Genomic DNA, 57,671 nt, shown 5'->3' with positions numbered 1-57,671 from the left:
AATACTATCTTTCACAACACCTTTTGCGGTAACTTGAGAACTAGAAACTCCTGCTATTAAAAGCATTAAAACAACTAATAATTTTTTCATTTGATTGGTTTTTGTTTCTATTTTATTTTCGGAATAATAAAAACGATTTTGGTTAGTAATTTAATTTCTTCGACCGCCTCGACCACCATACATTTCTCTCATCTCGGCAATCTTATCTTTCATGATTTGGTTATACTCCTCACGAGTAACAATGTCTCCTTTTTCCGGTCTATCTATCGCTTCTCTTTCTTGAGGGTTCATTACAATTTTAGTACACAACATGACTGTTTTATCTGCCGTTACTTCAAGAATTAATCCTGGGAGTCCGTGATATTCTCCTGGGCCCGTACTCACTGGTATTTGCGGCGTATACCATGCGGTAACAACTACAAATTTTGGCACTTCTAATTCATCAAAAGGATCGTCTGATTCTTTTTTTGTGGAGTCTGCCTTTTCTTCGCCTTCCTTCTTTTCATCATTACCTCTATTTCTTCTTCGCATGCTCATAAAGTCCATGTCATCAACAGGCTTAATTGTAGTAGCCTTGAAACACGTATACTGTCCAATTTGTTTGGTTTCGCTTCCAAGCTTCCAATCTAAGCTTGATAAAGAATCTTTTACTAGAAATTGTTTGCCAAAGAATTCTTGTTCTTGTAAAATCAAAAATTCTTTAACATTTTTGTATTGCGGTCCACCAGTGAAGCTGCTCATCATTCCTCCCCAACGACTATTACCAGATCCTGGTGCTGCCAATTTTTCTTCTTCTTTATATGTAGATTCACTTCTATTGAAGTTAAGCACGTAAGTTTTCTCTAACATACTTTTCATTCGATCTGCAATTTGCTTTTTTCGTTGCTCACTCATTTGATCTCCTCCCCAACCACTCATATCCATAGATGTTTTAGTTTGATAAATAGCTTGACCTTGAAAGTCTTGAGCACTTACTTGTAGTGATAGAAACAATAGTAATAGAATGATAGAAAACTTAGGTAAAGGTAGTTGCATTTTGTAGTTGTTGAAATTCATGTTGAGCAAATTTATATAAAGATTAAACAAATGCGTTGTCTTTATAATAACATTAACGCTGCATTTTCGCTTAGAAGCAATATTAATACAACGACTATGACAAAAAAAACACCAAAATGTTTAAACCTCAATTGTTAAACTTTTCTTAATAAATTAACCTCCAATTCTAATTTCTATATGCTCTCCATCCCCTCTTCCATTAGGTCTAAATCGCTCTTGCATGTCTTTCATCTTCTTTATCAAGATCGCGTCAAATTCTTCTTGGGTCACTTCTTTACCTTTTGTAGGTTCTATAATTTCATTAGACTTTTTGGGATTAATAATAATCTTACTGCAAATTATAGTTTGACTACCATCATTAGTTTCAAGAATTAATCCAGGAAGTCCATGATATCCAGCTGGACCTGCACTTACCGGAATTTGTGGAGTGTACCAAGCCGTAATAGTAATGGTTTTCATTGGCGCCTCTTTGTCTTCTTTTTCATGTGAGTCTTCATCTTTATCTATTGTAAAACCGCTCTTAACCTCTTCAACTTCCCTAGTCATAATGGCTTTAAAACATGTGTATTCCCCAATGTTTTTTGTGTCAGATTCTAAAGTCCATTCATGTTCTTTCAAACCACCTTTAACTAAAAAAAGCTTACTAAACGTTTCTCTCATGTTCGTGTTACGTTTCTCTTTTAGGTTTTTATATAACACATCAGATCCTCCTGCACCTATTATTGCCATTTGCATTCCTTGTGGATTTGGAGCACCAAGTGATTCTTCTTCTATGTAAACAGACTCTTCTTTATTAAACGTAAGGATGTGCGTTTTTTCAAATTGCTTTTTCAACATTTCCATCACCTGCTCTTGCATTCCTGAATTCATCTGTGTGCTATCTAACTTAACATCTATTTGTCGTTTAGACTTATATGTTGCTTCACCTATAAATTCTTGAGCGTTGATTGTTCCGCAGAGCAGAAATATGGACACGATAATTAATTTCACTAGTACTTTCATCTGTTTGAATGTATTTAAATGTTGATTTTATAGAAAATGAGCTCTAGAAACAAAGGTTAATTAAGTGTTTTTCAAAGCTCATTTAATGACTACTCTTTATTGTTATAATATGTAATTGCTGCTTTTCTAATTTTATTTATACGCTTCAAAAAAGCATCTTTATCATTTGAATTTCCCGTCACACGATAGGACACTTTTTTTGTAACACCTTCTGATATTTTTTCCCCGTTACACGTAATTTCAAAAGAGATCTCTTCATCTCCTTCAACTTCATTTAATATGCTCTTGATGTCTTTCATATCAAAAGTAGTCTTAACTTCTTCTGCCGAGTCTACTGTTACCGAAACACTCAAATTTGTGATTTTAATGTTTTCCGTGGTCACCTTTCCTTCTAAATTTTGAGCTTGACTAAACGTAACTGTTGCAATTAAAAGTCCTAAAAATGTAAATACTGTTTTCATGATGTTTTATTTTATGATTAATACACTACAAATATAATTCTGCCTTACATAGATTATAGTTAACCAATGTTAACGTGTGTTAACCGATTAGCTTTTAAAGGTTTTAACATTTACTTTTGGAATATGAACGATACTAAATACAGATCTATACTCTATGTTATTGTCATTGTAATACTGTCTACAATAGGGATTCAAGCCTACTGGAATTACAAAAACTATTTATCTAGCAAACAGCAACTTGTCAATGATGTACAAACAAGTTTAGATAAAGCGGTGGATGACTATTATGCTAATTTGGCCGAAAATAGCACCATTGGTTTTAGCTTTCAAGGTATGAATCAAAAAGACTTCCTTAAAAATGGTAGATTTGATAGTATCATGAGCTCTATTACTGAGTCTGACACCGATGGGTTTAGTGGTATTGATTCTATTAACCCAAGTTTATTGAATGGCGTTTCTGTAGTTAAAGGACCAAAGGCTGACTCTATTATTAGTCAAATGCAATTAAACGCTACTGTCGATTTTAAGGATTCGCCTTCAAATCGTATTACACATATTAATGTAGATACGCTTTCCATAGCTTCTACAAATAAAGACACCCTATTTTCAGATAAAAGTTTAAGACAGTTTACATCTAAGATTATAATATCGATGAAAACAGATTCTTTATCGCTAAAAGGCATTGATACGTTATTACAATCTGAACTTCTCAGAAAGGATATAGGCATTAATTATACGATCAAATATAAAGATCCTTCAACCGATATTGATTATTATAACGCGGTTGAAAAAGACATAGAATTTATAGATTCGGTTCAATTAAAATCATTTTTAAGCACCTCTTCTAAATCCTCATTACTACCTAAAAACAGTGAATTAAGCATCTTATTTAATACTATTTCAAATGATGTCTTCAAACGCATCATTTGGGGAATCGTCATTTCAACACTTTTAGTTTTATCTGTCATTAGTTGTCTTTTCTATCTTTTACAGATAATAAAACGTCAAAAACAACTAGCAGAAGTTAAAAATGATCTTATTAGTAATATTACGCATGAGTTCAAAACACCTATTGCTACTATTGGTGTTGCTTTGGAGAGTCTTCAGAATTTCAATATGATTGACAACAAAGAGAAAGCGAAAACCTATTTAGAGATGTCAAGATCTCAATTATCAAAATTAAATACTATGGTTGAAAAGTTGTTGGAGACTGCTTCTCTAAATAGTGATAATTTAGAACTCAATTTTGATACTTATAATATTTCCGAAGTGATTACCACAATCACAGAGAAACATAAATTTAATGATCAAAAAAAAATGATATCTCATGACATTGAAGCTGCTGTTTTTGCACATGTAGATATTTTTCATTTTGAAAATGCCATTAATAATATTCTTGATAATGCTTGTAAATATGGTGGCAACACCATACATATTATTCTAAAACAGACTGTGAATCATACAGACATCTCAATTTCTGATAACGGATCATCGTTAACAAAGGTAGACAAAGACCGAATTTTCGAAAAGTTTTATCGTGTACCAAAAGGAAACACGCATGACGTTAAAGGGTTTGGAATTGGCTTGTATTATGCTAATGAAATTATTAAAAAGCACAATGGATCGATTGAACTAGACCTCAAAAAACAACTAACAACTTTTAAAATCCAACTGTCAAATGTCTAAAACTACCATTTTGCTTGCAGAAGACGAGCCAGCATTAGGACAAATTATCAAGGAAAGCTTAGAGACTAGAGACTTTCATGTTTTGCTTTGTGAGAACGGAAACATCGCTTTTGAGGCCTATAAAAAACAAGCTCCAAAAATTTTAGTCCTAGATGTCATGATGCCAAAAAAAGATGGCTTTACACTTGCTAAAGAGATCAGAGCAATTGATGATAGTATTCCTATAATTTTTTTAACAGCAAAGTCACAAACTAGAGATGTCGTTGAAGGTTTTAATATTGGTGGTAATGACTATCTCAAAAAGCCGTTTAGTATGGAAGAACTTATTGTAAGAATCAATAATTTACTCAACCGCACACAAGTCCAAAAAACAGCTGATATTATAAAAGTAGGGTATTACACATTTGATTTTCCTAAGCAAATATTATATTTTGAATCTAGTGAACAACCCTTAACACATCGAGAATCACATTTATTATATCACTTGGTACAAAACAAAAACAAAGTTCTTGATCGCTCACTCATACTCAATAAACTTTGGGGAACAGATGATTTTTTCACAGCGAGAAGCATGGATGTCTTTATCACAAAACTGAGAAAGAAACTTAAAAAAGACGATAGTATACAAATTATCAATGTTCGTGGATTTGGATACAAATTGGTATTCTAAATTAAAAAATCACACCATCTACTATGACAATTATAGTTATCTAAATACTGGTTCAATTTTTGTACTTTTAAGTTCTGTAAAACACCTATGGCTTTAATTAGATACATTTTATTGATTTTCACCTCCATGGCTGCTGCTCAATCTCAAATTGGGTTAACTCCTGTTAACGCAATCGCTTTCAAAGCAGATGAAATTGTAGCTGTAGATAATTTTGAGACGGTTTATTATACCATTGGCAATATCCTCTATAAAAAATCCTCTGACAAACCAGCAATTAATTACAGTAACGTTCAATTGGGTTTCCCAACGACAGTTAATGCTTTTAATCCATTAAAAATTAACGTGTTTTATCAGGATTTCAATACGATTCTAATTCTCGATAATCGGTTAGCCGAAATTTTTAAAGTTGATTTCAATACCAAGCAACCTTATAAAAATGTATCTCATATCTCGACTGGCTATGATAATACACTTTGGATTTTTAATCAAGATCTCCAACAATTAGAACTCTATGATTATAAGACCGACAAGGTAAGAGCCACAGCTGTGCCTGTACAATCAAATGTTTTGGCATTAGCGAGCGATTATAATTATTGCTGGATGCTCACTGAAAAATATTTGTATCAATATACCTACTTCGGAAGTTTAATCTCGAAACTCGAAAACAAAGGCTACACTTCATTTGCTGCAGATAACGAGAATCTCATTTTAAAAACAGAAACTGGTCTTTTTTATAAATCGCAAAAAGCCGAAACTATTCGCCCTATTTCAATGCCAAAATTGTTAATAAATCAGTTTTTACTAACCAATGAAACGGTGTATATTTACGACTCTAAAATACTTCATAAATACCAACTAAAACTCAAATAAATATGCATGTTGCTGTCGCAGGAAATATTGGTGCAGGAAAAACTACACTTACTAAATTACTAGCTAAACACTTCAAATGGGAACCACAATTAGAAGATGTGGTTGACAATCCATATTTAGATGATTTTTACAATCAGATGGAACGTTGGAGTTTTAACCTTCAAGTCTATTTTTTAAATAGTAGGTTTCGTCAAGTATCTCAAATTCGCAAGAGTGGTAAAGATATCATCCAAGATAGAACCATTTATGAAGATGCGCATATTTTCGCTCCCAATCTGCATGCCATGGGATTAATGACTAACCGTGATTTTGAAAATTACCGTTCTCTTTTTGACCTTATGGAGTCCTTTGTTGAAGGGCCAGATTTATTGATTTACTTGCGTAGTTCTATCCCCAATTTAGTGTCACAAATTCACAAGCGTGGACGCGATTATGAAAATTCTATTAGTATTGATTACCTCAGTAGACTTAACGAACGTTATGAAGCTTGGATTACGACATATGATAAAGGTAATTTACTGATAATAGACGTTGATAATTTAGACTTTGTTGCAAACCCTGAAGATCTTGGTGAAATCATCAATAAGATTGATGCGCAAATTAATGGTTTGTTTTAATTCTTATCATACTTAGAATTTACGTTTTTTCTAAATTCTGTAGGACTAGCTCCAACTTGTTTTTTAAAGAATTTTGAAAAATGCCCAGGATCATTATAACCTAGTATGTATGTTATTTCTTCAGAGGTTTTATCGGAAAACAACAATAATCGTCTAGCTTCTGTAATTATTCTATCATTAATAAATGTAAGTGCTGTCTTATCACTATACATTTTAAAAAGATTTGAAAGGGTTTTAGGCGATTTATTAAGCATTGCTGCATAATCAGACACTTGATGTTTCTCTTTGAAATACTCTTCAACCAAAACATTAAAACGTCTTATAATATCAATTTTAATAGTTGATAATTGCGGTTGAGTTATATCTAGCTTTATTAAACGTGTAGATTTTATCAATATCCTTTTTAACATAACTCGAAGCATCTCTCCTTGAATAGTGTCTTTTGTTTGAAATTCATCCAAAAGTATTTGAAACATCATATTGTAACTAGTCTTCTCCTTTTCATTTAAGGAGATCACACGAGGAAGAGAAGAACCAAAGAACAAAATACCATTACAAGAGACCTCATGATCATGATCTCTAATACAATAAAACTCTCGATTAAACACAAGAGCCACAGCCCCTGCTTGTCCCTTCTCTATTTGGACTACATTCATTGGTGTGCAAAATAAGACATGGGATGTATTGAGTTTAAAATCATAGCCATCAATAGTTAAGTTTATATCGTTTTCCCTTGCCCAAATAATCTTATAAAACCCCCTTGTTTTAAGCAGTTGTTGAGATGATGAGCAATTAAAGTCTGTGACATTAAACATGCTTTCCTCAATATTGCTTGTATAGTTTAAGTGCATAATAAAATAAGTTAAGGGAGATTAGAACCTTTTAGCTATCTAATCTTCATAATGAATAGATTGTTGCGAAATATACAAGATTTAAGGAAGAATATGTATGCTGCAATCTGACTTTCAACAATACTTTTGTTATTAATAAATCACTAAACAAATAAATCAATAACAAAAAAGATTAGAAAATGGAAAATCAAATTAAAAACGCATTATCAGATTTAAAACAATTATTAGGAAAAGGAGAATTTATGGCAGCTATGGAAAAATATTTAGCGGACGATGTTGTCCTTCAAGAAGCTAATAATGAACCTAAAGTAGGCAAAGAAGTATGCTTACAAGCAGAAAGAGAATTATTAGCAACCGTAACACACTTTGGAAAATACGAAATGAAAAACATAGCAGTTGGAGGAGATACTTCTTACTATGAAGCCGTAATGGAATTTACTACAAATGATGGCACAGAGCACCACTTTGAGCAAGTTAACAGAACACAATGGCGCGATGGCAAAATAGTTAACGAACGCTATTTTCATGCATAATTATACAAAGATAGTGCGACAAGAATTAAAGAATTCGTTTTAGAATATATAGAATACTTTGGCGAAGAAAATGAATCAAATCAAGTTATTGCAAAAAACTCACTATCACATAAAGAGATTGCAAACCTTACTAATACCTCCAGACAAACTGTTAGTAATGTGCTAAGTTCAATGCGAAAAAAAGAATTGATTGATTACAATTCGCAATTCATTTCGTGCACAAAAATCCTGAAGTAAATAAAAACTAACTTACTATATATTATCGCATCAAACTAGACTCTGATATCTATTGAAAGTAATTTTAACATATTTCGACAAAATAAAAATTAACCAATTAATCACAACATGAAAAAACCAACTATAATCGCACAGATAAGTGAATTAATAAATAAACAGCCTGTTCACGCCTTAGTCAATGGATTAGATTTAGTCATTGTAAAATTTGATGAAGACATTTCTGTTCTTTACGGAAGATGTTTGCACAGAGGTGCTTTAATGTCTGATGGACATGTCGATGGTCACAACCTTATTTGTGGAGTTCATGGTTGGGATTATAGAGTAGATTCTGGTGTTTCAGAATACAACAATAAAGAAGTTTTGCATAAATTCTCTACTAAGATTGAAGGCGATGATTTAATGGTCGATGCTTTTGAAATCGATGCGTATTTAGTCAATAGTCCTCAACCTTTTAATCGCGATGAATACTTAGGCGCTTATGCAGATACACATCCAGAAGCCACCGAACCTTATACGGGCTATATCAAAGAGCTATCACAGAATGGCTTAAAAAATATTGGTCATCATGGATTTTCTGCCTCCATGGGAGTTGACAGAAACACATTACCAAAATGGAATGATATTCAATTTTTACCAGCGCAATTAGCAACACGTCCCTTATTAGATCATGAAACTGTAGCCACCAAAATCGTTATTGGCCCTAAGGCTAAAAAGCCATTAGAGTTAGACATGCCATTGTTTGTAAGCGATATGAGTTTTGGCGCATTATCTCGTGAAGCCAAAATCGCTTTAAGTAAAGGTGCAGAACTTGCTGGAACTGGTATTTGTTCTGGTGAAGGTGGTATGTTACCTGAAGAACAGGCTAGTAATTCAAGATATTTTTACGAATTAGCATCTGCTCAATTTGGATTCTCTTGGGACAAACTAGACAATGTACAGGCCTTTCACTTTAAAGGTGGACAAGGCGCAAAAACAGGAACTGGAGGGCATTTGCCTGGAAGTAAGGTAAGTGCAGAAATAGCAAAGGTTCGTGGATTGAAAGAAGGCGAAACTGCTATATCACCTGCGGCGAACCCAAATTTTCATAGTGTACAAGATTTTAAGGATTTTGCCGATAAGGTTCGTGAACGTACTGGCGGAATTCCGATAGGTTTTAAAATCGCAGCAAGTCATATAGAAAAAGACATTCAATTTGCATTAGACGTTGGTATCGATTATATAATATTAGATGGTCGTGGTGGCGGAACAGGTTCTGCTCCAACCATTTTAAGAGACCATATTAATGTTCCAACAATTCCTGCATTAGCCAGAGCAAGAACCTATCTGGATAAAGTTGGCGCATCAGATGTTACATTAGTAATCACTGGTGGTTTGCGCGTTGCTGAAGATTTCGCAAAAGCTATGATGCTAGGAGCCGATGCCATTGCGGTATCAAATTCTGCATTACAGGCTATTGGTTGTTTAGGGATGCGCGCTTGCGGAAGTAATAATTGCCCAGTAGGAATAGCTACTCAAAAAGAATCACTTCGTAGTCGATTAATTATTGATTCTTCAGCAAAGCAATTGCATAACTTTTTTGATGCAACTAATGATTTAATAAAGGTCGTTGCAAGGTCTTGTGGTTATGATGATGTCACCAAATTTAATCACGATGACTTATCTACATACGCTAGAGACATTCATAAATTAACAGGAATAAATTACGCAGGAATACACTAATGGAAAACTGGTATTTACCCATAACAATAGTGCCTGGTATAGGTTTATTAATCTTATCAACCACTAACCTTATGGTAACTTTAAGCAATGAATTAAGCGGTTTAATAAATGAGCAGTCAAAAGACGATTCTATTATTCACCGAAAATTAGCTCAGTTAAAAACCTTAAACCGTACCATGGTGTTTTTTTAAATCGCAGTGGCCTGTTTAGCAATTTCAGGATTAATAGGTGGTTTACAATTAAAAATGATAGAAAACAGTGCTACGTACATAAGTGTTTTAGGCATTGTTATCATGCTTTTAGGGTTATTTTTCTTGATAAAATATTCATATCGCGCAGTTAGTATAAGGCAAGATCAATTCAATTCAAAATTTGACAAAAACTAAAAACATGGCAACAACCAAAAAATGGTACAGTGTACTAAAAGACAAAAAGACATTACCTGAAGGACGTGTTCAAACAGTTACTGCTGGTCATAAAGGCATTTGTTTAACACATTATAAAGGTAAATTTTCTGCCCTAGATAATAGTTGCCCACATCAAGGTGGTCCTTTAGGAGAAGGCTCTATTGAAAACGGGATGTTACGCTGCCCGTGGCATGGTTGGGATTATGATCCTTGTACAGGAATGTCTCCAGGAGGTTTCGATGATGGATTAGAAACTTTTGAAGTAAAAGAAGAAGGCGATGAAATTTTTATAGCAGTAGAAGAAGAAACACACCAAGAAACCATTTCTGACGTGATGATAGAAACCATGGTAAATTGGGGCGTTAATACTGGCTTTGGCATGGTAGGACATTCCAATTTAGGCGTTGCAAATGCCATGATGCGCCAAGAAGAACAAGGTAAATTTCAATTTTTTGGAATTCGTCATGAAGGCGCTGCCGCCTTTGCCGCCTCAGCTTATGGAAAACTCACAGGAAGACCCGCTGTTTGTTTTGGTATTGCAGGACCTGGCTCTACAAATATGTATACAGGAATGTGGGATGCAAAAGTAGACCGCTCACCTATGTTAGCCATATCTGGACAAGTAAATACGCAGGTCATGGGAACTGGAGCTTTTCAAGAAGTAGATTTGGTTGGTGCGTTTCAAACCGTAGCGAACTTTAATCATAGCGTACAGCAAAACTCAAAACATGCAGAGTTAATGAGTTTAGCAATAAAAAGTGCTTTATTGAATAGAGATGTATCACATATCACATTTCCAGATGAAGTGGCTTTTATGCCAAAACCAGAAGGCCAAAAAGCACAAACACCAGAAGACAGAATTACACCTATGAATATTTCGCCGCCAAGGCAAATGGTTGCAAAGGCTATTGATATGCTGAAAGATTCAAAAACACCTGCAATAATTGTTGGTCATGGAGCACGTTTTCATATGAAAGCGATTACTGATTTCGCTGAAAAATTAAACTGTCCAGTAATTACGACGTTTAAGGCAAAAGGACAAATTTCTGATTATCATGACTTAGGTTGCGGTGTATTAGGAAGAAGCGGAACACCCATTGCTTCGTGGTTTATGAACGAAAGTGACTTACTGATTGTATTTGGAGCATCGTTCTCTAATCATACAGGAATCACACCTAAAAAACCAATCATACAAGTAGATTACGACCCAACAGCATTAAGTAAATTTCATAAAGTTGATGCCGCGCTTTGGGGAGAAATTTCAGAAACCTTATCTATTATAAAAGAGCAAACAGAAGGAAAACTCACGACTGTAGATAGACGTCCGGAAATAGCAAAACGTTGGGCCATATGGAAAGAAGAAAAAGCCAGTCGATTAAAAGATGAAAGTGATATAGGTTTAAGTTCTATTGCTGTTTTTGAAGCGATGAACAAAGTGGTTCCAGACAATGCCGTGATTGCGGTAGATGTTGGAAATAACACCTACTCTTTTGGGCGCTATTTCGAGCCTAAAAATCAATCTGTTTTAATGTCAGGCTATTTAGGATCTATAGGTTTTTCATTGCCTGCAGCCATGGGAGCTTGGGCAGCGCAAGGTAAAGACAGACCTATTTGGTCAGTTTCTGGCGATGGTGGTTTTGGCCAGTATTTAGGGGAGATGATGACCTTGGTAAAATACAATATGAACATTAAACACGTATTGTTGAACAATTCAGAATTAGGAAAAATATCTAAAGAGCAAAAAGCAGCCGAATTGGATGTCTGGAAAACATCTTTGCACAATGTGAGTTTCGCAAAGTATGCTGAGAACTGTGGTGCTTTAGGAATTAGAGTCACAAAAATAGAAGAATTACTACCCGCTTTGGAACAATTAAAAGCACATAATGGTCCAGCGTTATTAGAAATAATTACAGATCCAACATTAATATAAAACTATAAACTAAACATGGAAAATTCACATTTAGAAACCTTCAAAGCTGAAGCACGAGGAAAAGGGTGGCCTACTACAGTAGTCATTACAAATACAGAATGGACGCTTAAAACAGATGAACCTATTGAAGAGGGCGGATCAAATACAGGTCCTAACCCTATGCAACTTTTTATTGCGTCTTTAGCTGGCTGTCAAAATGAACAAGCCCAAGTTGTTGCTGAAGAACTCTCCTTGAATATCACACAAATTGATATAAAGGTGGAAATTGATCTCGATCTTTCCGGTTTCATGGGGATGTCAGATCATTCAAATGGCAGCTACAAGAGTTTACGACTAGATGCTTTAGTAACAGGAGACCTATCAGATGAGCACGTTAAGACCCTAGGTCAAAAAGTAGATGATCGTTGTCCGATTTTAGCATTGTTACGCACAAGTGGTTGTCAAATTGAAAGCAGTTGGAGTAAACGTTAAAGGGATAGAAAATCGAATTAATAGTTATATCGTATCAAAATTTAACCAATTATAGTAAAAAAAACATGATGAAGCATTTGGAAAACTATAAATACCTCATTGCTTTATTAAGTGTTTTTAATTTTCTGTTAACACCTATTCATATTGCGATAAGCGGCTTTAACCCTGCATATATTATTGTTATTAATTACACTATAGTTATTTTAAGTAGTTCTCTAATTGCCTCTAAGAGGTTAGCGAAATTTTTTACATACTTTCTAGGCGCTTTAACGTTGTTAGCTATTTGGTTAGAATTTTCTGATAGCAATTCTAAAACACTTTTAATTTGTCGGTTAGTCTTCTCTTTTTTACTATTTGCTTGCTTTTGTATTATTTTAATTAGGCAGCTATTAAAGATAAAAGACATTAATCTTCAGTTTATAATAGGTCCTATTTTGGGTTTCCTCTATTTGGGAATTATTGGCGGTGTACTTTTTGAGTTTGTTCATTTTTTAGACTCAAATTCATTTCAATTAATCAAAGGGTTTTCTGGTTATAGTTTTTACTATTTCAGCTTTATAAGTATAACATCTGTTGGTTATGGTGATATTACACCATTAACAGCGCCCGCTCAGTCCTTAACATTAGTCATGAATATTATTGGTCAATTTTATTTAGCCATTGTGATTGGTGTGTTTGTAGGAAAATATATTAACGTAAATCAAAATTAATCATGTTCGAATCTTTCAGTATCATATTTACAATTGCAGCGCTGTTTAATTATATCAATTATAAATGGTTAAAGCTGCCAACTACAATAGGTTTAATGATCTTAAGTTTAATCTTAATCATTCCAATTACACTAAGTGAAAAGGTGTTTCCCGAGTTTTACAAATTCTTTTGTGATATTATTGTCAATGCCGATTTTAAAACACTGTTACTCAATGGTATTTTAAGTTTTTTATTATTTGCAGGCGCATTACATGTGAACCTTGGAGCGCTTGCCAAAGAAAAGAAATCAATTTTTTTGTTTGCAACTTTGGGCGTTCTCATCTCAACATTTTTAGTTGGTGGCTTAGTCTTTTTTGCCGCGCAACTAATTGGTTTAGAATTACCTTTTTTACACGCACTTTTATTTGGTGCCTTAATCTCACCAACCGACCCAATTGCCGTTATGGCCATTTTAAAAGAGGCTAATATTTCTAAAAGTTTAGGCATAAAAATAGAAGGAGAATCCTTGTTTAATGATGGCATTGGTGTTGTTGTTTTTTCTGGTATTTTATTAATTGCTACCGCAATGGGAGAACACAATATTACAGAGTTAAGCACTGAAATAGGGACGCTTTTTCTTGAAGAAGCTGTAGGTGGATTAGTATATGGATTAGCGATAGGTTTTCTAGGGTTAAAATTCATTCAATCCTTAAAAGACAACCCGCAGTTAGCGGTAATGATCACACTTGCTGTAGTCATGGGAGGAACAGCAGGTGCATTTATGCTGCATATTTCAGCACCATTAGCGATGGTAGTCGCAGGATTGTTAATTGGAAATAAAATAAATATTAATGAAGATAAAAACTCCGTGCAAAAAGCTATCAATTCCTTTTGGGAGATTCTAGATGATGTTTTTAATGGCATTTTATTTGTCCTAATTGGGTTAGCCATTCACTTGTTAGAGTTTAATACTAGTTATATTTTACTAGGTATTCTCGCTATAGTAATTGTGCTTCTTGCACGATTTATTTCTGTACTTTTACCTTATTCACTATTAAAACATGAAGAGAAAAAACCAATTAAAACTATAGCCATTTTAACTTGGGGAGGATTACGAGGTGGCATTTCTATAGCTCTAGCCTTAAGCTTAAGTGAAGAACTTTCATTAGATATAATACTTCATATCACTTACATCATCGTGTTATTTTCGATTATTGTTCAAGGATTAAGTATTGGTCGTGTTGTAAAAAAGTTATATTCTTAAAATCCATTACTATACATTTGACATATGAGCGATAAATTAAAAGAAAAGGCAGAAGACAAGTATTTAATGGACGAATTAAATATTGATAAAGACGCCTTAAAACAGTTAAAAAAGAAACTTGCAAAAGTAGCTCCGAGGTCTGAACGTGGCGTGGAAACATTATTTCGGTTATTATCTAAAAATCAGTATACCCTAAATACAATGATAGATACCAAATCAAATATTTTAATATCTATAAATGCTTTAATTCTATCACTAATACTAGGAACGGTTATGGGGCAATTAAGCTCAGATCCACATCTTATTTATCCAATTATAATGATTTTGATGACCAACCTAACATCTATAGCTTTTGCTATTTTTGCAACGCGTCCAGAACTAGTTCATGGAAAAAGCGAAGCAAAGAACTTGATGTTTTATGGTAATTTTCAAGATATGAATGAAAATGAATATGTAAATAATATTACTAATCTAATGAATGAAGGTGATGAGTTATATAAAACCATTGCTAAAGACACCTACCATTTAGGAAAAACGATAGACCGTAAATTTAAGTTACTTCGTAAATCGTTTAATATATTTTTAATAGGAATTATTTTATCAGTGATCGCATTTGTTAGTTGTCACGCATTATTTGGAAATTTGATATAATATGGAAACAATCATTATTATTATTTTAGCAGTTCTAGGCGTTTACTTTGCTTTAGGCCTCCTTTTTGGTTTATACTTCCTATTTAAAGGTGCTACCAAAATAGACCCTTTAATGCAAGACACTAAAAAGAAAGTACGCTTTCTACTGCTGCCAGGAGTCATTGCGACTTGGCCTTTTTTAATAGAACGTTTATTCAAATCTAAAACTGTTTAATTATGACGTCAGGATTACGTAAAGCACATCAATACATTTGGCTATTACTCCTTATTATAGTCCCACTTATTATGGTTTTATCTGTCAAGGATTTAGAAATATTTTCTTCGGAAAGCGATACAACATCGCAAAGTAATGGCTCAAAAAAAGGAAGTCTCAAGACCTCAGAAAATGAACTAATCAAAGCCTCAGTTTTTGAGAGCCACCTGGAAATCATTTTAAAGGCCACCCTTAAAACCTCATCATCTGTAGTCTATGAAATGGACACAAAAGGCAATAAGGCCACTATTATTGGTCAGTTAACAGCAGCTGGCATCTATAACTTCAATATTAATAATCTACCCAAAGGAATCATTATTTATGATGATTTAAAACAAGTAGAAATCACTAAACTTAAATTTTAATGGGATTAGATTATAAATTAGTGCTTTGGAATGCACACAAAAAAACCTATGATAAAATCATAGTAGTAAGTATGTTACTCTATATCATTATGTTTGCTGCTATTACTTTCGTTTTCAATTCTGAAACTAGTATAGAAACATTAGTAATTAGAGCCTTTGGTTCCCTAGCTATTATAATGCTTCATATTATTTTGGTTATTGGTCCATTAGCAAGATTAAACACAAATTTTCTACCTATACTTTATAACCGAAGACATCTAGGCGTAAGTATGTTTATTGCAGCTTTGATTCATGGTGGTTTTTCTATGTTCCAGTTTCATGCATTAGGTGATGTAAATCCAGTATATTCTCTATTTACCTCAAATATGGATTATGGCTCACTCACCAATTTTCCATTTCAAGTGTTAGGTTTCTTCGCCCTACTTATCTTATTTCTTATGGCTTCTACAAGTCATGATTTTTTCCTCGGAAATCTTTCAGCCAAGGTTTGGAAACGTCTACATATGATGGTTTACTTTGGGTATGCCTTAATTATTGCGCATGTATTTCTTGGCGCTTTTCAACAAGAAACATCACTATTTACTATCGGCATAATGGTTTTAGGCTTTATAGTAGTTGCAAGCCTTCATTTGATAACAGGATTTAAAGAACGTAAAATTGACACCACCAAAACAAAAGAAAAAAAAGGTTGGTTAGAAGTCTGTAATATTTCAGAAATCGAAGAAGACAGAGCTAAAATATTCACTGTTGAGAATGAACGTGTAGCCATTTTTAAGTACAACGGAAAGCTATCTGCCATTCACAACGTATGTAAACATCAAGGTGGACCACTAGGAGAGGGAAAGATTATTGACGGTTGTATTACGTGTCCTTGGCATGGCTATCAATATTTACCGAGTAACGGACAATCGCCTCCTCCATTTACAGAGAAAGTAGCGACTTACGAATTAAAGTTAGATGGCGAAACTGTTTTTATTAATCCGAAAGCTTTTGAAGAAGGCACTGAAGTCAAACCTTGTAAATTCTAAATTATGAAAAAGAACGATGAATTTTATGTGTCTTATATACATGGAAGTCTAGGCTATAAAACAAAGCGAACTCTAAAGCGTTTTGCACTCTCTGCTATCATGGTTATTATTGTTGCGGCAGTGGTGTTTAGCTTTTCACAAAAACCCTTTAAAAATGCCACATTTGAATTATTAAGTGACACAAAAATAACAGGAACTTATCACGAGAATCCTTATCCCATGTTACGCGTTCAAGTCGCTAAAAATACATTTAAAAATATTTTGCTTTTAGGCTTCGGAAAATCTAGTGCTAACCCATTTTTAGAGCAAATTAAAAAAGAAGCTAAAGACCTCAACGGAAAAACGTTAAGTATTGAAGGGAATTTAATTTACTATAATGGGAAAACGCTCATTCAAATAACTGATGAAGAAAAGGTAACACTTATACCAAACTCTACAGGAATACCTCCTAAAAAAACAAGTATTACCAACATGACACTTGAAGGCGAAATCATAGACCCTAAATGCTACTTTGGCGTTATGAAACCTGGCAAAGGCAAAATCCACAGGAGTTGCGCTGTGCGTTGCATTTCCGGTGGAGTTCCGCCAGTACTAGCGACGACAGATAATAATAACATCTCAGAATATTATTTATTAACCGATTTGAAAGGCCATCCAATTAATAACGACATACTCCCATATATAGGAAAGCCATCAAAAATAAAAGGCACTGTAGAAAAAATGGAGGACTGGTATATTATGAAAATTAATGTTTCTGATATATTAGCCTTAAACAAAAAATCATCAATTTATTAAATTATGAAAAAAGTATTGATAGTATTATTCGTCGTTTTAGGTTATTCTGTAAACGCTCAAACAATTGATTATAACACTACAAAAGGCTATGTCGTCGAAGGATATGATGTGGTCTCCTATTTTAGCAATACTGCTAAAGAAGGCAGTGATAAATATGTAGCTACACATGATGGAGCTAAGTACAAGTTTTCGTCTCAAGAAAATTTAGATTTATTTAATGCTAATCAAACCAAATACGTACCTCAATATGGAGGTTATTGCGCTTATGCTCTTGGTACAAAAAATAAAAAAGTTGCGGTTGACCCAGAAACTTTTGAAATTAGAGGTGGAAAATTATATCTATTTTATAATTCTTGGGGAAGTAATGCATTAAAACTTTGGTTAAATGAATCTCCAAATGAGTTATTAGTAAAAGCAGATAAGAATTGGGAAAAACTAAAACAAAAAAAATAATCTCTTAAAAAAAACCCATCCTCTACTCAGTGTTCTTTTAAATTTAAACAACAATGAATTTAATAACGTATTTCTTTCTAGGTCTTATAGCAGCTATAACAGGCGCATTACCATTAGGCACCACAAATGTTGCCGTGATTAATACGACGATAAAAGAAAATATACAAAACGCCTTAAAAATTGTATACACAGCTGCTCTGGCAGAACTAATTCTAGTCATCATTGCCATCAATTTCAATATGCAAATTGGAAATTTTGTAGACATGAATATTTGGCTACAGTACACCATTGCAATCCTATTGCTTGGTGTTGGAATTATTCTTTTAATAGGCAGAAAGGAATGTGTAAAAGATGAAAACGAAGACTGTATCATCATTAAAAAACGGTACAATATTTCTAAACAAATGCTAGGTTTTATTCTAGGATTAGTGAACCCAACCGTTTTAATTTATTGGATTTTAGTGATTTCGTTTTTAAACAAAAAGATGATCTATCTAAATATGAGTACAGAATATATTTTACTTGTTGTATTCATAATTGGTGTCTTCATAGGGAAAGTAATCACACTTTATGGCTATGGGAAATTTAGTAATGTCCTAAAAGTTAAGATAAAAAATATAACAACACGAATTAATAGAGTGATTGGGGTATTGTTAGTTTGTGTATCAGTTTTTCAGTTTACAAAGTTGTTGTACTACTAACACTATTTAATAAATTCATGCTTTCGAGCATGCGCAATAGCCTCATCACTGCTTTCTACCAATAACACAGGTATTTGATTATAGTCTTTAAATAAAGATCTTATTTTAAGCATTTTCTTTCTATGCTTAACACTTCGCAAATATATAGCAGCAACTTGCAATGGAAACTCATTGGCTACGTCCATATAAATATCTGCATCTTTCTCTCCACTGTCTCCAATTAAAATAAATTTTAATTCTGGATAAGCTTTCAAAATATTGAGAATTTCAATATGCTTTTGAGGTCTATCCCCAGACTTCTTTTTAAATATATCCTTAAAACTCCGCAATAGAATAGGTCCTTTAGGAAACGTATTCTGTTTCAAAAAGAATTCGAGATAACGGTATAAATTCCACGGGCTATGGCTCACATAAAAAATAGGATTAGCATGCTTACCAGACGAGCCTCGATGTAACTTGTGATAAAAATCTGCAGCACCTTCTAATGGAATCCTACTAGTGGCACTTTTAAAAATACTGTTGATTAAGACTTTCCATTTAAGAGTAGACACTACTCCTGTGTGAATTATTGTGTCATCTATATCGCTTATGACACCGTATTCAGCCTTAGCGTTTGGTATTAATAACTCACCGGGAAATCGATTAGAGTTTTGAATACTACGTTTGATATTCACATCATCATAAGCAACCTCAAAACTAAGCCAACCATTGTCATTCGTTAAAGCACTTAATCCTTCTAATTGAGCATCAATCTTAAAATAACCATGGTCATCTGTTGTGGTTCTTAAAAGGGTTCCATTTGGAAGCGTTATTTTAAGTTCAGTATGTTTGATCTCATCACTTTCAAATCGTTTAAAAGAATTGATCAACAAACCAAACAAGCCCTTCTGTTCCAGATTTATAGTTTCATCCTCTAGAGCACGACCACGCATATAAAAATGAGTATCTGTACCATAACTTTGAAATGTAATAACTTGTAAAGGATCTTTTTTAAACACGAACCTATTGAATTAGATGTTCAAGATACTAAAATCAAGAAAAATAAAATCTTAAATGTTACTGTAATTAACTTCGGTTATGATAAGTCCCTCAATATCAGTCTTTATTTTTAATAATAGATTTATAAGTTGTTTGTTATGGGATTCGTTTATCTTTTCCTCAGATATCAGAATTCAACTCATAAACGGCTATATCGTATTATAAATTACCACCTTTATAATCTAAAGCATAAATTTTTATTACCACTGTTTTAAACTTATTTTTATATTCTAAAATTTGCGTCATGCATTGCGGTACATCTGTTTCCAATGGCTCTAAAATGAGTTCAAAATTGAGATTAACTCCAGAATGCGGACAGCCCAGACGTTTATTTCTGTCTTTAACATCATAAAGTTTACCGCGATCAAAAATAAGCATCTCACCTAATGCATTATGAATTGGATTTCCACTTCCATCTATTAGCACTTTCTCATGACGCATTTGACACTTTACAACTTTAAAAGATTAGATAGTATTTAACATATTTATTTACAGCCTCCATTACTCAACTAAAAATAAAACATTACAAACAGTTAGCTATAGCTATAGCTATAGCTATAAAAACCTAATTATTAAATACAAAAAAGCCACGACAAACGTGGCTTTTTAATATTTATAATTTTGAATTTAGTTGTTTTGCTCAACTTCCTCAGTAGTCGTTTTTTTGATTTTCACATCTTCAACACTTTGATTATTGTTTAGAGCTTTTACCTTGGCCTGAACCTCTTTTAGTGTTCCTTCAACAGTTTTTTCTTCTGTAGTTGTTATGTTATTTTTAGTACTAACTTTAGTTAAAGTAGCCATCGCTTTACCAACAGTTGCATCTTCATTAATTTCTATAGTTTCGGTTTTAATAATTTCTTCAGTATTAACAGTGTTAGTTAATACAGTTTCATCAGCGTGACCTCCTAAAATTGGAGCAATGACTAATCCAATTAAACATGTTAATTTAATTAAAATATTCATTGATGGTCCAGATGTATCTTTAAATGGATCTCCAACTGTATCTCCTGTCACTGCAGCTTTATGCGCCTCAGAACCTTTGTAAGTCATTTCACCGTTAATCTCTACACCAGCTTCAAAAGATTTCTTAGCGTTATCCCATGCGCCTCCTGCATTGTTTTGGAAGATTGCCCATAACACACCAGATACAGTAACACCAGCCATATAACCACCTAACATTTCAGCAATAGCAAGATTATCCATACCAAATAACATCGGTACAAATGCAATTACTAATGGAAAACCGATCGTTAATAACCCTGGTAACATCATTTCTTTTAAAGAGGCTTTAGTAGAAATAGCGACACATTTATCGTATTCCGGTTTCCCTGTACCTTCCATAATTCCTGGAATCTCTCTAAATTGACGACGTACTTCTTCTACCATTTCCATAGCAGCTTTACCTACAGCGTTCATTGCTAAAGCAGAGAATACTACTGGCACCATTCCACCAACAAATAACATGGCTAATACTGGCGCTTTAAAGATGTTAATTCCATCAATTCCTGTAAACGTTACATACGCAGCAAAGAGTGCTAATGATGTTAATGCAGCAGAAGCAATAGCAAATCCTTTTCCGGTTGCTGCTGTTGTATTTCCAACGGCATCTAAAATATCTGTTCTTTCTCTCACGATTGGTTCCTGTTCGCTCATTTCGGCAATACCACCTGCGTTATCAGCAATGGGCCCAAAAGCATCAATTGCTAATTGCATAGCTGTTGTTGCCATCATCGCAGAAGCTGCTAAAGCAACACCATAAAACCCTGCTAAAGCATAAGAAGACCAAATTGCTCCAGCAAATAATAATACTGAAGGGAATGTAGAAATCATACCCGTTGCTAAACCTGCAATAATATTTGTTCCTGCTCCTGTAGAAGATTGTTGTACTATTTTTAAGATAGGAGATTTTCCTAATCCTGTATAATATTCTGTTACAGATGAAATTCCTGCTCCAACGACTAAACCAACAAGTGTTGCATAGAATACACGCATTGAAGAAATCTCTTGCAAACCTTCACCGAAGAAGTTCATTTGCATAGTTTCTGGTAACATCCAAGTGACTAAACCAAAACAGGATATGGCAACTAAACCTATGGATACCCAGTTCCCAACGTTTAAAGCACTCATAACTTGAGATTCTTTAGCATCGTTACTTTTTATTTTTACGAGCATCGTTCCTATTAAAGAAATAATAATTCCAACTCCAGCAATAGACATTGGTAATAAGATTGGACCAATCCCACCAAAGGCATCGTCAATAAACCCACCCATATCTTTAATTACATAGTTACCAAGAACCATAGCAGCTAGTACAGTTGCGACATAAGAACCAAATAAATCGGCTCCCATTCCAGCAACATCACCTACATTATCTCCAACGTTATCTGCAATAGTTGCAGGGTTACGAGGATCATCTTCTGGAATACCAGCTTCTACTTTACCAACTAAATCAGCTCCAACATCTGCCGCTTTGGTATAAATTCCACCACCAACACGTGCGAATAATGCAATAGACTCAGCTCCTAGTGAGAATCCTGCTAGTGTTTCTAAAACAACCGTCATTTTCTCTACAGAAAAAACACCTTCTGCTCCACCCATAAAGTATTGGTAGAAAAAGATAAAGAAACCTGTTAAACCTAATACCGCTAAACCAGCAACCCCAAGCCCCATTACAGTTCCACCTCCAAAAGAGACTTTTAATGCATTTGGCAAACTCGTACGAGCAGCTTGTGTTGTTCTAACATTTGTTTTAGTTGCGATTTTCATTCCCATGTTTCCTGCAAATGCAGAAAAGATAGCACCACAGATAAAAGCAATGACAATAAGCCAATGTGTTGTATCTACTAAAAGCGATACTGCAAAAAGTAATATACTTACGATTACAACAAATATTGCTAGTAATCTATATTCAGCGTTTAAGAACGCTAAGGCGCCTTCGTAGATATGATCTGAAATTTCTTTCATTTTACCATCTCCAGCATCTTGTTTCATAACCCATGCTTTTTTTATAAACATGTAAATTAATCCTAAAAGCGCCAAAGCAATTGGCAGGTAAATCATTAGTGACTCCATATTTTAATTTTATTTTGATTTGTTAGTTATACATCCTTTCTGAGTAAACATTTTGCAATAAAGCGACCTTGAATCACTTTTTATCGCAAAACTGAACTGAAATTTGCTGGTCAAAAGTAGTGAAATCTCTTAAAACTAAAAAACCCTTCAATTTTATTGTTGAAGGGTCTTATATTTTATTGGGATTCAACAATTAAATTGTAAAATTTCCATTGGCTTTATGTTCACTATTCTCGTATCTATCAATACATTTATTTAGAATCTCATATGCTTCCTCCGCATTTCCCCATCCACCAATGTCAACTTTCTTTTTCTCCAAATCTTTATAAACTTGAAAGAAATGAGTGATTTCTTTAATTCTATGCGGATTTAAATCATCAATATCATTATAAATATTCCAGATAGGATCAGTTACTGGGACGCAAATCAACTTCTCATCTGGTCCTTTTTCATCTGCCATATGAAACACGCCTATTGGCTTCACTTCCATCACACACATTGGGAATGTTGGCTCGGTCCCCATGACTAAAACATCTAATGGATCACCATCTAAAGCCAAAGTTTCTGGAATAAATCCATAATCTCCAGGATACATCATTGATGAAAATAACATACGATCAAAACGTATTTTATGAAGATCAAAATCATATTCATATTTATTACGACTCCCTTTTGGTATTTCTATCAATACATCAAAGGTTAATTTTCCAGTTGCTGTCATGGTCTTTTATTTTTTCTCCTACGAAAATAGGCCTGTTATTCTTTTTTTGGGATGCAAAGATATTATATTGTTTGAGTTTGGCAATATTTTTAGGGTTGTAAAAGTTAAACAGAACACATTTGATAATTGAAATGAATTATAAGTGTTTTGAGCCCTACAATTCAAAAACATGCCGCTAGACCTCAAAATAACATTAGAATACTGGAATACTTTAGCCAATCTAACTATTCTAACTAGCACTTTACTCATTCGCTTTTCTGTTTCAGCAGTCACTAACTTATTAGTTTTTAATAAGAACGATACACTGACTAATTGTGTTTTAAAATCCGCAATGTTATCTGCTGGATATTTTCTAGTGATTATATTTATCATAACACCAATCTTAATTATTACAACAACAGAAAACTTTTTAAAGCCTTCTATTATACATGACTTTTTGATTCACAGCGTCATTGCAATGGTAACTGTTCTAATTGGATTGTTATCTTTGGTCGTTATCATTTTATTATCAGGATGGATACAACCTAATTGTTCAATCAATAAACCTTAAAAATGAAACCCCATAACATCATCCTATTTTTATTCATAACATTCCTAAGCTTTCAAATGAACGCACAAGACCTTTTAAAACACCAATGGGAAGACAGAGTACTATTACTGATAGCCCATAATACCAACACTCCAAAATTTCAGAATCAACTTAAAACATTACAAAACCAAGAAAAAAATCTTAAAGACAGAAAATTGGTTATTTATCAAATCACACCAAGTTATTATTGTCAAGGGGTTTTTTCCGAAGAAAATAAATGGACGAAAAGACCTGAACTATACCAAAAGATGAAAACAAATGACAACACATTTGAAGTCATACTTATAGGATTAGATGGTGGCGAAAAACTGAGACAAAACGAACTACTAACAATTGATAAGTTGTTCGCTATAATTGATGGGATGCCAATGCGACGGGCTAAAACGGAAAATAAAAACTAATTATATATGATTGGAGATACAACAGAAGATATTCTTAAATAGTGGGAGCCAAAAAGACTTTGGTTTACTATAGCAGTTAGCTTCTTTAGTGTATTAGCTATTGTTAGAACTAAGCAATTTTCGTTTTTAACTATAGAATTATTTGGTGTAGTACTTTGGGGAATACTAGCTAATATATTATTTTCTATAGGAATCGTAATTGAGCTTTTAGACGCCTATTATTTTAAGGGAAAGTTAGGTATTAAAAACCTTAGATGGCTTTTCTATATTTCAAGAACATTGCTGTATTGTGCTTGGTCTTTCGTTTATGTCATCTTTTACTATATGCCAGATTTTTAATCTCTAAAAACTAAACCCAAAACTACCCGTAACACCAAAAGGTCTCGCATCTGGAGTATCTAAGTAATTACCTCTAAAGTTAAAATCAATACGCAGTATTTTAAAAATATTACCAACACCAACGCTATACTCGTAATACATTTGATCATTTGGTGCAATTAAAGGGGTTTCCACAGGGTTTCCTGTGGTATTGAGCGCAATATTATCCACCGATAAATCTCCCCAAACCCCTCGAATACCAATAATAGCTCTTAGGTTATATTGTTTAAGAAATGGAATTCTAGAGAAAAAGCGTCCATTAAAATTATGCTCTAAATGTAATGAGGTATAGGTATCTGTAATAAACTCATAGAAATCTAATTGCGGGAATGTATTATAAATAGAGAAATACGATTGGTTTCCTGGAACCACACTTAGCAATGCTAAAGGCACCTCTCCAAATGTTTTACCTGCTTCAATAGTTGTAGTTAAACGACCAAATCCACCAACTTGCCAAGGTTGGATATATGAAAATTGAACTTTTGTATAATTAAAATCACTATTAAAAAAAGCTTGATCTCCACGAGTAACCTGTGCAAATAAACTCGCAAAACCGTCATTAGCTGTACGACGCTCTACACCATAGCCTGTCATTTTTCGATTGGGAAAGTAGGATAGTGACAAGGCGGTCTCAAACTGTTTAACTTCCGAAAAAATTCCAGTAGGAGATTCTGGATCATTATAATCCAAACTAAATGTTGGTGAAGCAGACTCTAGAGTTCGATAAGTTCCGCTGGTACGAATCACAAAGTTTTTACTAGGTTCAATTTCCACGCCTAACGTTGTTATATTTACACTTGTTAATTTGTCATTAACACTCGTGTTCACAACTGCAGAAGACGCTAAATTACGACCTAAAACATCAGTAGAAGCGGTTAAATTTGCCCCTATTTGCTCAACATCTCGCCTGTTTCCACCAGAAATAATGAGTCGATTCTTTTTATCAATCAACCATTTCCCCGAAATACCATACTTAAACTTGTCATCTCTAAATCCGTAAGCTAAAAACCCCTCTACTCGCCAAAGATCATTGGGTCCAAAATAGGTTCGTCCGCCAGCACGTATTCGAGTTCCTTCAACCTCATTAAACCCAAAAATAGAGAAGATAGGTCCAATATCCATATTAAGACTTGGTACTTCTATATAACCTGAGGCTAGAATACTTCCAACATTATAGAGTCGCTTAAACTTTTTAACTGTTTTTAGGGTATCTAGCATTTTGTAGACGCCTTTTTCATCTTTGTTTAGAGATTCCATTCGGTTTTGAACCCAAAAATCATCATTGCGATTATAAGCATCTTCATTGTAGTTATAAACTTCTACATCGTAAAATGCTTCATCCTTAGGCTTATCAAAAACATAATTATCGTATAAAGTTGTCCGTTTCCCATAAACACCACGAGATTTTTCCTTTTTGTTCAAAGCAAAATCAGATAACATATAATCCCGCTTAATCAAAAACAGTGTATCATTTAACACCTCAAATTCCTGCTCTATATAAATTTCTTTGACCCAATTAATATTGGCGCTTTTTGAAGCTTGAAGATTGATGTCCTTAATAGCATATGTAGAATCATTAACCCAAAAATCACCTTTAAACGTTAATTCATTTTTACGTCTTGGGTAATACACAATATTATAGCACCATTTATTGTCAATAAAAGCACTATCAGACAAAACATAGTTGTAGGTTTGGACTCCTGTTCTAGATAACGGACTCACAAAACTCTTATCAAAAAACTTTAAGTAGTTATCATAGATATTAAAATCTGCGTAGAGATCATCAATAAAATCAATGATCATTTGATTATTGCTAAATCCTGAATTTTTATTCCCTTTTAAATCGTTCTTCTCCTTATTCAATAAATTATCCCCATAAACTTTACTTACAGCCTCATTAAGAAATATTGGCAAATAGGTTTTCCCTGTAATACTAGACGTATCTACTTCCTCAAAAACGAACTCCATACCTTTAAAAAGCTTACTTTTAATTAAAGCACTATCTATCGTATTAAGATCAAATTCTACCTTCTCGTATTTATCGTATTCATATTGTTTAAATCGTTGCAATCCATTTCTTCGTTTGCGTTCCCATATTTTCTTTAGGATTCTAATGGCTGGGTTTTCAGATGCTTTTTTAGATTGCTTTCCTGTAACGATAAGAACAGCATCCAAAGCTCCCGCCTCCTCTTTTAATATGAATTTTAAATCGTAGTTAACTTTCTGCTCCAGTTTAATTTCTTGACGTTCATAACCCAAAAATGAAACAATAAGGATATCCCAAGTGTTTTCAGACTCGAGGTAAAAACGCCCATCTTCATTAGAAATGGTTCCTTCTGTAGATCCTTTGAACAAGATGTTTGCAAAAGCGACGGGCTCATTGAATTCATCATAGACATAACCACTTACTTTGGTTTGTGCATAAGCGAAGCTTATTCCGAAGAATAACAATAAAACGAGGAGCTTTTTTTTCATTAGTATAGGTCTCTGCAATGTATACTTTTTTGGGGTTAAAAATTGCAATTCCCAGCTCTTAAACTGGATAATATTTTAAACTAAAAACTTCATCAACGATCGTGCTACAATTTATCTGCCGATAGTAGATGAAGTTTTTATAACGCAAAAAATTGCGTAATATTTACTTGTACATCACTTTATGTACTCCTTTAATTACCTCTTTGTAGTCAGGCAACCACTCTGCAAATAAAACTGGCGAATACGGTGCGGGCGTATCTGCTGTATTAATTTTCACTACAGGGGCGTCTAAATAGTCAAAAGCTTCAGATTGTACTAAATAGGCAATGTCCGTAGAGATGTTTCCAAAAGGCCATGCTTCTTCAAGAACTACTAATCTATTCGTTTTTTTTACCGATTTTAAAATTGCATCACGATCCATAGGACGAACCGTTCTTAAATCTATAATCTCACAAGAAATACCTTCTTTCTCTAATTCGTCTGCAGCTTTGTAAGCCTCTTTTATGATTTTCCCAAAGGACACAATAGTCACATCTGTACCTTCTCTCTTAATTTCTGCAACACCTAATGGAATGGTATATTCACCTTCTGGCACTTCGCCTTTATCACCATACATTTGCTCACTCTCCATAAAAATTACAGGATCGTCATCACGAATGGCAGATTTCAATAATCCCTTAGCATCATACACATTGGAAGGTATGACCACCTTTAAGCCAGGTGTATTAGCGAACCAATTCTCGAAAGCTTGAGAATGTGTTGCCCCTAGTTGTCCTGCAGATGCCGTAGGTCCACGAAAAACGATAGGGCATTTAAATTGTCCACCAGACATTTGTCTAATTTTCGCAGCATTATTGATGATTTGATCAATCCCAACTAAAGAGAAGTTAAAGGTCATATACTCAACGATAGGACGATTCCCTGTCATTGTAGAGCCAATAGCAATCCCAGCAAAACCAAGCTCTGCGATAGGTGTATCAATCACACGCTTTGCACCAAACTCGTCTAACATTCCTTTTGAGGCCTTGTAAGCTCCATTATACTCTGCAACCTCCTCACCCATTAAATAAACACTCTCATCTCTGCGCATTTCTTCGCTCATGGCTTCGCAGATCGCTTCTCTAAATTGAATTGTTTTCATGTATTTCTTTTTTTAACGAATAGCAAAAGTAAGAATTATTGATAATACTATCACATAAAAATAAGCTCGAAAATAGAAATCAAACAACTTCAAGATTATATGTATTACGAATACTCTTTTTCTCCTTCGGAAATGAGCCTTGCTATAAAAAATTATTAGTGTTAATTTTACACATATCTTCTAATAAGACAATAAAACTTATCATATTGACAGCTAAACTATCAATAATCAAATTTTCACAAAATTTTATTATGCATGCATAGTAAAATTTGGAATTTTATAATTATCTTCGTGGTCATTAATTTTTTAACTAAAAAAACTTAAATGAAAAAAAATATACTGCTCATATGTATTACGTTATTCTTAATTACTAAAGGTTTTGCTCAAGATAAAAAAGTAGCTGTAGTTGGTTTTTATACGGATAAAATTATCAATTTTAGTGACCTTGATATTGGAAGCGAAGAACTTATTGCGAGTGTTTTAAAGCTTAGAGATAATCCAGATTTTGATTTAACACCTATATTAGAGCAATTTCACGAAGAGTTTTTTAATACTTACGCAAAGAAATTCCCTTTCGATTTACTTCCAGAAGCAGATGTAGCGACAAACGCAGAGTATATTGCTTTCAACCCTAAGTATGATAAAGATGAAGACGAGCTTAAACGTTATGTCGTATATGATGGATATAAATATATCTATGAGGGTTTTGCAGGAAAAGATAATGAAATTGCAACCGCCAAAATATTTAGTGATAAGGCAGATGGTGTTATGTTTGTAGAAATCCATTTTGCACTTCAAAAAGGATTTGGCATTGGAGGAACAGCGACCGTTAAGATGAGAGCCTTTGCTAGAATTGCACTTTACGATAAGACAGGAAAGAAAGTTTTTGCAATAAGTGAAGGTGAAAATTCTAAAAAAACATCTGTTATGGTTGGAGGAATACCCGTTATGAAAACAGAAAAAATATTACCAATGTGCGAAAGTGCATTACAACAATTGATGAAAGACTTAGAAAAACGTCTTCCAAAAGTTATCAAAAAAGCAGATAAATTATAATAAATATACACTCAAAATAATTCGATATGAAAATATTAGTATGTATCAGCCACGTACCTGATACGACTTCAAAAATTAATTTCACTGATGGCGACACAAAATTTGATACCAATGGTGTGCAATTTGTGATCAACCCAAATGATGAGTTTGGTTTAACTCGTGCTATGTGGTTTAAAGAAAAACAAGGTGCTCAAGTCACTGTTGTTAATGTTGGTGGACCAGAAACTGAGCCCACACTTCGCAAAGCTTTAGCTATTGGAGCAGATGCTGCCATTAGAGTAAATACTGAAGCTAAAGATGGTTTTCAAGTTGCCAAAGAATTAGCAAATGTTGTAAATGACGGTGGTTTTGATTTAGTAATTGCTGGTCGTGAATCTATTGATTACAATGGCGCAATGGTTCCTGGTATGTTAGCAGCTTTAACCAATGCTAATTTTGTAACTAATTGTATCAGCCTAGAAATTGAAGGAACTACTGTTACTGCAATTCGAGAAATTGATGGTGGTAAAGAAACAGTTACAACAAGTCTACCTCTTGTTATTGGCGGCCAAAAAGGATTGGTTGAAGAAAGTGATCTTCGTATTCCTAACATGAGAGGAATTATGATGGCTCGTAAAAAACCATTATCTATCGTTGAACCTACGAATGCTCCTGCCGAAACTAACTCAATAAAGTTTGAGAAACCGGAACCAAAAGGTGCCGTTACTTTAGTAGATGCAGATAATTTAGACGAATTAATTAATTTACTTCACAACGAAGCTAAAGCGATTTAATTAACCCTTAAAAGAAAAAAACATGTCAGTTTTAGTATATACAGAATCAGAACAAGGAAAATTTAAAAAAACAGCTTTTGAGGTCGCATCTTATGCCAAAGCAATTGCAGACCAAATGGAAACGACTGTGACTGCAATTACAGTAAATGCAGGAGATGTTTCAGAGTTGGGAAACTACGGTGTAGATAAAGTATTAAACGTTAGTAATGGTGATTTAGATAAATTCAATGCCAATGCTTACGCAAGTGCCATAGCTCAAGCCGCTAAGAAAGAAGGCGCGAAAGTAGTAGTTGTTAGCGCTAGTGCAGATAGTAAATATTTAGCGCCAATTCTAGCCATTAATTTAGATGCTGGTTACGCGTCAAATGTTGTAGAAGCACCTTCTAGTATTTCACCTTTTACAGTGAAACGAACAGCCTTTACAAATAAAGCCTTTAATATGACTACCATAGATACCGACATTAAAGTCGTTGGAGTCTCTCAAAACTCATATGGATTAGTAGAATCTAGCGGAAATGCGTCTTCGGAAGATTTCTCTCCGTCATTACCAAGTGTAGGAGTGAACGTACAATCTGTAGATAAAGCAAAAGATAAAGTGACTATTGCAGACGCTGAAATTGTGGTTTCTGCGGGTCGCGGACTAAAAGGTCCAGAAAACTGGGGAATGATAGAAGAACTAGCAGAAGTTCTTGGAGCAGCGACAGCTTGTTCTAAACCAGTATCAGATCTAGGATGGAGACCTCATGGCGAACACGTTGGTCAAACAGGAAAACCTGTAGCATCAAACCTGTATATTGCTATTGGAATTTCAGGAGCAATACAACATTTAGCCGGTATTAACGCTTCAAAAATAAAAGTAGTCATCAATACAGATCCTGAAGCACCTTTCTTTAAAGCTGCAGACTATGGAGTTATTGGTGACGCCTTTGTAGTTGTGCCTGCACTGATTGAAAAACTAAAAGCTTTTAAGGCTCAAAACGCATAATTTTTTCTAAATTATAATTGGAAAGGGCTGTTTTGATTTGGTTCTTTAAACATAAATCTGCATTTTGCAGTTGTTAAAGTCCAAATTAAAACAGTTCTTTACGTTTTCCTCACCCGTAGTTCAAAAATTAGAATTACGACCTCTACACACAAGAGGCATGTTGGGCCACCTCACCAAAATATGTTGAGGAATTCTTAGATTAAAAATATGAGTCTAGTTAGATTAAATATTAAAGGAATATCATATAGCCAAACTCAAAATGGTGCATATGCTCTAATTCTGAATGAAGTAGATGGTGACCGTAAACTACCAATCGTTATTGGCGCTTTTGAAGCGCAATCCATTGCGATTGCTCTCGAGAAAGAAATTAGACCTCCAAGACCACTTACCCACGACTTATTTAAAAATTTCGCAGATCGTTTTGATATTGTTGTCAAGCAAGTTATTATTCATAAATTAGTTGACGGTGTGTTTTACTCCAGCTTAATTTGTGAACGTGATAAAATAGAAGAAATCATAGATGCAAGAACCAGTGATGCTATTGCTTTAGCGTTGCGTTTTAAAGCACCTATATTTACATATAAAAACATTTTAGACAAGGCTGGCATTTATCTCAAAGTCAATCCTAAAAAAGATGGTGAAGAACAAGATCAAGATTCTATTCTTGTAGATGACATGGTCGTTGAAGAAATAGAAGCAAGTATCCAAGATAATTATTTGGATAAAACACTTCAAGAGCTCAACGCGCTCTTAGACGAAGCTGTCAATAATGAAGATTATGAGAAAGCAGCTAAAATACGAGACGAAATTGATAAACGATAATAAGTTTTTATGAGACATTTTCTACTAGCTATTGCGGCTATTTTTTTTGGAATTACATTGACTTTCGGACAAGAATTAGAAAAAAAATGGCAATTTGAAACTGTAAAAAATGATTCTGGAGTTTCGTTGTACGACATTCAAGCATCAGATGAATTTCAATTAAAAGATGGTGAATTCGACTATGCCATAGAAGCAATTGACACGATAGGAGATTTTTCTGGAAACTATATGTTTCAGAATAACCTATTAGTGCTCTACTACGATATTCCCTCAGAAAAAATTGAGCGTTATAAAATTTCAGAATTAACAGACTCCACACTAATATTCTCTAATAAATTGAAGAGTTTTAGTTTTAAAACAGCTTCAGAAGCTACTGCAATAGCTCCAACTAACGAAGATGTTACTGGCAGTATCGTTCCCAGCCAAGGCTTCTCTTTTAATAGTTTGTGGCGAGGAGTTCTAGGGATGCTAACCTTATTATGTATCGCGTTTTTATTTAGTAGTAATCGCAAAGGTATCAACTGGAAAACAGTTGGATTAGGCTTAATATTTCAATTAATAATTGCTGTTGGTGTTTTAAAAGTAGATTTTATCAAATCGGCATTTGAAATCATAGGAAAAGGATTTATAGCTATTCTTGGATTTACACAAGCTGGAAGTGAGTTTTTATTTGGAGGAATGCTAGATGTTAATTCCTTCGGGTTTATTTTCGCATTTCAAGTACTTCCAACAATCATATTCTTTTCGGCACTAACCTCTGTCCTGTTTTACTTAGGATTAATTCAAAAAGTCGTGAAAGGTATGGGGTGGTTGCTTTCTAAGGTTTTAGGGATTTCTGGAGCAGAAAGTTTAAGTGTTGCAGGTAATATTTTCTTAGGGCAAACCGAAGCACCTTTATTGATTAAGGCCTATCTAGAAAAAATGAATAAGTCTGAAATCCTTTTAGTCATGATTGGAGGAATGGCGACTGTCGCTGGTGCTGTTCTTGCTGCATATATTGGGTTTCTTGGTGGAGAAGATGAAGCTTTACAATTATTCTATGCAAAACACTTACTAGCAGCTTCTGTTATGGCAGCGCCAGGAGCTATCGTGATTTCTAAAATATTATTCCCACAAACTGAAGACATCAATACAGACGTTAATGTCTCTCAAGAAAAAATTGGTTCAAACATATTAGAAGCTATTGCCAATGGAACCACCGAAGGTTTAAGACTTGCTGTTAATGTAGGAGCTATGCTTTTGGTTTTTGTAGCATTTATTGCCATGGCGAATGGTATTCTAGGTGGAATTGCAAGTTTTGATGGATTCACAATAGAAGCGTTAAGTGTGAACTGGCACTTTACGTCCTTAAATGAAATCATTGCCCAAAACACGCCTTACGATTCATTATCATTAGAGTTTATATTGGGTTACATTTTTGCTCCTTTGATGTGGCTCATTGGTATTGCTACCGAAGACATGGCGCTTATGGGGCAACTATTGGGTATTAAATTAGCAGCTAGTGAATTTATTGGATATATTCAATTAGCAGATCTTAAAAATGCCGCTAATGCAACACACTTAAAATACGAAAAATCGATAATAATGGCAACCTACATGCTTTGTGGTTTTGCGAATTTTGCGTCTATTGGTATTCAAATTGGAGGTATTGGCTCTTTAGCTCCAGGACAGCGTAAGCAACTCTCAAAATTTGGAATGAAAGCTTTAATTGGAGGAACTTTGGCGTCATTAATTTCTGCCACGATTGCTGGGATGATCATCGGGTAATCCACTCCTGCAAAGGCAGAAGTCTCTGACTAAAGAAACAATAACAAAATATTAAAAACGCTCATGACAAAGAATTACAATGAGCGTTTTTTATGCAATGACATCTGCTCTTAACGTTAATAACTTTTAATATTTATATCCTGGTCCTTTCAAAGAAAACTCTTCTTTTTATTTAAATTCGTAATCACATTTAATTACTTGTCACATTTAGCAGTATTGATATCAAAATATTTGATTAAAAATAGCTTATAAAATAAGTCAAAGTGTCCTATAATGATTAATTGAAGTTTAATTTAAAGAGATTTCCGCTTTCGCGGAAAGTGAACATGAAACAATATCACGACTTAGTAAAACACGTTTTAGAACAAGGAAACGAAAAAGGAGATCGCACAGGAACAGGAACTAAAAGTGTCTTTGGTTATCAAATGCGATTTGATTTGAGTGAAGGTTTCCCCATGGTAACTACAAAAAAATTACACTTAAAATCTATCATTTATGAATTACTTTGGTTCTTAAAAGGGGATACAAATATTAATTATTTAACCGAAAATGGTGTTAAAATCTGGAATTCTTGGGCCGATAAAAATGGTGATTTAGGCCCCGTATATGGCCACCAATGGCGCAATTGGAACAATGATGATATTGATCAAATAAAAGAGGTTATACAAACACTTAAAAACAACCCTAATAGTCGTCGTATGATGGTATCTGCGTGGAATCCATCAGTAATGCCAGATACATCAAAATCATTTGATGAAAATGTAGCCAATGGTAAAGCAGCCTTACCACCCTGTCATGCGTTTTTTCAATTTTATGTTGCTGACGGAAAATTATCCTGCCAGTTATATCAACGTAGCGCAGATATCTTTCTAGGCGTACCTTTTAATATTGGTTCTTATGCCTTGTTTACTATGATGATGGCCCAAGTTTGTGGTTATGAAGCTGGGGAATTTATTCACACCTTTGGTGATGCTCATATTTACAGCAATCACTTTGAGCAGTTAGAATTGCAATTATCTAGAGAAATTAGACCGTTACCTACAATGACGCTCAATCCTGAAGTAACTGATATTTTCGATTTTAAATTTGAAGATTTTACGCTGGAGAATTATAATCCGCATCCACACATTAAAGGTGCTGTCGCTGTTTAAAATAATACTTTGAAAATACTTTTCACACTTATTTTCACTGTGTCTTACGTTCAAAAAAAACAATTGAACCTCAAGAACTGATAACATTAGTCGAGCAAGATGAAAAAATTAAAATAGTATCTTTTAATCTCATAGAAAGAGTGCCTGTGTATGACGGATGTGATGAACAACTCTCGAATGATATGCTCAAAAAAATGTGGGAATGATAAAATCTCATCCTTTGTTTTAAATAAATTCAATACCAGAATGGCAGGCTACTGTGAGCCAGAAGTAAAGGAAGTAAGAATTACAGTGCTTTTCAAAATTAAAGAACATGGAAAAATAGGAAATATCATGGCTAGAGCTCCACATCCAAAGTTAGAACAAGAAACCATACGAATTGCAGAATTTACAACAGATATGACCAAACCAGGAATGCCAGATGAAACCAACAATTGTACCGCATATGCTTCCAATTCGTTTTGCTATGGAAAAACGATCTAAACATCAAAGAATTCAAAATTAACAGGAAATTATTATCTGATTTTAGAGACCTATTTTATTTCTTAATCATAGAAAGAAAGTGCTTTTTCTTTACGCTAAAAACGAGTAACTTTACATTTAGAAATTTTGTTAGCTATGTTCGGAAAAAAGAAAACCATACCTCAAATAGATCAAGAGCAATTGGCTTTAATTAAATATGCTGAAAAACGCATCAAACAAAAGCAACGCGTTTATGTTCATTTCGTTGTTTTTTTAATTGGAGCTGTATTTTTAATCTTAGCAAATACTATTTTAGGCATTGGTAAGGATTTTACCATTGCTGGACTCAACTGGTTTGTAATTACCATAATTATATGGCTAGCCTTTTTTATATACCATTTTGTGAACGTATTTATAACTCATAAATTTATGGGTAAGGACTGGGTAGAACAACAACGAAATACACTCGTAGCGAAACAGCAAGAACGTATAGAGAAATTAAAACAAGAATTCTTAAAAGAAGAAACTGAAATTGCAAAGTCTCTAGCTTTTGATGATACTGTAAACAAAAGTGCTTTAACTCAAAAAAAAAGATCTGAGTTCACGATCATTGTAGCTGCCGATGAAGACAATGCTATTGGTAAAGACAATGATTTAATTTGGCATTTAAGTGATGACCTAAAGCGATTTAAATCTTTAACAAATGGGCATTGTATTATAATGGGGCGCAAAACGTTTGAAAGTTTCCCTAAACCACTCCCTAATCGCACGCACATTGTTGTCACTCGTCAAGACCATTATATGGTACCAGATGGTGTTATTGTTGTCAATAATATGGACGATGCTATTGATGCTGCTCGCAAAGACAAGCAGCCATTCATTATTGGTGGAGGAGAAATCTATAAACAAGCAATGGGTTTTGCTCATAAAATAGAAATCACTCGTGTACATCACAAGTTTGGAGGTGCTGACACCTTTTTCCCTGAGATTGATGCATCCATTTGGAAGGAAACGAACAGAAAAGAACATCTTAAGGATGAAAAGCATGAGTTTTCTTTTACTTTTTTAACTTATGAGAGAACCATTTAATTAGTTCCAAAGAAAGATTAGGTTAGACATAATGGATATACTCTTAAACAAATCTTTAGCAGAAGATATTTCCGTAGCAAAAACACTTCAAAACTATTAATTTTAGTTCAACCTTTTATTCAAATTTAATAGTTAAAATTATTAGTTTGGAAGAGTGAGATTATTAATAAACTAAAAAACACCTCATCTATTAAAATCAACTACAGTGTTTTTTATTTTATTAATTACTAATTTTGCAGCATGATATCATCCTTACAATTACGAATTAATTTACATGAAGAAGGAAAACCAGATGGACTGCTTAATAAAGCAGCTCATGATTTGGGTGTAAAATCTTCAGAAATTTCTGGAATTAAAATTCTAAGAAAATCAATTGATGCACGTAAGTCCCGCATCATGTTTAATTATAAAATTGAAGTATATAGTAATGAGCCAATGCCTGAAACTTCAGCTCATAATTTTGATTACAAAGATGTTTCCGAAGGAAAACCCATCCACATTATTGGTTTTGGTCCTGCAGGAATGTGGGCCGCTTTGCGGTGTATAGAGCTTGGATTTAAACCCATTGTTTTAGAACGCGGAAAAAATGTACAAGACAGACGACGAGATATAAAAGCCATAAATCAAGATCATATCGTCAACGACGACTCTAACTATTGTTTTGGAGAAGGTGGTGCTGGCACGTATAGCGACGGAAAATTGTATACGAGAAGTCTCAAGCGTGGTGATGTAAGAAAAATATTTGAAAGTCTTGTTTTTCATGGTGCTACAGATCAAATTTTGATTGACGCACATCCACACATCGGAACAAATAAGCTTCCAAAAGTGGTTACGAACATTCGTGAAACTATTTTAAAATTTGGTGGTGAAATACACTTCGAAACACGTGTGATAGATTTCAATATTAAAGACAACCAAATTAAATCTATAATTCTTCACAATGGGAATGAGTTAGATGTTGAAAAGATAATTTTAGCAACTGGACATTCTGCTCGTGATATTTATTATTTACTGAATGAAAAAAATATTCAGTTACAAGCAAAATCATTCGCAATGGGAGTTCGAGTAGAGCATCCACAACAAATCATTGATGGAATTCAATACCATTGCAAAGGAGAAGATCGCGATGCGTTGTTACCCGCTGCATCTTATAGCCTGGTAAATCAAGTTAACGACAGAGGTGTCTATTCCTTTTGCATGTGTCCTGGCGGATTTATAGTGCCTGCAGCAACCACAGACGGTGAAGTCGTAGTTAACGGTATGTCTCCTTCAAAACGAAATAATGCCTTCGCTAATTCGGGAATCGTAGTGGAAATAAACGCAGACAAAGACCTTTATAAATATGAGCGTCATGGAGCTCTCAAAGGTTTAGAGTACCAAAAAGACTTAGAGCGTTTGGCATTTACATCTGGAGGAAGAACACAAACAGCTCCTGCACAGCGACTTACAGACTTCGTAGAAGGTAAACTATCTACTGATTTAAATCCTACATCATATCAACCAGGATTAAAGTCTGCTCCTATGCACTCCTTATTACCAAAATTGATTGGTAGTTCTCTTCGTAAGGGTTTTAAAGCGTTCGGAGAAAAAATGCACGGCTATTATACTTCAGAAGCCAATATAATAGGTGTAGAATCTAGAACGTCATCACCAGTGAATATTCCAAGAAATGACAATTTAGCCCATCCCGAAATAGCCAATCTTTTTCCTTGTGGAGAAGGCGGTGGTTATGCTGGTGGAATCGTTTCTGCTGCTATGGATGGTGAAAGATGTGCAGAAGCTGCATGTGTTTAATTTTTCCACGGAAATAGACCATTTTCAGTAAAAAAATTATTCCTATTTTTGTCGCTTAAATTTGTTTACAATGAACGCATATATATTTCCAGGTCAAGGTGCTCAGTTCTCAGGAATGGGACTTGATTTATACGAAAACTCACCGTTAGCACAGGAGTTATTTGAAAAAGCTAATGATATTTTAGGTTTCCACATCACAGACATCATGTTTGAAGGTTCTGCAGAAGACTTAAAAGAAACAAAGGTCACACAACCTGCTATCTTTTTACACTCTGTTATATTGGCCAAAACTTTAGGCGACAGTTTTAAACCAGATATGGTTGCTGGTCACTCTTTAGGTGAATTTTCTGCATTGGTTGCTGCTGGCGCATTAACTTTTGAAGACGGTTTGAAACTCGTTTCTCAACGTGCCCAAGCGATGCAAAAAGCTTGCGAATTGCAACCAAGTACTATGGCAGCTGTTTTGGGGCTGGCTGATGATATCGTAGAAAATATTTGCGCTGACACAGAGGGTATCGTTGTAGCTGCGAATTATAATTGCCCCGGACAATTAGTGATCTCTGGAGACGTCGAAGCCATTAATAAAGCCTGTGAAGCTTTGAAAGACGCAGGTGCACGTCGTGCTTTAGTACTTCCTGTTGGAGGTGCATTTCATTCGCCATTAATGGAGCCAGCGAGAGAAGAATTAGCTGCTGCAATTGAGAATACAACATTTAGTAAGCCTAACTGTCCAATATATCAAAACGTGACCGCTTCTGCGATTACTGATGAAAATGAAATTAAGGCCAATTTAATATTACAATTAACCGCTCCCGTACGTTGGACACAATCTGTACAACAAATGATTACGGATGGCGCATCTCATTTTACTGAAGTTGGCCCGGGAAAAGTCTTGCAAGGATTAGTTAAAAAAATTCACAGAGACGCAAAAACTGCGTCAGCTACTTTAGAATCTAATGCTTAGTTTTTTATGAACTACTGATGTTAAGAGTGCTATCACTCTAAAAAAATGATTATTAGCGAACATCATTTGATCCCAAAAATAATAAAAATAAATACATGAAATTATCTAGAAATGTAGGTGTCATTCTGCTCATTATTTTCAATATAGCTATTGACCAAATTTCAAAAATTATTGTAAGAGATACTATTGATCCAAATGAACGTATACATGTTATTGGTGATTTTTTTCAAATGATGAATGTCGAAAATACTGGTGCCTTTTTAGGCATGGGGAGTGATATGAATCCTACTTTAAAATTAATATTCCTTTTAATTTTACCCATAGCTGTATTAGGCTATTTAGTCTATTATATTATTACAAATAAAGCTTTAGACAAACTTAGTCTAATAGCATTAGCTTGTATCGCTGGGGGAGGAATTGCAAATGTTTATGATAGAATAGTATATGGATCTGTAACAGATTTCTTTTATTTATATATAAATGATACTTTACGAACTGGTATTTTCAATGTTGCGGATATGTCGGTAACCTTTGGAATGCTCGCTCTACTATTCACCACAATATTCAATAATAAAAAGAAAAAAATAGCATAAAAAAACCTCTTCAAAGATGAAGAGGTTTTTTTGCTATTTTGCTAAACTTATATTTTCACAATCTTTGATTTTGCCATAGTAAGTCTGACGATATTTGTGAATCGTTTTGTAAGGAATACTCAAGAATTGTTTCTTAATATAAGTCACATTAGTTGTCAATTCTCCCATTTTTTTTGTGAACCTAAGTTCAGCTCTTGTTTCTCTTTTAATGCTTATCAGTTTCATTGGATTTCATTTACATTGGCTGTAAAGAAACAAAGACCTACTGCAAATACCAAATTTATAATGTTAAATCATTGTTTATCAATTTGTTAAATGCAAAACATTTAAAGAAAAGTATTAAACATTATCAAATCTATAATTACGAGGGATGATTATTACGAGATCTACAATTCACTATTATAGATTTTCTATTCTTTGATTACGAAAATCGCTAGTTACATTGTAGAATTGTTTTTTGTAGGATTTCATTCTAATGCACTAATATCTACTATAAACCCATTCCTAGATTTGATCTAGTTAATTGTCCATATCTAATTATAAGGGATTTATTATTGTGGCACTTTGCAAAAAAAATATTGGTAACAATCCAGCGCCAAACACTTTTTCGCATTCAACATAAAAGAATACACAAGCATCAGTTATATTTACAATTTACGCAGTACTAACATTGGATTATCCAGTTACTAAAATTATCAGTAGCTAGATAATAAGTTATCAACTCATCTCACTACATACCGTTTATAAATTTCTAATTTTTTGTTCCCATTTCCAAGCAGAATCTATAGCGTCTTCAAGAGAGGATTTAGCCTTCCAGCCTAAAACATTATTCGCTTTTGTAGTATCTGCATAAGCAGAAATCACATCACCTTCGCGTCTTGGAGCAAATTTATAATTAAGCGATTTATTAGAAACGCCTTCAAAAGCAGTGATGACCTCTAATACAGAACTACCTACTCCTGTTCCTACATTGAAAGTTTCAAAATTTGAGTCATTTTTTTTGTCCAGCAAACGTTGTAAAGCTACAACATGAGCTTTCGCTAAATCTACTACGTGAATATAGTCTCTAACACATGTTCCATCTGGCGTTGGATAATCATTTCCAAAAACAGATAAACACTCTCGCAATCCAAATCCAGTTTGTGTAATATAGGGTACTAAATTTTGAGGTATTCCCATTGGTAATTCTCCTATTAGAGCACTTGAATGTGCTCCTATAGGATTAAAATAACGCAATGCAATAGCATTTAAATTCAGATTGACTTTACACGTATCTGTGATGATTTCTTCACCAATTTGCTTGGTGTTGCCATAAGGAGATTCTGCTAGTTTTATAGGAGCATTTTCTGTAATAGGCATTTTATCTGCTTGACCGTAAACTGTACATGAAGAACTGAAAATAAAGTTTGATTCCTGTAAACCAAGAACGTCTTTGAGCATGTAAATAAGTGTATGCAAATTATTTTCGTAATAAAGCAAGGGGTTCTCAACACTTTCACCAACCGCTTTACTTGCCGCAAAATGAATGACACCAGAAATATCGTTATGCGTCTTAAAGAAATTTTCCACGGAAGCTTTTTCCTTTAAATCTAAGTTCTCAAACGTTGGCTTTTTATGAGTAATGCCTATAATCCCGTCAAGAACGCTTTCCGAAGAATTTGATAAATCATCAATTATTACGACCTCAAAACCATTGTTTTGAAGCTCAACAACTGTATGAGAACCTATAAAACCAAGTCCTCCAGTAACAAGAATTTTTCTCATATTAAGTGTTAATAAAACTTATAACAGTTGACGTTATAAACTTAATCTGTTCATCATCCAGTTCGGTATGCATAGGCAACGATATGACCTCTTTGACCAATTGATTGGTGACTTTAAAATCGGCTTCATTATAGCGTTCATCTAGATACGCTTTTTGACGATGTAAAGGAATTGGGTAATAGACTCCACAAGGGACACCATTATCATTTAAGTGCTTTACTAAAGCATCTCGATCACTATTTAATAATCGTAAGGTATATTGATGAAATACATGACAATCACAAGTGTCACAAATACCAGAACAGCCATTATTACCTGTTGGCGTTATTATCTTTGCTTGTCCTTCGAAGGCCTTATTATAAGCTCTTGCGGCATTTTGTCTCGCACTATTATAACTATCTAATCGCTTTAATTTAATATCTAAAACAGCAGCTTGTACAGAATCGAGCCTAGAATTAACACCTACAACATCATGATGATAGCGTTCGTACATACCATGGTTAACGATACCTCTTATTATATGCGCTAGTTTATCATCGTTAGTGAAAATTGCGCCTCCATCACCATAACATCCTAAATTTTTAGATGGAAAAAATGATGTAGATGCTACATGACCTATGACACCGGCTTTAGTTTTTGTTCCATTTTTATATGTGTCTGTTGCACCAATAGCTTGGGCATTATCTTCAATAATAAACAAATTATGGTCGCTTGCAATTTGCATTATAGCTTCCATATTGGCACACATACCAAATAAATGTACTGGTACAATGGCTTTTGTTTTAGGTGTAATTGCGTTTTTAATAGCCTCAATATCGATATTGAAACTCACAGGATCTACATCTACCAAAACTGGAGTTAACTGCAAAAGTGCAATGACCTCAACGGTAGCTGCAAATGTAAAGTCTGCAGTAATAACTTCATCTCCTGGCTTAAGACCTAAACCCATCATTGCTATTTGCAACGCATCAGTTCCGTTTGCACAAGGAATCACATGTTTTACGCCTAAATAGGATTCTAAATTTTTCTGAAACTCATGAACTTTAGGTCCATTAATGTACGCTGTAGAATCCAAAACCTCTAAAACAGAGTTATCTACCTCTTCCTTTATTTTGCTATATTGACCTTTAAGGTCAACCATTTGAATTTTTTTCATATCTAACGAAATTACGAAATTCATTGACATTAAGCAATGAATTTATTTTAAAGAACAGTATTTTAGCAGGAACAATAGAAATTAAGTTTTGTACAATTTAGGCATATATCTACTTTCATTAATTCTGAAGATTCTCGCACTCTTTAATTCCAAAATTAAATTAGGTGTTGATGGTCGTAAGCAAACCTTCGATATTCTTAAGAAATATATTGATAAAAATGATAGCACGATTTGGTTTCATTGTTCATCCTTAGGCGAATATGAGCAAGGACTCCCTGTTTTTGAAAAATTAAGAGACCAGTATCCTCTTCATAAAATAATACTGAGTTTTTTCTCACCATCAGGATATGAAATTAGAAAAAATACTACAGTTGCAGATGTGGTTGTTTATCTTCCAATAGACACAAAATTTAATGCAAAACGATTTATAGATCTTATACATCCAGAGTTTACAGTTTTCGTGAAATATGATATTTGGGCAAATCTACTTTTTGAGCTAAAAAATCAAAATAGACGAACGATTTTGATTTCCGCACTTTTCAGAAAAAATCAGTCGTATTTTAAGTTCTACGGAAATAGGCTGCGCAAAGCATTATTTACTTTTGAGCATATTTTCGTACAAGATAACAACTCTAAAATATTGCTTAATAATATTAGCTATACTGCTGTAACAGTATCTGGAGACACAAGATATGATCGGGTTTCAAATCAATTAGAACAAAATAATCAGCTTGATTTTATTTCAGAATTTAAAAGCAACAGCACTTGTATCGTTATAGGAAGTTCATGGGAAGCCGATGAAGCGCTACTAATTCCTTATATAAATAAAACTGCTACAAAAAATTTAAAATTCATTATAGCACCGCATGAAGTGAATACTCATCATATCAATTCTATTAGTTCAAAATTATCCGCTTCTACGATTCTATTCTCTAAAAAAAACAGTAAAAATTTAGAAGATTTTAATGTTTTGATTATTGATACTATTGGACTACTCTCTAAAATTTATAGTTATGCAGATATTGCTTATGTAGGAGGAGCTATGGGTAAAACCGGTTTACATAATATACTAGAACCTTCAACTTTTGGTATCCCTGTAATTATTGGTAAAAATTATAAAAAATTCCCAGAAGCGTTTGCGATGATAAAAGACGCAGGTGTCATTTCGATAACCAATGATAAGGATTTACATCAAACATTGAACACACTCATAACTTCTAATGCAAAGCGTGATTCTTTAGGAAATAAAAATCTAGAATTCATAAAAGAAAGCAAAGGTGCAGTAGTCCAAATTATGGATTACATACGTATATAGTCCATTGGTTGAAGATTATCCCTATTTATAAACGTTAAAATTTTAACTGCATAATTAATTTTGACTAGTAACAACAATTAACACTAAAACTATTAAAATGAAAAAATTGATTTTAAACATCGCATTAGTATTGGCACTTGTCGTGTCTGTTACATCGTGCAGAGAAACTAAAGAAGGTGCAGAAGATGCTGCTGATGCAGTAGAAAACACAGCTGAAGATGCTGCTGATGCAGCTGAAGGTGCATTAGAGAAAGCTGGAAAAGCTATTGATACTGCTGTTGAAGAAACAAAAGAAGCTGGCGAAGCCGCAAAGGAAGCTGTAGAAGAAGTTACTAATGATAATGACTAGGTCATTAAGTAAATATAAAAAAAAAGCCTGATTTTCATCAGGCTCTTTTTTATTTGAAATAAATAGGGTTAAAGGAATTCAAAGAGCAGTACAAATATATTTGTCATCACAGAATACTGCCACTTAAACTTTCAAAGAACAAGATATCTACCTTTTAACGATCTTAAGAGTTTGAACCTTTGTACCTGTTTTTATTTTTAAAAAATACACTCCAAAACTAAGAAAAGAGGTGTCAATTGTAGTATTGTCATTTACTTTAATAGGTATCATTTTCCCCAAACAATCATAAAGCTTTAGGTCTATTAAGTCGGCTTGAGAACTTATTTGTATCTGATCTAAAAAAGGATTTGGAAATACTTCTATTTTTGCAAAGTTATAGTCTTCTACTGATAATGAGCTACACATTGGATTAGTCCCTGCTGCAGAAGTAAAAACACCATTATCGATAGACCAATTTCTCCATTCGCCTCCACTTCCTGTTTCCCAATCTGATAAATCGAAATAATTAACACCACTCTCAGTTCCCGGAACTTTATAAACTTTAATGGCTTCACTATTTCTGTTCCATGTTAATGGAGATCCTGAAACACAAGTTTCTGGTTCAAAATCTGGAGTACAATTAGATTGCAAAAAATAAGCAAACTCATCATAAGCTGGATATTCTCCATATACATAAGCTTGACCATCTGCACCAACACAAACTGCTGTGTATTCATTACAAGCTATACCGAAAGAACGTGTTGAATTATCTTTTGTAATTCTAGCTAACATTACACTATGTCTTGCTCTTCTATCTGGATCATCGTAATGAGAATCTGTGATGACATTATTTAAATAAGGAATATCTAAAAAATCGTCATGCCCTATTGTCACTCTTGGATGATAAGGATTGCTTAAAGCTACTGCATTAGTGAGTGTGCCGTACTGAGCAGAAAAATAATGACCTCCTAAAATTGCTAACCCAGCACTTGTACCGCCAATAACACCTTGTTTGGTATTAACGAAATAATTAAGTGCATCTTCCATAGCATTATCTTTAAAATAGCTCACATAATCGTATTGATCGCCTCCTGCAAACCAAATGGCCTCTGCATTTGCCACTCTTTGCAGTACGTAAGGATCTATAGCACCAGTGGCATTATCTATTACAAATGTCGTCACAGAATTAATGGTAACACCCAAATCGGTATAAAAATAGTTGTTATAACCATCACTTCCTGATGCTCTCAAGACTACAACATCCCCGCCATTTGCTTTGTTTAAAAACCAAATCATAGCATCTTCCTGTTCTGATGCTCCTCCCATTAAACACACACCCTGTTCATGATTAGTGGACACATCTGTTGTACTCCCTGTTTGGTATTCTGTATAATTTTGAGCGAAACTGATTTGTATACTCAAAAATAATAGTAGTGTAATTTTTTTCATAGCTTTCATTTTTTATAATTTGGAATTAACTAATCGGTACATTAATACTGCGGTAATTTTAGCCTGTGTTGCCACCGTATTCAAATTTCCTGTTTCATTTATTGTATGATCTCCACCTCCTCCTGTGAGACCTAGTCCGTCCATTGCCATATCTACATATTCTGAAGTAAACGAAATATCTGCAGCGCCAGCATTTCTAGGATTGACCGCAGAAACGGATCCAAACCCTAAATCCTGGCTTACAGAATTAAAATATTCCAATAACTTTAAATTCCCCTCTGTTAAGGTTAACGGCGGATAAGCACCTTCTCCAAAAACAAGTTGAGCATTGGTTTTTGGATAGTTGCCTGAAACAATTTTTCTCATTGTCGCTTTTGCTTTCTTTAATTGCTCTAAAGAAACAGCCCTTAAATCTCCTCGCACAATCGTTTCTTGAGCCACGACATTAGATTTCCCAAAAGAATGACCTCCTGTTTCATCCGCATCGGGCTTTAAGGTTGTACCACCAATAATAAACCCTGGATTAAACGTTAAATCTTTTTCTTTTGCGAGTTGCAAGTAGAATTCATTCAAAATTCTTGAGGATTCATAGATCGCTCCTGCTCCAATATCTTTAGTGAAAATTTGAGAGGAATGTGCTGGTTCACCTGTCACTTTTAGCTCCCAATCTGCAGAACCTCTTCGAGACACTACAATTGTTTTAGGATTATTATCTCCATTTTCAAAACCTAAAGCGATATCTGCGCGCTTAGCCGCATCAATCAAATCTTTTTTAGACAACTCAATTGGATTTCCACTTTTTTCTTCGTCGCCAGTCATTACTATTTCAATGGACATGTCGTCTAAAACACCAGCATCTTTGAGTGCTTGCATTGCTAAAATGATGATGACATCACCACCTTTCATATCTGCAACTCCAGGACCTTTCATTATAGAATCATTAAGCATGGTGTATTCTTGTAACGGACTTTCCAACTCAAAAACGGTATCTAAATGACCAATTAAAAGAAATTTTGGACCTTTTTCACCTTTTCTCGTGGCTATTAAATGACCTGCTCTACCATAAGCTTCACCATTAGTCAGTGCTGTTTTAAAACCCAATTTATCGAGTTCCTTTTGAAAAAGGCTTCCTACAGCTCTAACCCCTTCAAAATTCATAGTACCACTATTCATATTGACTACTGTTTTAATGAGTTCAATGGCACTTTTTGCATGCTTGTCTACCGCTTTCACAATGTTGCTCTCCTCTGTATTGTTTTGCGAAAAACCTAAAAGCGAAAGGAAAAAGAACACTGGAAGAACGACACTTTTATAATTGAATTTTAAAATCATCATATTAATTTATTATAAAGGTTTCACCTGGCAAGTAAATATTCAATAGTACCCCATGAGCACCAAGTTTATCATTAACTATATTTTTTGACTGTTTTGGATTTTCAAAAACAATCACTTGAGATTCGCCGACGACTTCCATCTGTCTGCCAATTACTAAAACTGCTGTAGACTCATCTATACCAATACCGACTAATTCAGGGTATTCAATAATAGCAGTTAATAAACGATTGTATCTGCTTCGTTTTACAAAATGCTGATCTACAATAATAGTCGTTATAAGTCCTAAGCCTGTTTTAGTTTCAATATTTTCAGATTCTAAATATCTAAAAGTTGAAGCATATTCTGGGTGTTTTAACTCACTTCCTGTAATCATCATTTTGCTCATAACTGCGGCTCCTGCGCTTGTTCCTGCGATTAAAGACCCATTTTTATAAGCGTCGTGAATGGCTTTTTCAATGTCTGTTCCTCCTACAATATCCATAAATCTATTTTGATCCCCTCCAGAAATATAGATCAATTTTGCATTTCTAATAGAATCTAGCTTTGAAGCTTTTAATTTTTCAAGTTTAACAAAATTTAAACCATAGACGTTAGTAACACCTTGTCTATAGAATTGACTAGTTGCATAATAGGCCGAAGAATCAGGCTCTGAACTTGACATTGGCAAAACAACTCCGTAACCTTCCTTATCAATTCCCGATTCTTTAACCATACGATCTATCATAGATGCTGGTCTTGAACCACCACCTATAATAAATAGTTTTCCTTTTATGTCAAAATTTTGAGCCGAACTTTGAAATGCAAGCCCAAAAAACAAACTAAATATAACTAACCTTCTCAATATCATACTATTCTAATTCACCGATAACAATCCCTCTAGTATCGGCTGAATGTGTAAACCACGCTTCTGGACTAGAACCGTCTAAATTTGCTCTCATCATCACATCTGTGCTGCGATCTCCCCAATAAATTTTATTCTCATTGGCATCATAACCTATGCCATAGACCACTCTTCCAATATTCACTGCAATTGTAGAAATATTAGTCCCGTCTAAATCTGCAGATTTTAATCGTACATCTCCAGAAGCGACATACTCATCGTAAAAGATTCGATCACCAATAACCAAGATACTTCCTCCTTCAATAACTGGGATCAATTCAGATTCGCCAGTACCATCTAAATTCTTTACCCAAACGCCTCCATTATAGTTCACCCAATAGAGCTTTCTATTTACTAAATCTATAGAAAGTCCGTCTGGATCATTAGATTGTCCAGTCACAAAATCTTCGACTTGACTCACATCGCTATCATCAATATTTCCTCGTTGAATTCCTGAGCTGGTATCCCAGTAAATTTGATTTTCTTCATAATCAATAGTCATCCCATTAGGTTGATCAACACCTGTTCTAAAATCCTCAAAATTGCTACCATCTAAATTAGATCTGTAAATCTTATCTGCACCATAATCACTAATATAAAGTTTGCTATTTACATTATCAATTACCATCCCGTAGGACGATTGTGCTACGACTCCATTTACCGTTGTAAAAATTGGTGCTTGCGTATTTATAAGTCCTTGATACACTTGTGCGCCATCAGTAAAATAAATAGGGACTCCTGTTGCATTAGGGTCTTTAATAACCACTGTTTTTGTGATCTCATTTATTTCTAGAGACTCAGATGTTGTCACTACCAAATTCACGGAGTAAGCCCCTGACTCAGTATATAAATAAGTTGGGTTTTCTTCTGAGGTGGATTCTCCATCACCAAAATTCCAGTAATACGTGGCAGTACCTACATTACCTGGCACAATAGAATTGTTTGTAAACGTAACGGTTGCTGGCGCAAACTCATCATTATCTATTACAAAAGCAAATTCGGGCACTGTACTGGCTGGTGGCACTGTAAAATCATCATCGGAACACGACTGAAACATTCCAACCGTTAACAATATCGCAATTATATAAATTAAATTCTTCATTGTTCTAAACGTTTATTTTATTAAAGCAATTCCCCTTGGGCTTGCTATTCCTGTTCTTAACACTTGTCTGTCTGTACCATCTAAATTAGCACTGTATAATTCTCCCGAGTCACGACCAGACCAATATAATTTGCCAGCTTCATGATCTATTTGCATCCCGTAAATCCGAGTCCCTTCGGCATCAATAGTTTGAATATTAGTACCATCAAGATTAGCAACTTTTAGTAAATCATCATTTTGGTCGTCAAAATAAATTTTGTCATTTACAGTATCCACCAAAAGTGCGTATCCATAATTTCCTGTAATAATAACATTAGGGTTTGTACCGTCTAAATTCACTTCATACACCTCTTCAATATTAACATCATAAACGTACATTTTACCATTTTCAACATCTAAAGAAATCGCTCTCCAATTCACACCAGACACTGAGAAAAATCCTATCTCTGGATTAGAACCATCTAAATTTGCTTTTGATACATTTCCATCATCATCAACCCAGTAAACTTTGTTTCCGTCAACATCTAGAGCAATCGCATAAGGATCACCAATATTTGTTGCAATTGCTTCAATTCCTGTTCCGTCCAGGTTCATTCTCCAGATATTCCCGAAGGGATACGTATCAAAATCACTAAAATATAATTTCTCATTAACGTCGTCATAAGCCATACCAACACCACCTTTACCAACAGCGTTATAAACATCGCTTACAGCTCCTGTCCCGTCTAAAATTAGTTTTCTCACATACTCGTCACCTATGGCCATGTAATATAAATTAGCTGGCGCTTCGGGTGCTTCACCGATAATGACCTCTTTTGTAAATGTTTGTGAACCAAAAGCACTACTTGCGGTTAAACTTACCGTAAATGTTCCTGCAGTTGCATAAGTAAACATTGGACTTTCCTGTGTTGATGTCGAGTTATCTGCATCTCCAAATTCCCAAGAATACGTGTTTGCACCTACAGATGTATTGACAAACTGAACTGGAATCGTCGCCATAAGATCTTCTTCGTTTTCTACGAAAAACGAACTTGATGGAGTTACCGTAACTTCTAAGTTAGAAATTGTGGACCCTCCAGAACCGGTAGAAACCAAACTCACTAAAAAGACATTACTCGTTGCATATGTTTTTCTTGGTGAGACTTGATTTGACGTTGTACCGTCTCCAAAACTCCATGCATAAGCAGTAGCGTTTTCAGAATTATTAATAAACTGAATCTCTTCACCAACAGCAACTTGAGTTGCACTTGCAGTAAATTCTGCTTGAGATTGTGGTGGTAATACCTCATCTTCTTCACATGTGAAAAATGTGAAAGACAAAATCGCTATAAAAATATAACTGAAAAATTTAGTATTCATAAGATGTGTTTTAATCATGATATTTATTTTTAGTATCCTGGATTTTGAACCATTCCTGGACTGTTGTTAGTTTGTATTTCATCTAAAGGAATTGGGAAAAGCGTTTGATTAGGGCTATTGACATTTGGCAACAGGACTATGGCACGATCTGTTCTTACTAAATCAAACCAACGTTGGCCTTCAAACGCAAATTCTAGTCGTCTTTCGTCTTCAATAATTCTGATTAATTGCGGAATAGATGATTCCATGGTTGGTTGCAAGCCTGCTCGCCCTCTAATTTGGTTGATATCAAATTGAACCGATACTACGTTTGGCGCAGCCAAACTAGCTTCAGCTTCGGCTCTAATAAGATATAGATCTGCTAATCTCAAAATGATATAATTATCAGCTCCAAGACTTAAATCATCGTATTTAATGGCATAGGCTTTATCACCTTCAAAAGCAATACTGCCATCAAATCTTTCGTCGTCAGCCCCATAAGCATCCAATAAATCTTGTGAAGGTTCTACTTCACGTCGTCCATTTAATGACTGCGGAAAATTATACTCTGCAATACGGTTTCTTTCCAATTGCGTAAATGCAATTTCGAAAATAGATTCTGAAGATTCGTCATCTGCAAATACATCACTATAATTTGGCGGCAATGTATATCCGCCATTTGTGATCACATCTGAAGCCAATTCAATCGCTAAGGCATAATCTTGTTTGTACAAATATACTTTTGCTAACAATCCCTTAGCAGCAGCATTAGAGGCTCTAATTTTTACTCCTGACACAGGAAGAAATTCTACAGCGAAGTTTAAATCGTTTATGATTTGGCTGTACACCTCTTCAACTGAATTTCGAGGCGCATCTAAATTTGTAACGCCCACAGTGGGTACCACCTTAATAGGAACACCTCCAAAATAGTTTAACAGATTAAAATGATTTAAAGCTCTAATAAAATACAATTCTGCTAAGGCTTCATTTCTTTCTTGTTCTGTCATATCTGCAATGGTTGGCACTTTATCAATGACATTATTAGCGACATTAATTCCGTCATACGCTAAACTCCAAATACCATCTACAGACCCATTTTCTGGCAAGATATTGTTGTTATTAACTTCTGCATAAGAGCTTGCTGTTGCAGCGAGAGGATGCGATAGATTATCTGCAGCCAAATCTGAAAACAATCCAAACGTTCTTCCGTAGTAACTTAAACTCTGAAACGATGCATAAGCGCCCAAGATACCTTTGTCAATATCTTCTTTCGTCTTAAACGCTTCTTCCGCAGAAATAGAATTTTGAGGTTCTACATCTAAAACGTCGCACGATAATGCCGTGCATAATATGACCATTATAAAAATTATCTTCTTCATCTTTTTAAAATTTTAAATTAGCACCTAAGGTGATCGTTTGCGCTTGTGGATATGTAAAAAAGTCTGTACCAATAACAGAATTATCGTCACCTCTATAATTCACTTCTGGATCCAAGCCTGTGTACTTTGTAAACGTGAGTAAGTTTTGTGCACTCACATACACACGCACACTAGAAAACATTGTTTTCTCGAGCGTATTGTTACCGATTGTGTAACCTAATGTTACGTTTTTAACCCTCATGTAAGAACCATCTTCTATAAATCGAGACGATACACGTTTATTTTGTGCAGATGCAATTGGATCTGTGGTTGCTCTAGGGATATCTGTAATATCTCCAGGTTGTTGCCAACGTCTTGTTACTGCTGTCAATTGATTATCTCCGCCTTGCAAGGATTCTAAGAACAATCTAGAACCATTGAATACATCGTTACCATAAGACCCTTGTAAAAAGACGGTTAAATCAATCCCTTTATAAGTAAAATTATTTGTTAAACCGAATATAAAATCAGGATGCGGATTCCCTACAATCGTTCTATCTGCCGATGTTATTTGTCCGTCAAAATTAGTATCTGCATACACAATATCACCCGTTGATGGATCCACTCCTAAAGATTCATAGCTGTAGAAAATCCCAATAGGCTGACCTTCCATAATTCTGTTTCCACCGCGTCCAATATCATCTATTGGTTGTCCGTTATACAATTCTAAAACCTCATTACGGTTACCAGAAATATTGAACTGTGTATTCCAAGTAAAATTATCCCCAATAAAATTTTGTGTTTCTAAAGAGATCTCAATTCCTTTATTTTCAACTTTCCCTACATTTTCGGTAATTGATGAAAAACCAGAACTAGAAGGCAATGGTCTTCTCAGTAATAAATCGTTGGTTTGCTTGTTGTAGTAATCTGCAGTAAGTGTTATACGATCATTAAATAACCCTACGTTAAGCCCAATATTGAGTTGCGTTGTGCTTTCCCATTTTAAGTCTGGGTTAGGAATATTACTTGGGAAAATTGCTGGTTGCCCACCGTAAGATCCATTTCCGTAGAGTTCTGAGAATAAAAACGGACTAATATCATCATTACCTGTAATACCATAACTCACTCTCACTTTAAGATCTGAAATGGTTTTTTGATTCTTTAAAAAGTTTTCTTCGGAAACGCGCCATGCCACAGATGCTGCTGGAAAAAATCCAGTTTGGTTATTGGATCCAAATTTTGAAGACGTATCAAAACGACCTGTAATTGACGCGATATACTTATCGTCAAAATTATAATTTAAACGACCTAAATACGAACGTATCCCTTCGTCTGAAGCACTTGCACTAGCTGAAACTATTGTTGCTGCAGAGTTGATATACTCTAAATCGTCATCTGCAAAATCCTGACCTCTAATAAAGGACGACCTAAATTGGTATTTTTCAAAGGTGTAACCTACCAATGCATCAATCTTGTGTTTGTTGAATTTCTTTTTGTAATTCAATAAGTTATTAGAAACGATATTAGAAATATTAGAGTAGGTTTCAAATCCTAAACCATTGAATTTCGCACCTTGAACAGTTTTAGTAGATTCATAAGCATGTTCTCTAAAATTCAAGAAATCTACTCCCCATTTTGAGGTAAAACTTAGATCCTCTATAATATCCCACTCCAAATAAACATTAGAATTAGTTCTATATGAAAAATTTTCATTGATAGTTTCATTTGCTATCGACACTGCATTAGAATAAGGACCGTCTTGATTGTAAGACCCATCTTCATTAAAAACCGGGAAAATTGCAGGAGTCGAAATACCATTTGGCAACGGTCCTTGCAGCGTTTGATCGCCTTCAACGCGATTCGTTTTAGCGTAGGTTAAACCTATACTTGCTCCAATTTTAACCTTGTCAGATAATTGATGATCCAAATTTAACCGAGTACTCATTCTTTCGTAATCGGTACCAATCAAAATACCTTCTTGTTTAAAAAACGTTCCGCTCGCAAAAAACTGTGTTTTTTCAGATCCTCCTCTTGCAGACACTTCATAGCTACTTATTGGAGCTGTTCTAAAAATAACATCTTGCCAATTGGTATCGATTGTGATATTATTCATTTGTTCTTCGGTAAAAACAGTACTATTAGTAAGGTCGTTTCTATAATCCATCCATTCCCTTGCGTTCAACATATCTAACTTATTCCAAGCACGTTGCATCCCAGAATAGACGTTAACACTTACCACAGATTTTTGCTGCTTACCACGTTTGGTTGTTATTAATACAATACCATTAGAACCTCTCGCTCCATAAATAGCAGTTGCAGAGGCATCTTTTAATATACTTATAGATTCTATATCACTTGGGTTTAAATCTGAAAGTGCACTTGAGCCTTGACCCGAATAGCCTATCTGTGCAAAATCACCTGTTGTCACAGGAATACCATCAATAATATAAAGTGGTTGATTAGAGCCACTAATGGAACTCAAACCACGAATTCTCACTGACATTTCACCACCAGGAGTTCCCGAATTTTGCTGTACTTGCACACCAGCTGCCTGACCTTGAAGAATACCATCTACAGATGACACGGGTAAATCCTTAACTTGATTAGATTTAATAGAAGTTACAGCGTCGCTCAATAAAGCTTTTTTTTCTGTACCATAGCCAATAACTATAATTTCATCTAAGGCAGCATTATCTGTAACCATTTGCACATCTATTGACGTACCAGTTATTTCAACTTCTTGAGGCAAAAAACCTAAATACGAAATGATTAGCGTCGTTGCATCACCAGGAACCGATAATTTATAATTACCCTCAAAATCTGTAATAACACCTGTATTAGCTCCTTTAACCATGACTGTTGCCCCTACCAATGCCATGCCTGTATCGTCCACAACTTTACCGGTAATTATTTTATTCTGCGGAGTACTTTTAGACTTATCAGCTGGTACTTTAGGATTAATATTCTCCTTAATAACAACTTGCCTTTCATCTACTTTATAAGTTAAATTAGTACCTTCTAATGCCGTATCTAAAATTGTACTAAGTGTTGCGTTTTTAAGATTTAAAGACACGTTATACTTTAACACATTATCTTTGTAAAAAAATATAAATTCGCTTTTACTCTGTATATCTTTAAATAATTCTTCTAAAGTTACATTGTTTACGTTTATATCTATTTTGGTCTGAGCATTTGAAGTATTTGCAAAAGCAGAACTTAAACCAATGGTTATTAATAATAGAAAGATTCTCATAATATTTACCAAATAGTATCTTAAAGACTTTACACTTTTAAAAACGTAAAGATTCTCATATTTATTCATAATTTTGTTTTAGTGGTTAATATTGCTGTTAAATGCAGTTATGTTAATTTTTTAAGCTAGAAGGTGTTCGCGCATCTTCTAGTTTTTTATTACAATTTATTTTGTTTCATATTAGAGCGTTTTATTAATTAATGATTAGCTGATTGTTATCTATCATTTTATATGTAAACGGAGACGTTTCAGCCTGATTAATGATTTTCAAAACATGATCTAAATCTTCGTTTACGTCTAAATATCCTGAAAACATTTGGTTAGATAAATTTTCATCATTGATAATAATATCTACATTATAATACCTTGATAGTTTTTTCATTATAGTTTTTAAAGCATCATTTTTAAAAACAAAAACACCATCTCGCCATGAAAAATAAGTTTCGACATTGACCGTACTTGTGTCGATACGTTTAGCCTTTTTGTTATAAGTAGCTAACGTATTTGGAGCTATTTTTAAATGCTTTTTAGAAGAAATCAGGTTGTCATTCTTATAATGTATTTGAACACTTCCACTTTTAAGCACTGTGAATATAGAGTCGTCATCAGAATAATTACTCACATTAAATATTGTACCTAATACTTCAATATCCTGGTTTTTTGATTTAACTATAAATGATTTTTTCTCATTATGAGTCACTTCAAAAATGGCTTCACCCTCCAGATATACTTCTCTTTTATCGTTTGAAAATATGGCAGGGAATATTAATTTTGAACCAGAATTTAGCCATACTTTACTGCCATCGGATAATACAACTTCCGAACGCTTACCATAAGGAACAATGAGCGTATTATAGACCGCTTTTTTTTGTTTTGAAAGCTCTTGACTTATAGACTTTAAGTTCCCTATGGACACCGTTTGTCCATTGTTAGAGTACGTTATAGCTGAGTCATTTTCTGATATTTCCACATCCTTTGCATCACTTAAAATCAGTTTCACTTTATTTGATGAACCTCGGTCTTTCATAGTATTAACAAAAGCCTCTATTGGCGAAACATCTGGTGTCATATAATTAAAAACACCCACTGAAAACAATAGTACTATTGATGCTGCTGCAAAACTCATCGCATACTTAATACGACGTTTTTTTTGCATATAGGTATAAACTGAGTTTGTAATTTTCTGTTTTAATTGAGCTTTCTCTTCTTTAGAGATCTCATCAAAATTCATTTTATGCGAAGAATTATCTTTCATCTATTTCTAAAACTATGTATTAAGAAGTATTGATTTAAAATATAAAAGACTTTAGGTCTTTTTTATAGTAAGTCAAACATGTTGGAGGTATAGACAAAAAAATATGAGGAATTTTAATAAAAAAAATGAACCAGAAAGAACATATGTAATAACATGCTGTTTCTAAGTGACTTAATCGCCCTATAAATAATAGTTCTTGAGGTTTGCACAGTGACATTCATAATTATAGCAATGTCTTCGTAATCCTTTTCTTCATTAAATCTTAAAAACAAACCTTGCCTTTGCTTTTTACTTAACAAGTTTATTGATTTAGATAATAGATAAGCCCGTTCATTTTTAAGCTCATTAACAATAATCTCTTCTTCCGCAGAAGCACTAAAATCTTTTAAAAAAAGATTATTATCATCAATAGCTTGTATTTGCAACTTCCCTTTACCCTTTTTAAGAATTTGATTTTTCACTGATCGAAGTAAGTAATACTTGACATTATTCGTATCTGCCAGTTTATTTCTATACTTATAAAGGTTTAGGAATACATCATGAATACTATCCATAACTTCTGTTTTATTGGAACAAAATTGAATACCATATCTAAATAAATCGTCAATATAAAGGTCATATAGCTTACCTAAAGCCTCAATATTTCCGTCTTTGAGTTTTGCCCATAAAAGAAAATCGATACCTTTTTTAGCTTTCAAAGTTATATACGCTTTAGATTAATTAATTAAAAATAGTAATATGAAGACACCTAATTACTTCCAAATATATAAATTACTATAATGATATGGAACAAAAGAGAGAAATGAAACCAAGATACTTTGAATATTGATATGTCGTCTTGATTTAGAAAGTATTAAATTTTAAAAAGTCGGCTGAATTGACTGCGTCGAGTCCTATATCAAAATGTTGATAAAAGTCGATTCAACAAAATGGATCCCTTTTTTGGTTTTAAAAAGCACCTTTGAATGCGGAACATTCGGGAACTTTTTAAAACCAGAAAAGTCGAAACTTTCGTTTCGACTTTTCATGTGTACTGAAGACGGGACTTGAACCCGTACGTCCCAGGGGACATTGGATTTTAAGTCCAACGTGTCTACCAATTCCACCACTTCAGCATTTTAGTCCGCTGACTAAAAGTTAATATATATCTTCTC

Annotated in this window: 55 protein-coding genes and 1 tRNA gene (1 of these 56 running past the window's edge); 33 read left to right on the top strand and 23 right to left on the bottom strand. The window is 34.2% G+C overall.

Annotated features, from left to right (window positions below):
• The 4 genes from ACJAZK_RS03740 to ACJAZK_RS03725 form a co-directional block, all read right to left on the bottom strand.
• A protein-coding gene (locus tag ACJAZK_RS03740) for a carboxypeptidase regulatory-like domain-containing protein (protein WP_415222678.1) crosses the window boundary here: on the bottom strand, window positions 1-90 show its start. It extends 2,682 nt beyond the left edge of the window; the window shows 90 of its 2,772 coding nt (coding positions 1-90); the start codon lies at window positions 88-90; the stop codon falls past the left edge of the window.
• A gap of 60 nt (window positions 91-150) precedes the next feature.
• Window positions 151-1,035 carry a GLPGLI family protein gene (locus tag ACJAZK_RS03735; RefSeq protein WP_415222677.1) on the bottom strand — a complete coding sequence of 295 codons (885 nt, stop codon included), beginning with the start codon at window positions 1,033-1,035 and terminating at the stop codon, window positions 151-153.
• A gap of 174 nt (window positions 1,036-1,209) precedes the next feature.
• A complete protein-coding gene (locus ACJAZK_RS03730; RefSeq protein WP_415222676.1) occupies window positions 1,210-2,058 on the bottom strand; it encodes a GLPGLI family protein in 849 nt (282 codons plus the stop codon).
• Between the two features lie 89 nt (window positions 2,059-2,147).
• Window positions 2,148-2,519 (bottom strand): hypothetical protein, encoded by a 372-nt coding sequence (locus ACJAZK_RS03725; RefSeq protein ID WP_028871586.1) that lies wholly within the window; start codon window positions 2,517-2,519, stop codon window positions 2,148-2,150.
• Between the two features lie 123 nt (window positions 2,520-2,642).
• Between ACJAZK_RS03725 and ACJAZK_RS03720 the strand changes: the two genes are divergently transcribed.
• The 4 genes from ACJAZK_RS03720 (at window position 2,643) to ACJAZK_RS03705 (ending at window position 6,362) form a co-directional block, all read left to right on the top strand.
• Window positions 2,643-4,205 carry a sensor histidine kinase gene (locus ACJAZK_RS03720; protein ID WP_415222675.1) on the top strand — a complete coding sequence of 521 codons (1,563 nt, stop codon included), beginning with the start codon at window positions 2,643-2,645 and terminating at the stop codon, window positions 4,203-4,205.
• Window positions 4,198-4,875 (top strand): response regulator transcription factor, encoded by a 678-nt coding sequence (locus ACJAZK_RS03715; protein ID WP_415222674.1) that lies wholly within the window; start codon window positions 4,198-4,200, stop codon window positions 4,873-4,875. The genes ACJAZK_RS03720 and ACJAZK_RS03715 overlap by 8 nt, the downstream gene beginning before the upstream one ends.
• An 87-nt stretch (window positions 4,876-4,962) precedes the next feature.
• Window positions 4,963-5,745, top strand: a complete 783-nt coding sequence (locus ACJAZK_RS03710; protein WP_415222673.1) for a hypothetical protein — start codon at window positions 4,963-4,965, stop codon at window positions 5,743-5,745.
• 2 nt (window positions 5,746-5,747) lie between these two features.
• Window positions 5,748-6,362, top strand: a complete 615-nt coding sequence (locus ACJAZK_RS03705) for a deoxynucleoside kinase (RefSeq protein WP_028871590.1) — start codon at window positions 5,748-5,750, stop codon at window positions 6,360-6,362.
• Here the strand turns inward: ACJAZK_RS03705 and ACJAZK_RS03700 are convergent.
• A complete protein-coding gene (locus ACJAZK_RS03700; RefSeq protein ID WP_415222672.1) occupies window positions 6,359-7,213 on the bottom strand; it encodes a helix-turn-helix domain-containing protein in 855 nt (284 codons plus the stop codon). The genes ACJAZK_RS03705 and ACJAZK_RS03700 overlap by 4 nt on opposite strands.
• Before the next feature lie 179 nt (window positions 7,214-7,392).
• On the opposite strand from ACJAZK_RS03700, the gene ACJAZK_RS03695 reads away from it, so the two are divergent.
• The 14 genes from ACJAZK_RS03695 to ACJAZK_RS03630 all read left to right on the top strand — a co-directional run bounded on the left by ACJAZK_RS03695 (window position 7,393) and on the right by ACJAZK_RS03630 (window position 18,710).
• A complete protein-coding gene (locus tag ACJAZK_RS03695; RefSeq protein WP_415222671.1) occupies window positions 7,393-7,746 on the top strand; it encodes a nuclear transport factor 2 family protein in 354 nt (117 codons plus the stop codon).
• 24 nt (window positions 7,747-7,770) lie between these two features.
• Window positions 7,771-7,983: a helix-turn-helix domain-containing protein gene (locus tag ACJAZK_RS03690; RefSeq protein WP_415222722.1), complete on the top strand. Its 213-nt coding sequence runs from the start codon at window positions 7,771-7,773 to the stop codon at window positions 7,981-7,983.
• A 108-nt stretch (window positions 7,984-8,091) separates the two neighbouring features.
• Window positions 8,092-9,702, top strand: coding sequence for a glutamate synthase-related protein (locus ACJAZK_RS03685; protein ID WP_415222670.1), 1,611 nt, complete (start codon window positions 8,092-8,094; stop codon window positions 9,700-9,702).
• Between the two features lie 390 nt (window positions 9,703-10,092).
• Entirely contained in the window at window positions 10,093-12,039 is a 1,947-nt protein-coding gene (locus ACJAZK_RS03680; protein WP_415222669.1) for a thiamine pyrophosphate-dependent enzyme, read from the top strand.
• Window positions 12,040-12,054: 15 nt separating this feature from the next.
• Window positions 12,055-12,510, top strand: a complete 456-nt coding sequence (locus ACJAZK_RS03675) for an OsmC family protein (protein ID WP_415222668.1) — start codon at window positions 12,055-12,057, stop codon at window positions 12,508-12,510.
• A gap of 65 nt (window positions 12,511-12,575) precedes the next feature.
• Window positions 12,576-13,220, top strand: a complete 645-nt coding sequence (locus tag ACJAZK_RS03670) for an ion channel (protein ID WP_415190195.1) — start codon at window positions 12,576-12,578, stop codon at window positions 13,218-13,220.
• Window positions 13,221-13,222: 2 nt separating this feature from the next.
• Complete coding sequence (locus ACJAZK_RS03665) at window positions 13,223-14,464, top strand: cation:proton antiporter (RefSeq protein ID WP_415222667.1); 1,242 nt, start codon at window positions 13,223-13,225, stop codon at window positions 14,462-14,464.
• Window positions 14,465-14,488: 24 nt separating this feature from the next.
• Window positions 14,489-15,115 carry a Pycsar system effector family protein gene (locus tag ACJAZK_RS03660; RefSeq protein WP_415222666.1) on the top strand — a complete coding sequence of 209 codons (627 nt, stop codon included), beginning with the start codon at window positions 14,489-14,491 and terminating at the stop codon, window positions 15,113-15,115.
• Window position 15,116: 1 nt separating this feature from the next.
• The gene (locus ACJAZK_RS03655; RefSeq protein ID WP_415222665.1) at window positions 15,117-15,329 is read left to right on the top strand and encodes a hypothetical protein; all 213 of its coding nucleotides are present in this window, start codon (window positions 15,117-15,119) and stop codon (window positions 15,327-15,329) included.
• Between the two features lie 2 nt (window positions 15,330-15,331).
• Complete coding sequence (locus ACJAZK_RS03650; RefSeq protein WP_415222664.1) at window positions 15,332-15,733, top strand: hypothetical protein; 402 nt, start codon at window positions 15,332-15,334, stop codon at window positions 15,731-15,733.
• The gene (locus ACJAZK_RS03645) at window positions 15,733-16,761 is read left to right on the top strand and encodes a Rieske 2Fe-2S domain-containing protein (protein ID WP_415222663.1); all 1,029 of its coding nucleotides are present in this window, start codon (window positions 15,733-15,735) and stop codon (window positions 16,759-16,761) included. Before ACJAZK_RS03650 ends, ACJAZK_RS03645 begins: the two co-directional genes overlap by 1 nt.
• Window positions 16,762-16,764: 3 nt before the next feature.
• Window positions 16,765-17,556: a hypothetical protein gene (locus tag ACJAZK_RS03640; RefSeq protein ID WP_415190201.1), complete on the top strand. Its 792-nt coding sequence runs from the start codon at window positions 16,765-16,767 to the stop codon at window positions 17,554-17,556.
• Window positions 17,557-17,559: 3 nt separating this feature from the next.
• Window positions 17,560-18,009: a YHS domain-containing (seleno)protein gene (locus ACJAZK_RS03635; protein ID WP_415190202.1), complete on the top strand. Its 450-nt coding sequence runs from the start codon at window positions 17,560-17,562 to the stop codon at window positions 18,007-18,009.
• Window positions 18,010-18,062: 53 nt separating this feature from the next.
• Complete coding sequence (locus tag ACJAZK_RS03630) at window positions 18,063-18,710, top strand: LysE family transporter (RefSeq protein ID WP_415222662.1); 648 nt, start codon at window positions 18,063-18,065, stop codon at window positions 18,708-18,710.
• 2 nt (window positions 18,711-18,712) lie between these two features.
• Here ACJAZK_RS03630 and ACJAZK_RS03625 read toward each other — a convergent pair whose 3' ends face one another.
• The 4 genes from ACJAZK_RS03625 to ACJAZK_RS03610 form a co-directional block, all read right to left on the bottom strand.
• Window positions 18,713-19,708, bottom strand: coding sequence for an App1 family protein (locus tag ACJAZK_RS03625; RefSeq protein WP_415222661.1), 996 nt, complete (start codon window positions 19,706-19,708; stop codon window positions 18,713-18,715).
• 199 nt (window positions 19,709-19,907) lie between these two features.
• On the bottom strand, window positions 19,908-20,189 hold the full coding sequence (locus ACJAZK_RS03620) for a hypothetical protein (RefSeq protein ID WP_415222660.1): 282 nt from the start codon (window positions 20,187-20,189) through the stop codon (window positions 19,908-19,910).
• Window positions 20,190-20,375: 186 nt separating this feature from the next.
• Window positions 20,376-22,823 (bottom strand): sodium-translocating pyrophosphatase, encoded by a 2,448-nt coding sequence (locus ACJAZK_RS03615; protein ID WP_415222659.1) that lies wholly within the window; start codon window positions 22,821-22,823, stop codon window positions 20,376-20,378.
• A gap of 193 nt (window positions 22,824-23,016) precedes the next feature.
• Window positions 23,017-23,544 (bottom strand): inorganic diphosphatase, encoded by a 528-nt coding sequence (locus ACJAZK_RS03610; RefSeq protein WP_415222658.1) that lies wholly within the window; start codon window positions 23,542-23,544, stop codon window positions 23,017-23,019.
• A gap of 169 nt (window positions 23,545-23,713) precedes the next feature.
• On the opposite strand from ACJAZK_RS03610, the gene ACJAZK_RS03605 reads away from it, so the two are divergent.
• Both ACJAZK_RS03605 and ACJAZK_RS03600 read left to right on the top strand, forming a co-directional pair.
• The gene (locus ACJAZK_RS03605) at window positions 23,714-24,094 is read left to right on the top strand and encodes a hypothetical protein (RefSeq protein WP_415222657.1); all 381 of its coding nucleotides are present in this window, start codon (window positions 23,714-23,716) and stop codon (window positions 24,092-24,094) included.
• A 56-nt stretch (window positions 24,095-24,150) separates the two neighbouring features.
• Window positions 24,151-24,534, top strand: coding sequence for a DUF4174 domain-containing protein (locus tag ACJAZK_RS03600; protein WP_415222656.1), 384 nt, complete (start codon window positions 24,151-24,153; stop codon window positions 24,532-24,534).
• A gap of 342 nt (window positions 24,535-24,876) precedes the next feature.
• On the opposite strand, the gene ACJAZK_RS03595 is transcribed toward ACJAZK_RS03600, so the two are convergent.
• The gene (locus tag ACJAZK_RS03595; RefSeq protein WP_415222655.1) at window positions 24,877-27,387 is read right to left on the bottom strand and encodes a DUF5686 family protein; all 2,511 of its coding nucleotides are present in this window, start codon (window positions 27,385-27,387) and stop codon (window positions 24,877-24,879) included.
• 163 nt (window positions 27,388-27,550) lie between these two features.
• The gene (locus tag ACJAZK_RS03590; protein ID WP_028871599.1) at window positions 27,551-28,528 is read right to left on the bottom strand and encodes a pyruvate dehydrogenase complex E1 component subunit beta; all 978 of its coding nucleotides are present in this window, start codon (window positions 28,526-28,528) and stop codon (window positions 27,551-27,553) included.
• 324 nt (window positions 28,529-28,852) lie between these two features.
• On the opposite strand from ACJAZK_RS03590, the gene ACJAZK_RS03585 reads away from it, so the two are divergent.
• From ACJAZK_RS03585 to lspA, 11 genes are all read left to right on the top strand, one after another.
• On the top strand, window positions 28,853-29,584 hold the full coding sequence (locus tag ACJAZK_RS03585; RefSeq protein ID WP_415222654.1) for a hypothetical protein: 732 nt from the start codon (window positions 28,853-28,855) through the stop codon (window positions 29,582-29,584).
• 26 nt (window positions 29,585-29,610) lie between these two features.
• A complete protein-coding gene (locus ACJAZK_RS03580) occupies window positions 29,611-30,357 on the top strand; it encodes an electron transfer flavoprotein subunit beta/FixA family protein (RefSeq protein WP_415222653.1) in 747 nt (248 codons plus the stop codon).
• A gap of 22 nt (window positions 30,358-30,379) precedes the next feature.
• Window positions 30,380-31,342 (top strand): electron transfer flavoprotein subunit alpha/FixB family protein, encoded by a 963-nt coding sequence (locus ACJAZK_RS03575; RefSeq protein ID WP_415222652.1) that lies wholly within the window; start codon window positions 30,380-30,382, stop codon window positions 31,340-31,342.
• 207 nt (window positions 31,343-31,549) lie between these two features.
• Window positions 31,550-32,164 (top strand): bifunctional nuclease domain-containing protein, encoded by a 615-nt coding sequence (locus ACJAZK_RS03570; RefSeq protein ID WP_415222651.1) that lies wholly within the window; start codon window positions 31,550-31,552, stop codon window positions 32,162-32,164.
• Window positions 32,165-32,173: 9 nt separating this feature from the next.
• The gene (locus ACJAZK_RS03565; RefSeq protein ID WP_415222650.1) at window positions 32,174-33,931 is read left to right on the top strand and encodes a nucleoside transporter C-terminal domain-containing protein; all 1,758 of its coding nucleotides are present in this window, start codon (window positions 32,174-32,176) and stop codon (window positions 33,929-33,931) included.
• 326 nt (window positions 33,932-34,257) lie between these two features.
• Window positions 34,258-35,082: a thymidylate synthase gene (locus ACJAZK_RS03560; RefSeq protein ID WP_415222649.1), complete on the top strand. Its 825-nt coding sequence runs from the start codon at window positions 34,258-34,260 to the stop codon at window positions 35,080-35,082.
• A 177-nt stretch (window positions 35,083-35,259) separates the two neighbouring features.
• Window positions 35,260-35,565, top strand: a complete 306-nt coding sequence (locus tag ACJAZK_RS03555) for a hypothetical protein (RefSeq protein WP_415222648.1) — start codon at window positions 35,260-35,262, stop codon at window positions 35,563-35,565.
• 135 nt (window positions 35,566-35,700) lie between these two features.
• On the top strand, window positions 35,701-36,633 hold the full coding sequence (locus tag ACJAZK_RS03550) for a dihydrofolate reductase (RefSeq protein WP_415222647.1): 933 nt from the start codon (window positions 35,701-35,703) through the stop codon (window positions 36,631-36,633).
• 240 nt (window positions 36,634-36,873) lie between these two features.
• Window positions 36,874-38,427 carry an NAD(P)/FAD-dependent oxidoreductase gene (locus ACJAZK_RS03545; RefSeq protein ID WP_415222646.1) on the top strand — a complete coding sequence of 518 codons (1,554 nt, stop codon included), beginning with the start codon at window positions 36,874-36,876 and terminating at the stop codon, window positions 38,425-38,427.
• 70 nt (window positions 38,428-38,497) lie between these two features.
• Window positions 38,498-39,391, top strand: coding sequence for an ACP S-malonyltransferase (gene fabD, locus ACJAZK_RS03540; protein ID WP_415222645.1), 894 nt, complete (start codon window positions 38,498-38,500; stop codon window positions 39,389-39,391).
• A 95-nt stretch (window positions 39,392-39,486) separates the two neighbouring features.
• Window positions 39,487-39,984 carry a signal peptidase II gene (lspA, locus tag ACJAZK_RS03535; protein WP_415222644.1) on the top strand — a complete coding sequence of 166 codons (498 nt, stop codon included), beginning with the start codon at window positions 39,487-39,489 and terminating at the stop codon, window positions 39,982-39,984.
• A 741-nt stretch (window positions 39,985-40,725) separates the two neighbouring features.
• Here the strand turns inward: lspA and galE are convergent.
• Window positions 40,726-41,748, bottom strand: coding sequence for a UDP-glucose 4-epimerase GalE (gene galE, locus ACJAZK_RS03530; RefSeq protein ID WP_415222643.1), 1,023 nt, complete (start codon window positions 41,746-41,748; stop codon window positions 40,726-40,728).
• Window position 41,749: 1 nt separating this feature from the next.
• The gene (locus ACJAZK_RS03525) at window positions 41,750-42,904 is read right to left on the bottom strand and encodes a DegT/DnrJ/EryC1/StrS family aminotransferase (RefSeq protein ID WP_415222642.1); all 1,155 of its coding nucleotides are present in this window, start codon (window positions 42,902-42,904) and stop codon (window positions 41,750-41,752) included.
• A gap of 88 nt (window positions 42,905-42,992) precedes the next feature.
• Here ACJAZK_RS03525 and ACJAZK_RS03520 point away from each other — a divergent pair, with 88 nt between their 5' ends.
• Window positions 42,993-44,219, top strand: coding sequence for a 3-deoxy-D-manno-octulosonic acid transferase (locus tag ACJAZK_RS03520; RefSeq protein WP_415222641.1), 1,227 nt, complete (start codon window positions 42,993-42,995; stop codon window positions 44,217-44,219).
• 97 nt (window positions 44,220-44,316) lie between these two features.
• Complete coding sequence (locus ACJAZK_RS03515) at window positions 44,317-44,568, top strand: hypothetical protein (protein WP_415222640.1); 252 nt, start codon at window positions 44,317-44,319, stop codon at window positions 44,566-44,568.
• Between the two features lie 147 nt (window positions 44,569-44,715).
• Here the strand turns inward: ACJAZK_RS03515 and ACJAZK_RS03510 are convergent, their stop codons facing one another.
• The 10 genes from ACJAZK_RS03510 to ACJAZK_RS03465 all read right to left on the bottom strand — a co-directional run bounded on the left by ACJAZK_RS03510 (window position 44,716) and on the right by ACJAZK_RS03465 (window position 57,632).
• Window positions 44,716-45,996: a T9SS type A sorting domain-containing protein gene (locus tag ACJAZK_RS03510; protein ID WP_415222639.1), complete on the bottom strand. Its 1,281-nt coding sequence runs from the start codon at window positions 45,994-45,996 to the stop codon at window positions 44,716-44,718.
• A 12-nt stretch (window positions 45,997-46,008) separates the two neighbouring features.
• Window positions 46,009-47,331: a M20/M25/M40 family metallo-hydrolase gene (locus tag ACJAZK_RS03505; protein WP_415222638.1), complete on the bottom strand. Its 1,323-nt coding sequence runs from the start codon at window positions 47,329-47,331 to the stop codon at window positions 46,009-46,011.
• 1 nt (window position 47,332) lies between these two features.
• Window positions 47,333-48,178, bottom strand: a complete 846-nt coding sequence (locus ACJAZK_RS03500) for a cyanophycinase (protein WP_415222637.1) — start codon at window positions 48,176-48,178, stop codon at window positions 47,333-47,335.
• A gap of 1 nt (window position 48,179) precedes the next feature.
• A complete protein-coding gene (locus tag ACJAZK_RS03495; protein WP_415222636.1) occupies window positions 48,180-49,313 on the bottom strand; it encodes a PKD domain-containing protein in 1,134 nt (377 codons plus the stop codon).
• 12 nt (window positions 49,314-49,325) lie between these two features.
• Window positions 49,326-50,672: a PKD domain-containing protein gene (locus tag ACJAZK_RS03490; RefSeq protein ID WP_415222635.1), complete on the bottom strand. Its 1,347-nt coding sequence runs from the start codon at window positions 50,670-50,672 to the stop codon at window positions 49,326-49,328.
• Between the two features lie 29 nt (window positions 50,673-50,701).
• On the bottom strand, window positions 50,702-52,030 hold the full coding sequence (locus ACJAZK_RS03485) for a RagB/SusD family nutrient uptake outer membrane protein (RefSeq protein ID WP_415222634.1): 1,329 nt from the start codon (window positions 52,028-52,030) through the stop codon (window positions 50,702-50,704).
• 4 nt (window positions 52,031-52,034) lie between these two features.
• Window positions 52,035-55,262: a TonB-dependent receptor gene (locus ACJAZK_RS03480; RefSeq protein ID WP_415222633.1), complete on the bottom strand. Its 3,228-nt coding sequence runs from the start codon at window positions 55,260-55,262 to the stop codon at window positions 52,035-52,037.
• Window positions 55,263-55,455: 193 nt separating this feature from the next.
• Window positions 55,456-56,517 (bottom strand): FecR family protein, encoded by a 1,062-nt coding sequence (locus ACJAZK_RS03475; RefSeq protein WP_415222632.1) that lies wholly within the window; start codon window positions 56,515-56,517, stop codon window positions 55,456-55,458.
• 113 nt (window positions 56,518-56,630) lie between these two features.
• The gene (locus ACJAZK_RS03470) at window positions 56,631-57,215 is read right to left on the bottom strand and encodes an RNA polymerase sigma factor (RefSeq protein WP_415222631.1); all 585 of its coding nucleotides are present in this window, start codon (window positions 57,213-57,215) and stop codon (window positions 56,631-56,633) included.
• 333 nt (window positions 57,216-57,548) lie between these two features.
• Window positions 57,549-57,632: transfer RNA gene (locus tag ACJAZK_RS03465), tRNA-Leu, on the bottom strand.
• Between the last annotated feature and the right edge of the window lie 39 nt (window positions 57,633-57,671).

Origin of the sequence: Psychroserpens sp. (genome assembly GCF_047633235.1) — a bacterium.
GTDB lineage: Bacteria > Bacteroidota > Bacteroidia > Flavobacteriales > Flavobacteriaceae > Psychroserpens.
This window is presented reverse-complemented; position numbering and strand designations above follow the sequence as displayed.

Coding starts and splice junctions, on each gene's coding strand:
- ACJAZK_RS03735 (WP_415222677.1), bottom strand. CDS start 1,035: ATGCAACTACCTTTACCTAAGTTTTCTATCATTCTATTACTATTGTTT.
- ACJAZK_RS03730 (WP_415222676.1), bottom strand. CDS start 2,058: ATGAAAGTACTAGTGAAATTAATTATCGTGTCCATATTTCTGCTCTGC.
- ACJAZK_RS03725 (WP_028871586.1), bottom strand. CDS start 2,519: ATGAAAACAGTATTTACATTTTTAGGACTTTTAATTGCAACAGTTACG.
- ACJAZK_RS03720 (WP_415222675.1), top strand. CDS start 2,643: ATGAACGATACTAAATACAGATCTATACTCTATGTTATTGTCATTGTA.
- ACJAZK_RS03715 (WP_415222674.1), top strand. CDS start 4,198: ATGTCTAAAACTACCATTTTGCTTGCAGAAGACGAGCCAGCATTAGGA.
- ACJAZK_RS03710 (WP_415222673.1), top strand. CDS start 4,963: ATGGCTTTAATTAGATACATTTTATTGATTTTCACCTCCATGGCTGCT.
- ACJAZK_RS03705 (WP_028871590.1), top strand. CDS start 5,748: ATGCATGTTGCTGTCGCAGGAAATATTGGTGCAGGAAAAACTACACTT.
- ACJAZK_RS03700 (WP_415222672.1), bottom strand. CDS start 7,213: ATGCACTTAAACTATACAAGCAATATTGAGGAAAGCATGTTTAATGTC.
- ACJAZK_RS03695 (WP_415222671.1), top strand. CDS start 7,393: ATGGAAAATCAAATTAAAAACGCATTATCAGATTTAAAACAATTATTA.
- ACJAZK_RS03685 (WP_415222670.1), top strand. CDS start 8,092: ATGAAAAAACCAACTATAATCGCACAGATAAGTGAATTAATAAATAAA.
- ACJAZK_RS03680 (WP_415222669.1), top strand. CDS start 10,093: ATGGCAACAACCAAAAAATGGTACAGTGTACTAAAAGACAAAAAGACA.
- ACJAZK_RS03675 (WP_415222668.1), top strand. CDS start 12,055: ATGGAAAATTCACATTTAGAAACCTTCAAAGCTGAAGCACGAGGAAAA.
- ACJAZK_RS03670 (WP_415190195.1), top strand. CDS start 12,576: ATGATGAAGCATTTGGAAAACTATAAATACCTCATTGCTTTATTAAGT.
- ACJAZK_RS03665 (WP_415222667.1), top strand. CDS start 13,223: ATGTTCGAATCTTTCAGTATCATATTTACAATTGCAGCGCTGTTTAAT.
- ACJAZK_RS03660 (WP_415222666.1), top strand. CDS start 14,489: ATGAGCGATAAATTAAAAGAAAAGGCAGAAGACAAGTATTTAATGGAC.
- ACJAZK_RS03655 (WP_415222665.1), top strand. CDS start 15,117: ATGGAAACAATCATTATTATTATTTTAGCAGTTCTAGGCGTTTACTTT.
- ACJAZK_RS03650 (WP_415222664.1), top strand. CDS start 15,332: ATGACGTCAGGATTACGTAAAGCACATCAATACATTTGGCTATTACTC.
- ACJAZK_RS03645 (WP_415222663.1), top strand. CDS start 15,733: ATGGGATTAGATTATAAATTAGTGCTTTGGAATGCACACAAAAAAACC.
- ACJAZK_RS03640 (WP_415190201.1), top strand. CDS start 16,765: ATGAAAAAGAACGATGAATTTTATGTGTCTTATATACATGGAAGTCTA.
- ACJAZK_RS03635 (WP_415190202.1), top strand. CDS start 17,560: ATGAAAAAAGTATTGATAGTATTATTCGTCGTTTTAGGTTATTCTGTA.
- ACJAZK_RS03630 (WP_415222662.1), top strand. CDS start 18,063: ATGAATTTAATAACGTATTTCTTTCTAGGTCTTATAGCAGCTATAACA.
- ACJAZK_RS03620 (WP_415222660.1), bottom strand. CDS start 20,189: ATGCGTCATGAGAAAGTGCTAATAGATGGAAGTGGAAATCCAATTCAT.
- ACJAZK_RS03615 (WP_415222659.1), bottom strand. CDS start 22,823: ATGGAGTCACTAATGATTTACCTGCCAATTGCTTTGGCGCTTTTAGGA.
- ACJAZK_RS03610 (WP_415222658.1), bottom strand. CDS start 23,544: ATGACAGCAACTGGAAAATTAACCTTTGATGTATTGATAGAAATACCA.
- ACJAZK_RS03605 (WP_415222657.1), top strand. CDS start 23,714: ATGCCGCTAGACCTCAAAATAACATTAGAATACTGGAATACTTTAGCC.
- ACJAZK_RS03600 (WP_415222656.1), top strand. CDS start 24,151: ATGAACGCACAAGACCTTTTAAAACACCAATGGGAAGACAGAGTACTA.
- ACJAZK_RS03595 (WP_415222655.1), bottom strand. CDS start 27,387: ATGAAAAAAAAGCTCCTCGTTTTATTGTTATTCTTCGGAATAAGCTTC.
- ACJAZK_RS03590 (WP_028871599.1), bottom strand. CDS start 28,528: ATGAAAACAATTCAATTTAGAGAAGCGATCTGCGAAGCCATGAGCGAA.
- ACJAZK_RS03585 (WP_415222654.1), top strand. CDS start 28,853: ATGAAAAAAAATATACTGCTCATATGTATTACGTTATTCTTAATTACT.
- ACJAZK_RS03580 (WP_415222653.1), top strand. CDS start 29,611: ATGAAAATATTAGTATGTATCAGCCACGTACCTGATACGACTTCAAAA.
- ACJAZK_RS03575 (WP_415222652.1), top strand. CDS start 30,380: ATGTCAGTTTTAGTATATACAGAATCAGAACAAGGAAAATTTAAAAAA.
- ACJAZK_RS03570 (WP_415222651.1), top strand. CDS start 31,550: ATGAGTCTAGTTAGATTAAATATTAAAGGAATATCATATAGCCAAACT.
- ACJAZK_RS03565 (WP_415222650.1), top strand. CDS start 32,174: ATGAGACATTTTCTACTAGCTATTGCGGCTATTTTTTTTGGAATTACA.
- ACJAZK_RS03560 (WP_415222649.1), top strand. CDS start 34,258: ATGAAACAATATCACGACTTAGTAAAACACGTTTTAGAACAAGGAAAC.
- ACJAZK_RS03555 (WP_415222648.1), top strand. CDS start 35,260: ATGATATGCTCAAAAAAATGTGGGAATGATAAAATCTCATCCTTTGTT.
- ACJAZK_RS03550 (WP_415222647.1), top strand. CDS start 35,701: ATGTTCGGAAAAAAGAAAACCATACCTCAAATAGATCAAGAGCAATTG.
- ACJAZK_RS03545 (WP_415222646.1), top strand. CDS start 36,874: ATGATATCATCCTTACAATTACGAATTAATTTACATGAAGAAGGAAAA.
- fabD (WP_415222645.1), top strand. CDS start 38,498: ATGAACGCATATATATTTCCAGGTCAAGGTGCTCAGTTCTCAGGAATG.
- lspA (WP_415222644.1), top strand. CDS start 39,487: ATGAAATTATCTAGAAATGTAGGTGTCATTCTGCTCATTATTTTCAAT.
- galE (WP_415222643.1), bottom strand. CDS start 41,748: ATGAGAAAAATTCTTGTTACTGGAGGACTTGGTTTTATAGGTTCTCAT.
- ACJAZK_RS03525 (WP_415222642.1), bottom strand. CDS start 42,904: ATGAAAAAAATTCAAATGGTTGACCTTAAAGGTCAATATAGCAAAATA.
- ACJAZK_RS03515 (WP_415222640.1), top strand. CDS start 44,317: ATGAAAAAATTGATTTTAAACATCGCATTAGTATTGGCACTTGTCGTG.
- ACJAZK_RS03510 (WP_415222639.1), bottom strand. CDS start 45,996: ATGAAAAAAATTACACTACTATTATTTTTGAGTATACAAATCAGTTTC.
- ACJAZK_RS03505 (WP_415222638.1), bottom strand. CDS start 47,331: ATGATGATTTTAAAATTCAATTATAAAAGTGTCGTTCTTCCAGTGTTC.
- ACJAZK_RS03500 (WP_415222637.1), bottom strand. CDS start 48,178: ATGATATTGAGAAGGTTAGTTATATTTAGTTTGTTTTTTGGGCTTGCA.
- ACJAZK_RS03495 (WP_415222636.1), bottom strand. CDS start 49,313: ATGAAGAATTTAATTTATATAATTGCGATATTGTTAACGGTTGGAATG.
- ACJAZK_RS03490 (WP_415222635.1), bottom strand. CDS start 50,672: ATGAATACTAAATTTTTCAGTTATATTTTTATAGCGATTTTGTCTTTC.
- ACJAZK_RS03485 (WP_415222634.1), bottom strand. CDS start 52,030: ATGAAGAAGATAATTTTTATAATGGTCATATTATGCACGGCATTATCG.
- ACJAZK_RS03480 (WP_415222633.1), bottom strand. CDS start 55,262: ATGAGAATCTTTCTATTATTAATAACCATTGGTTTAAGTTCTGCTTTT.
- ACJAZK_RS03475 (WP_415222632.1), bottom strand. CDS start 56,517: ATGAAAGATAATTCTTCGCATAAAATGAATTTTGATGAGATCTCTAAA.